Source organism: Phenylobacterium terrae, from assembly GCF_042681205.1.
GTDB classification, from domain to species: Bacteria; Pseudomonadota; Alphaproteobacteria; order Caulobacterales; family Caulobacteraceae; genus Phenylobacterium; species Phenylobacterium terrae.
Window position 1 is genome coordinate 1 of the sequence record NZ_JBHUEY010000012.1, and the last position, 55,323, is coordinate 55,323.

Below are 55,323 nucleotides of genomic sequence, written 5' to 3' on the forward strand. Positions count from 1 at the left end.
TGGCCCCTGAGGCGGCCCAGGAAGTGGTGCGCAGCCAGACCCGCGAGCGGCCGATGCGCAACACCGATAGCGTCGGCGGCGGCCTGGCCTGGCCGGCCTGCCTGCGCAAGCTCGACCGGGCGCTGCCGGGCTACGACGCCTGACCTGAGCGCCGCGCGCACCCTTGCCCTCTCGGACGCAGCACTGCCGCCGTTTATATTGACGATTTCCGTCAATCTTGACGCCAATGCGTACGTGCGTGACCAAGGCGTCAACAGAGGAGAGAAACGCGATGGCCGCGACAAGGACGGGGGGCGTGAAGGTGATCGTTCCCACCGGCGCCCTGGGCGCCGGCATCAGGGCCGAACACGTCGAAGCGGGACTGGCGAAGGGCGCGCACGCGATCGCCTGCGACGCCGGCTCCACTGACAGCGGCCCCTCCTACCTGGCGCGGGGCGTCTCAAAGTGGGCCCGGGAGTCCGTCAAGCGCGATCTGGAGGTGCTGATGGTCGCCAGCGAGAAGGCGGGCATTCCGCTGCTCGTGGGCACCTGCGGCACGTCCGGGGCGGACGAGGCGCTCCACTGGACGCGGGACATCGCCCTGGAGGTCGCCCGCGAACAGGGCCTGAGGCCGAAGATCGCGGTGCTCAGCTCCGAGCAGTCACGCGATGCGATGAAGGCCAGGCGCGCGGAGGGCAGGATCCGCCCGCTCCCGCCGTCCGCCCCGCTCGACGATGCGACGCTCGAGGCCTGCGACCACATCGTGGCGTTGATGGGCCCTGAGCCCTACATCGAGGCGCTCAAGGCGGGGGCCACAATCGTCCTCGGCGGCCGCACCACCGACACGGCGGTCCTGGCGGCCGTGCCGATCATGATGGGCGCCGGCCTGGGCGCGGCCTGGCACGCCGGGAAGACGGCCGAGTGCGGCGGCGTCTGCACGGCGGTTCGGGGCGACGGGGGCGTGCTCATCGAGGTCTTCGAGGACCGGTTCGAGATCGAGCCCCTCAGCGCGACGAACCGCTGCGAGGTGCAGGGCGTCTCGGCCCACATGCTGTACGAGAACAGCGACCCCTACCGCCTCTTCGAGCCCGGCGGCGTGCTCAACGTCACCAACGCCGTCTACACGGCCCTCGACGAGCGCAGGGTCCGCGTTACGGGTTCAGTCTGGGAGCCGGGGCCCTACACGATGAAGCTGGAAGGAGCCGGCGCCGGGCCATACCAGACCATCAGCCTCGTGGGGATCGAGGACCCCAAGGTGCTCGCCAACCTCGACCTCTTCCACGAGCGGCTTGTGGAGGGACTGCGGGACCGGATCGACCGCACCTTCGGCGCGGAGGCCGGCGACTACGACCTGTCGGTCCGCATCTACGGCTGGAACGCCGTGTCGGGGCGCAGACTGCCCGCCGGCACGCCGCCGCCGCCTGAGGTGGGGGTGCTGCTGGTGATCACGGCTGCGACCCAGGAGCTGGCCACGCGGCTGTCGAAGGCCGTGAACCCGTTGTTCTTCCACTTCCCGCTGTCTCCGGAGCTGCCGCAGCCCAGCTACGGGTTCGCCTTTACGCCGGCCGAAATCGAAAGCGGCCAAGTGTACAAGTTCCACCTGAACCACGTGGTGGAGACCCGGGACGGCCTCGAGCTCGTCCGAACCGAGTGGGTCGATCTCAGCAACACGCCTGCGCGCGAGGCCGAACATGCCTAAGGTGAGTGATGTCTGCCGCTACGTGAGGTCGAAGGCCGCGGGCCCCTTCTGGGTCACCGTCGACCTGTTCTTCGACAGCCCGGAGACCTTCCGGACCTATCACGACCACCCCGCCCTCGGGCCGGACACCTTTGCGCGCCTCTACGACGTCGATGCCGCCTGGGTGAAGCGCACGCCGGTTCCCGACCTTGCCATGCTCAAGGTGTCCTACCCGCGCCCCACCCCGCAGGGCTGGATCACCGAGCGCGACATGCACAGCGGCCAGCAGTACGTCCGCCTGCTCGGCGTCGATCTCGACTGAGGGGGGTGCCGATGCAGTCCGGCGTACCCCATGGAGCTCCTTGCCATAGACCTTCGCTATATGGTCGACCCGCTCGTCAAGGTTCCCTCCCAGTCACCGCGGCCGCGCTCGAGGTGACCCAGCGAGCGATGGCCGAAGGTCTCGCGTCCGAGAACATGATCGCCGCCGCGAGGCTCTATCCGTGATGCGGGCCGCCTCGTGGACTCGAACCGCGCCTGAGACCACGTCTACCGGAAGCGAGCGCGACGCGCCCTGCAACTGCAGTCGCCTCACTCAATCACCGTTCGACTCTGCAACGCTATGTCGAGCGCTGACGAACTCCGGCTTCGGACTGACGATTTGGCGGACCAACTGATGACGAAAACCGGCGGCTCGCGCACGCTCTCGCGTACGGAACGCCGGGGGCCGGTCCCGTCAGCAAAGCTCTTTGACACGAGGTCGAGGCGGTCCGCCGCGACCGCGGCAGGACGCGCATCTGTTCAGCCAATTTGCCCCCGGCACGGACGAGCAATATCTGCAGCGTCGCTTAGGGCGAGCGCCCACGTCTCGCGAGCCATCTCCATCAGGCTCAGCGCCTCGGTCCAACGATCCCCAAGTTCGCCTCCATTCGCGTCTGTCATCGCATAGTGGGGCGGTCCAAGCTCGGGCATGAATGTCAATTCGCCGCCCTCCGGGGACCGCGTGATCCAACTTGCGAATCCTTCGCGCCACCAGGCGCGATGCTGCGCGAGCCACCCTTGATGCTGCGGGGCCGTGAACGGCAACTGGATCTGATGCGCACCCGAGACCCTCCCGTGGAACGCCCAGCAGTGGTTCAGCACCTTAGAAATCCGGCCAAGGTCTCCTGCGGGAACCGGGAGGGGCATTTCGTGCGCCACCGGATAGTGAGAAAGATCGCCCGTGAGCCTGAGCTCCGGAAGCGCGTCGAGAATGCGGCATGTGAACAGCAGGTCGTTGGTCAACCGGCCTCTATGGGTTTCATAGTAGACCGGAATGGTGGCGCGCGCCGCCTCAGCCTCGAAGCTCTCCAACAGGGCGACCGCCTCTCCAACGCGGTCCAGACGTGTCATGATCTGCAGGCTGAGGTGATGTGCGCCGAGGCTCTCGGCGCGATCTATGGCGCGCGCAACGTCCTCCCGCGCGCGCACGAAACCCATGGCCTCGAATCCCTTCCCGCGCTCTCGGACGCCCCGGGCCACCGCTTCGGCGCGGTCGGAACGCGCTAGGCTGACCCCTACCCCGTCGAACCCGGCGGCGACGATCTGATCGAGCGCGGCGTCGAGACGCGTCTCCAGGTCAATCCCCGGCAGCCCCTCCATCCCCCAGATCGCCTGGTACACCAAGAACCTTCGCATCCCGCCGTTCCTCCGCGCGATAAACGCCAGCAGAAGCGGACGTATCACACACAATGCGCGATTGACTCTCGAAATTACATGTAATTAGCTTCTTCCACAAATTTCTGAAGGTCACTCCCATGGATGCGCCCACCCTGGCTTCGCCCCGCCTGCACCCGTTGAACGTGGATTTTCGCTGGCAGGACGCGCCGCGGGAACGGGCGCGGCGCCTCAGCGCGGCCCAGGTCGATCAGTTCAACCGGGACGGCTTCTTCCTCTACGAGGACGCCTTCACAGCCGATGAGATCGCGGCGGTGGCCGCCGCCATCGATCCTCTGGAGAAGGCGCACGAAGAATTCACCAAGGAACAAGGGGGCAAGCACCGGCTCTCCAGCGTGGGCGCCATCAGCTTCACCGCCCATATCGTCGGCAAGTCGCCGGTGCTGCAGGCCTTCGCCGCGCACCCTGTGATCAAAGACATCTGCCGCGACCTCATCGGACCGGACGTGCGTCTCTATTGGGATCAATCCGTCTACAAGAAGACCGAGAAGCTCCAGGAATTCCCCTGGCACCAGGACAACGGCTACACCTTCATCGAGCCGCAGCAGTATCTGACCCTGTGGATCCCGCTGGTGGATGTGGACGAGGAAAACGGCTGCCCCTGGATCGCGCCTGGCCTGCACAAGCTCGGGACGCTGGAGCACTGGCCCACAGAGATCGGTCGGGTTTGCCTCGAATCCGCGCCTGACGCCGTGCCGGTCCCCGCCAAGGCCGGGGACATCGTCGTCTTCTCCTCGCTGGCGCCGCACCGCACAGGCCCCAATCTCAAGGCCGGCACGGTGCGCAAGGCGTACATCCTGCAGTATGCGCCTGACGGCGCGATCACCCGCTTGCCGGACGGCCAGGTGATCCCGCAGACCGACCCGGCGCGGCAATTCAAGATTCTTGAGAACGGCCGCTAGGCGGCGAGAGGAGGCGTCCCATGACTCCCGATGAGCTGGTCGATCTCACGGAGCGTTACCGCAGGGATGGCTTCGTGCATGCGCGCGGCCTGCTGCCGGCCGACGAGGTGCGCCGCCTCGCCGCCGCCGTCGATCACGCGGTCACGACCCGCAAAGCGCGCGACACGCGGCCCCTGGAGGAGAAGACCCCCTACGAACAGTCCTTCATCCAGTGCCAGTACATCTGGGAGGACTTCCCGGACGTGCGCCCGCTCACCTTCCATCAGAGCCTTGGCCAGGCGCTCGGCGCGCTGCTCGGCGCAGAGCGCGTGCGGCTCTGGCACGACCAGGCCCTCTACAAGGAACCTGGCGGCCGCGAGACCGAGGCCCACCAGGATCACGCCTACTGGCCGATCGCCGAAGCCGACACGATCACTGCTTGGATCCCCCTGTGCGACGTCGACCACGAGACCGGTTGCATGGGCTATGTCCCGGGGTCTCACGTGGGGGACTTGGCGTATGTCGACATATTCCGCACCCCTGGAGCGGGCCAAACCCTGATGCAGCGTCAGGCGGCCGATCCGGTGTTTGTGCCCTGCGGTCCGGGCGACGTGATCTTTCACCACGGGCGGACCGTGCATCTGGCGAAGCCGAACCGGTCTGACCGCATGCGCCGGGCCTACACCGCGATCTATTTCAAGGATGGGTGCACGCGGGGGACAGATCGGCCGCACCCCTCGGTGGATCGCGACGGCATCGCGATGGGCCAGAAGATCGACGGAAAGGCGACGCCGGTTGTGTGGCCTCTGCCGGACGGGCGCTTCCCGGATCCTGCGCCCTGGCCGGAGACCGACGACCAGCGTTTCCACGAGCGGCGTCAGCGCGGGACCATTCCCGGGTCCGCATCCAAGCAAGCCTAGCCGCGATCCCCATGGGTCGCCGCGCCGTCGCCGGAAACGGCGGCGGCGCGTTCGGTTGCGCGTAATCTGCACTCAATCTCATAATTACATGTAATCTTGACACCCGCTGGCGCTTCACGCACGGTCCCATCGATAACATGGAGCTGCATGTCGCTCCGCTAATGGGAGGGGAATGGGATGAAGCGCGCATTGAAGACCTGGTTGCGGCTGACGACCGCGCTCGCCGCAGGAGGAGGATTCTGCATCGGCGCGCCGGCCCATGCGCAGACCGCGGAGACCGCAACGCAACTCGACGAGCTGGTAGTCACCGCCCAGAAGCGCGAGGAGCGGCTGCTGGACGTGCCGGTCTCCGTGGCGGTGGTGCAGGCGGAGACCTTGACCGCTTACGGCCAGAACGAGTCCGTAGACTTGGCGTATCGGGTGCCGAACCTCGGCGTCTCGAACAGCGCCGGGCCGCGTTCGTTCGGCTTCTTCATCCGCGGCATCGGCACCACCTCCTTCGCGTCCGAGTCCATCGAATCGAGCTCGGCCTATGTGGTGGACGGGGTGGTGCTCGGCCAGGCCGGCGCATCCCTGACCGACCTCCCCGACATCGAGCGCGTGGAGGTGTTGCGCGGGCCTCAGGGGACGTTGTTCGGCAAGAACGCCTCGGCTGGCGTCATCAACGTCGTCACCCGGCGGCCGAGCGAGGCGTTCACGGTGGAAGGCAAGGTGAGCTGGGCCTGGCCGGACAATGACCGCAAGGCTTCGGTTCTGGTCAGCGGCCCGATCTCTGACCAGGTCCGCTACGCGGTCTCGGGACGCATCAACAAGCGTGACGGGTTCATGAAAAACCTGTTCGACGGCCGCGAACTGAACGACCGGAACGATTGGGGTCTGAGGGGCAAACTGGAAGTCACGCCGTCCGACAACCTGACCCTCAGCATCATCGGCGACTACTGGCGGCGCGACGCCAACTGCTGCATGTGGACGATCGTTCAGACCGGCACGCCCATCGACCCACGGGAACAAGCGATCCTGAACTACGGCGTCCAGCTGGGCGAAGGTCGGGACTACTCGAACATCGACGGCGACGTCTACTCGGACGTGAAAACGTCGGGCGTCTCAGCGCAGGCCGATTACGACTTCGGCGATGGCTTCACCTTCACCTCGATCAGCGCCTGGCGCTACTGGCGCACGATCGATGGCCTGGACAGCGACAACGCGCCCGTCAACCAGACGAACAAGAACGACGCGGATTTCCGGCAGACCCAGTTCACCCAGGAGTTCAGGATCGCCTCTCCGAAGGGGCCGTTCCTCGACTACGTGGCGGGCTTCTTCTACTTCAATTCCGACGTCCACTCGGAATCGACCCAGCTGCGCCCGCTGGAACGGACGCTGTTCCGCAACCTGGTCGCCGACAACTATACGACCTCCGAGAACATCGCCGTATTCGGGCAGGCGAACCTCAACTTCACCGACGACTTCCGGCTGATCGTCGGCGGCCGGTACCTGCAGGAGCGGTCGGAGGCGGAGAAGATCCGGCTCGATCCTGTCAACAACCACACCGAACGAAACCAGGCGGCGAAGACCGACCACGCCTTCCTCTGGCGACTCGGCGCCCAGTACGACCTCACCGACACCTCCAACGTGTTCGCCACCGTCACCCGCGGCTACAAGGGCGGCGGCTACGACGTGGGCATCGCCACCACGACGCTCCTGGACGTGCGGCCAGAGCAGCCCACCAACTACGAGGTGGGGTTGCGCGCCGCATTCCCCGCGCAGAACCTGCTCTTCAACGTCACCGCCTTCTGGCTGGAGGTGGAGGACCTGCAGGTGACCGCGCGCGAGCCCGGCGACATCGGCCTCTTCCTGTTGCTGAACGCGGCCGAAGCGCGTTCCCGCGGGGTTGAGGCCGAAGGCTTCTGGCGCCCCTTCGACGACATGGACCTGACGCTCTCGGGCTCCCTCGCCTATACCGACGGCAAGTACAAGAGCTTCCCCCGGGCGCCGTGTTATCGCGGCCAGACGGCGGCCACCGGCTGCGTCGGCGGTGTTCAGGACCTCTCGGGCGCCCAACTGCCCTTCGCTCCCAAGTGGAGCTGGAACCTCGACGTCAATTACGTCCGCCCCGTCGGCGCCGGCCTGTCGCTCTACCTCAATGGCAACATCAATCACCGGACCGATTTCCCGGCCAACACGCCGAACTCGCCGTTCGCGCAGCACCCCGCCTTCACGCTCATCAACGCCGCGGTGGGGGTGGGCCCCGAGGACGGCCGCTGGAAGGTGTCGGTGTTCGGCCGCAACCTCACGGATGAGTTCTACTACACCCGCAAGTTCAGCACCCCTGGGATCGCCGGGCTTGGCGCGTTGTCGCTCTACCACCCTTACGAAGCCCAGCGGATCGTCGGGGTCTCCCTCGACGTGAAGTACTAGGTCCTCCCCGGGAAGTCGGAGGCTTCCCACAAGCACCTGACGCCCCTTCGGGGGCGTCTTTTTTTAGCTTGCGGTCGTCCCTTGGCGGAGCACCTGGCCCGCGGGCGCGACCCGCACGCCCGAGGCGGTCAGCCGGTCCAGTATGGCGGCCAGGGTATCTGACGAAACCGGTCCCCACCCCTCCCCGTCCAGGCCGTGGAGCACGAGCACGAGCCAACCGGCCTCGTGTCCGAGGAACCGGCCAATCCGCGCCTGGAGGCGCTCGTCAGCGGGGTCGGGGAAGGTGACGCAATCGATGCTGGCGCCGCGCGGGTGGCCGAAGGCGCGGTTGAGCCCCTGCTGGTGGAGCTTGCGCCGCACGCCCAGAACCTTACTCGAGAGGTGCTGCACAACGGGCGTGGGCGCCGTCAGATAAGGAAGGTGGAAGATCGCCTGGCCAAGCTCGAAGTCGGGAAGCTCGCGGACGAACGCCTCCAGGGTCCGGTCCAGGCTCTCACACGCCGCCGGGACGGGAAGCTCACCCAGCCGCTCGTGGGCCCAGCCGTGCGGGGCCACCTCGTGACCCGCGGCCTGGGCTTCACGCCAGAAGCCCCAGTCGGCGATCGCCGCCCCGCGGATGAACGGATCCTTCGCGAGCTCGGGCGCGGCCAGGACGCAAAAGGTGGCGGAGAGGTCCCGGGCCGCGAACAGGCGCCACACCGTCTCCGCGCTCGCCCGGAAACCGTCATCGAAACAGAAGCTGACGATGCGGCTCACGGCAACCGCTCGTAGAAGTTCCGCGTCCAGACATGCTCGCGCCGGATCGCGTCGACCGCCTCGGCCGGCAGGGGTCCGCGCCGCACCGCCTCGAGCGCGGCGTCGACGAAGCGCCGCTCTGCCATTCCGAGCGCGAGGCTGGAGACGCCCGGCAGCGACAGCACGAACCTCAGCGCCAGTTCGGTCAGCGTGCCGGCCACATCGGGCACAAAAGCCTCGCGCAGCGCCGCCAGCCGGGCAGCGTACTCGCCAAAGGGGGCATGCTTCAGGAAGGTTCGGGCGGCGAACTCGGCCTCTCCGAACTCGCCGGTAAGTCCGCCGGAATCGAGCGCGCAGCGGGCGATCACCCCCGCACCGCGGGTCCGGGCCAACGGCAGCAGCGCGTTCGCCGGGCGGGATTCGAAGACATGGACGATCGCCTGGACACCGTCCACCAGCCCGCGACTCACGAGTTCGAGGGCCGCGTCGTGCTCGTGATCCTGGACGCTGACGGCGATGGACCGCAGCTTCCCGGCCTCGCGCAAGCGCTGAAGCGTCTCCAGCCACCCCAGCTCGTGCGTCCAGGCGTAGTGCCATTGGTGCAGATGCACGATGTCGAGGGCGTCCACCTGGAGCGCCCTCAGGCTGGCTTCGACCGAGTCGCGGATGGCCTCGGCGGGATAGGCCTCGTGCGCCGGCCGATAGACCCGATAGGCCTCGCGGGAGCGGGACCGGAGCTTGGTTGAGATGAGCGGCTTCGGCCCGCCCCACACCTTCAAGGTCGCGGCGATGATCGCTTCGGAGTCGGGGTAAGCACGCGCGGTGTCGATCAGCGTCACGCCCGCCTCGAGGGCCGCGAGCAGCGAGGGCGCGACGCCGTCCTTCAGCGCCGGGTCCGACCGGACGGTCATGGCGCCGTAGGCGAGCGGACTGACGCTCAGGCCCGTGGCGCCATAGGAACGAAGCTCCACAGCGTTAGCCCGGAATGGGCGGGTCCTCGAGATCCACCTCGGCGTTCTCAAGGAAGCGGCAAACCAGCATGTAGAAGCCGATCAGCATCAGCAGCTCGACCATCTGCCGCTCGCTGAGCTCGGCGGCGACCGCGCGGTAGAGCAGCTCAGGCGCCTTCACCTCATGGACCACCGCCTCGGTGAAGCGGAGCGTCAGCCGCTCGAATTCGGTCAGGCAATCTTCCGGGCCTTCCCGGGTGGCGGCGGCGATCTCCTCGGCTGTCATGCCGACGCTGCGCGCCACGCGCCGGTGCTGCGTGACCTCGTACGCCGCCTTGCTGATCACGCCGACGCGCAGGGTGACCAGCTCACGCAGCTTCGGGCTCAGCTCGGACTCCCGCCGCAGCGCCGATCCGAGGGTCAGGAAGCCGACCGCGGACGGCGGCGAGTGCGGCAGCGCCCGGTACAGGTTCAATGGGGGCCGGTGGCCGAGCAGCGCCTGCACCTCCGGCGCGATCTCATCTCGGTCCAGGTAGCGTACACGCGCCATGGGAGCTCCTCTTGGTGGTCAGGCCGGTTCGCCCGTCGGATCGGCAGCGGCGCGCCGGGCCGCGATCTCGTCGACAATCGCCTCGTGGCGGCCGCGCTTCAGCGGGTAGGCCAGCATGATGAGCGCGGAGAGGCCGAAGCTGATCGCCGGCAGGAGGACGACGATCATCTTCATGCCGAAGAGGGTCTCCGGCGTCTGGGCGACGTTGGCGCGATAGCCCACAAGGTCCAGCGCCCAGCCGAACAGTCCCGCCGCGATGCCGAGCGCCGCCTTCTGGAAGAACATTCCCAGCCCGAAGATGAAGGACTCCGCCCGCACGCCGGACTTCCATTCGCCGTACTCGACGGTGTCCGGCATCATCGACCACACCGTCATGGACTTCCCGAGCGAAGCCACGTGCATGAGGATGAAGAACGCCGTGGCCACCACGGCCGTGGTGGCGTCGGTCACCATCAGCAGAGCGGACCCGGCCACGCCCCAGATTGAGGCGGTGATCCACGCCGCCTGCTTTCCGATCCGGCGGGAGACGAACACCCAGGCGGGGATAATCGCCAGCGCCGAGATCGCCTTGAAGGAGAGCGCGTAGCGTGCGGCGTCCGCGTCGCCGACGATGTACTTGAAGTAGTAGATCACCGCCTTGCCGAGGGTCGAAGAGGCGACGGCGCCGACGGTGATCGCCGCCATCAGCACCCAGAAGGCCCGGTTGTTGCGGATCGCCAGCCAGTATTCGCCGACCCGCAGCCGGCGCTCAGGGACGGCCGGCTCGGGCGGCTCGCGCGTGGCCAGGAAGACGAGCGGGAAGATGCCCGTGGCGAGCAAGGCGAACACGCAGGCGGCGTAGAAGAAGCCCCGGGCCTCATCGCCGCCGCCCAGCGCCGCGACCAGCGGCTGGGTGTTGTAGGAGACGGTCAGACCCGCCAGGGCGGCGAAGACCATCCGAAAGCCGGCGAGCGTGGAGCGTTCGTCCGAGCTGCGGGTCATCCGCGCCGTGAGCGAGCTGTAGGGCACAGACACCGCGGTGTACGCGAGGCGGAACAGCAGGTGCGCCGCCAGCACGACGGCGATCAGGCCCGCGCCATCGAGGGCCGGCTTCCAGAACATGAAGACGAACGCGAAGGCGAGCGGTACGCCCGCGGCCAGCAGATAGGGCCGGAACCGCCCGAACCGCGTCCGTGTCCGATCGGCGAGCGCCCCCATGATCGGATCGGTCGCGCCGTCGAAGATCGAGGCGACCATGTAGATCAACCCCGCCGTGGCGCCCGAGAGGCCCACGACGTCGGTGTAGTAGAACATCACGAAGAGCGAGAGGCTCTGCCAGTAGAGATTGCAGGCGTAGTCGCCCATGGCGAACCCCGCCTTGCGCGGCAGGCTCAGCTCACGTCTGGGATCCTTGGCCATCTGCCCCCCGGATGCGTGGCGGCTGGAAGCCGCCTCTTCCCGCAGACTATCCGGGGCAAACGACAATTCTCAATGCGAAAAATGCATGAACGGCGCAATTACACGCAATCTCGCGGATCAGCTGACCTTCCGGCGCCCCTTCGCCGCCGTCTTGGCCGCCGCCGGCTTGGCCGGTTCTGGGGGCGGGCGGGCGGCGCCCCGGGGCCGCCGCGCGGGCTTGGTCTCCTCCATGCTGCGCAGCTTCTCGACCACCGTGTCGCGCATGGGCTGGGCGCGCTGGAAGAAGGCGTCGAAGGCTTCGATCACCTTCTGGGCGTCCCGCTCGAGCACGATGTCCACCAACTCGCGATGCTCCTTGTGGTGGTCGCGTTCCAGGTCGCTCTGCAGGTCGGCGAAGAGGTTGACGTAGCGCTCCACCCGGTTGCCCAAGTCAGCGATGAGCGCCGTGAGCAACGGAGACCCACAGCCCGAGAGGATCTCGGCATGCAGGCGCTTGTAGGCCATCTGCCACATCTCTCGACCCTCGCCGCGGACGTCGATCACCTTCGGGACCTTGGAGGTGCGGTGGAGCGTCAGCACGACGCGCTCCTCCCAGGCCATGTCGCCGTTCTTGACCGCGCGTCGCAGGGCGATGCGGTAAAGGTCCCGGTAGAGCTGGCGAACGTCGTCGTAATCGGCGAGCGAGACGGGCGCCACGCGGTGGCCCTTCTGGTGCTCATGGCTCAACAGACCCGTGGGCTCAAGCTGCATGATCCCGGCCTGGATGGGGCTGCGGCCGACGCCATAGAACTTGGACAGGGGGTCCACCTTGATCCGTTCGTTCGGCAGAAACACGCCGCGGACGATGTCCCGCTTCAGCCAAAAGGCGGCCTTGTCGGTCAGGCTGGGGAGGGCCGGCGCGAGTTCGGCCAAGGCGGGGCTCTTGAAGGTGGAAACGGACGGAATGTCGGTCGGCAAGGCTCGCCCCCCCAGAATCTGTGCAGCGCGCGAAATTTAAAGAGCGCACACAATCCTGCCTAGCCGCCGCGTCTGACCCGAGGCCGACTCCCATCACCCCTGATTACATGTGATGTGGCGGCGCTGTGCTCGGACCAGCTCATGGGCCCGGCGGCGGTTCGGGTTGCGGCGCGCACTTACATTTGATCTTGATATAATCCAATAAATCACACGCCAAAACGAAGAGGCTTCATGCCCCCCCATGATCCCGTGCTCCACGTGGCCGGACGCGGCGAGCCCGCCCTTCTATTCGTGCACGGCGCGGCCTGCGACCATACCGATTGGGCGCCGCAGATGGCGGCGCTGAGCAACGCGCACCGGGTCGCCGCGTTGGACCTGCCCGGCCATGGCGCCGCGCCGGCGCCGGCGGTCGCCGACGTGGGCGCCCTGGCGGCCGCCGTGACGGCGGCGAAGGCCGGCCTTGGCGGACCGGTGGTGCTCGTCGGCCATAGCCTGGGCTGCCGCGTGGTGCTCGAGGCCTACCACCAGGCGCCGGCGGACGTTCGGGGGATCGTCCTCGTCGACGCCAACCTGCTCGCTCCGCCCGGTCAGGGGGAGGCGGCGCGGCGCGCGATGGAGGCCCGGATCGAAACGCTGGGGGTGTCGCACTATCTGGCCGCCGTCTTCGAGCAGATGTTCGTCGAAGGCGCCAACCCGGCTCTTCGTAGCCGCATCGTCGAGCGCGCCAGCCGGTGGGACCCGGCCGTCGCACGTTCCGTGCTGCTGGACATCGTCCGATGGGACTCCGAGGCCGCCGAGCGGGTGCTCAGGTCCGTGAGGGTCCCGCTGCTCATGGTGCAGAGCACCGCGCGCGACGAACGCTCGCGCCGCGTCAGCCTCAAGCCGGGCCAGACCACGCCATGGACCGCACTCATCCAGCGCCTGGCCCCGGGCGCGGACCTGCGGATCGTCGAGAATGTCGGCCACTTCCCGCAGCTCGAAGCGCCTGGCGCCGTCGCGGATGCAATTTCGGGATTCTGCACAAAACTACATTGATTTTTGTCCCTCCGCGCGAATAGCATGCAACTCTCTTGAAGGAGCGGCGCATGGATCGAGCGGAACGGGCGAGGGCTTGGGCCGAAGACGGATTCTTCGTTCTGCGGGCGGCGGTGCCTGCGGCCGAGGCGCGAGAACTCGAAGCCGAGGTGGTGAGCCGCATCCGCGAAGACCCGCCTGAACGCCATCCGGGCGAGCGCGCGTACCTCTCAGGCGAGAACTATTACATCGTCCCCGAGGTCGCCCCGAGCCCAGCGGCGCGGAACCCTGAGGACCGCATCGCCAAGGTGTTCAACTGCCATGCAGAAGGGCTGGCCCGCCAGATCGCCGGCCGTCCCGCGCTCGTCGATGCGGTGGAGGAGATCCTTGGGCCGGACCTCGACTGCTTCCAGAGCCAGTTCATCTTCAAGAATCCCGGCGTCGTCGGCCAACCGTGGCATCAGGACTCCCACTACTTCAAGTTCGACAAGCAGCCGCAAGTGGGCGTGTGGCTGGCGCTGTCCCGCGCCACGCTGGAGAACGGCTGCCTCTGGGTGACGCCAGGCTCGCATCGGGCGATGCGCATCTTCGAGCATGTGCCGGACAGAAGGCCCGAGGCCCTGCAAGGGTACCTGGAGATTGTCGACCAGGATACGTCACGCCGCATCCCCGTGCTCATGGAGCCGGGCGACGTGCTCTTCTTCCACAGCTACCTGATGCACATGTCGACCGACAATGTGGCCGACGACCGCCGCTCGGCGATGGTCTACCACTACGGCCGGGCCGGCACCGACGTGATCGCGTCCGACCGGCGGGAGTCCCTGGCCCGCGTCAATCGTTGGGTGCCGGTGCGCCGGGCGGTGGCCGCATGAGCCTGGACCGCCTCAGCCTCGACGGAACCCGCTTTGTCGACGAGTCGGGCCGCCAGGTCATCCTGCGCGGCGTCAACCTCGGCGGCGACTGCAAGGTCCCCTATCCCGACGGCGGCACGAACTTCCCGAGCGACTTTTCGGACCACCGCGAAGTCTCGTTCATCGGCCGCCCCTTCCCCATCGACGAGGCCGATGAGCACCTCGGCCGGCTCAAGCACTGGGGCTTCAACGTCCTGCGGCTGCTGACGACGTGGGAGGCGGTCGAGCATGCCGGCCCCGGACGCTACGACACCGACTACCTCGACTACTTCGCCGAGGTCTGTCGCCGCGCAGCCGATCACGGCCTCTACGTCTTCGTGGACTTCCACCAGGACGTCTGGAGCCGGATGACGGGCGGCGACGGCGCGCCGGGGTGGACGTTGGAGGCCGTGGGGCTGGACTTCACCAAGTTCCACGCCGCCGGCGCCGCCCACGTCATGCAGGCGAAGTACGACTATGCCCGGGGCGGCCGCCAGGACGCCTACCCGCAGATGAGCTGGAGCTCGAACGGGCGGCTGCCGGCCAACGGCGTCATGTGGACCCTGTTCTTTGCGGGCCGGCTGTTCACGCCCGATTTCCAGATCGACGGGCGCAATGTGCAGGACTTCCTGCAGGGCAGCTACCTCGGGGCGCTCGGCCAGGTGGCGCGCCGGCTGAAAGACCTGCCGAACGTCCTCGGCTTCGACACCCTCAACGAGCCCAATCCGGGCTGGGTGGGCTTGCCGCTGTCCTACCGGCACAAGGGTCCCTCCGAGATCAACCCGGCCACGGCGCGTCCGGGGCCGGCGACGGCGCCGCTCGATGCGCTCTCGGCCGCGCGGGGGATTCCGACGCCGGTTCCCCTGCTGGTTCGCGAGCCGGTGACCGGGCGTCCGGTGGAGGCCGGCGAGACCGTGCTCAACCCAGATGGGGTTTCCATCTGGCTCGAAGGACGGGAGTGCCCGTTTGAGCGGGCCGGCGTCTATCGGGTGGAGGGCGGCCGGGTGGTGGGCGTCGATGAGGACGTCTTCCGCGTCCGCGGCGAGCGGCGCATCTCCATCTCGGAAGATGGCTACGGCCCGCTCTTCCATGGCGTCGCCGAGACCATGCGGGCGGTCAATCCGGATTGGCTGCTGTTCGCCGAGATCGATCCCCTCGGCGCCGCAGCCCGCCGTCGCTTCCCCTCGCAGATGCCGGAGCGCTCGGTGAACGCCAGCCACTGGTACGACACCACCACGCTGCACCTGAAGACCTTCGACCCGCAGCGGTCGCCTGACTTCCTGACGGGAGAGATCGCAACCAGCCCCGGCCAGATCCGCGAGCGCTTCGTCCGGCAGCTCGCCGCGCGGGCCGCGCCCGCCGCCGAGTTCCCGGGCGGCGGCGCGCCGACGCTCATCGGCGAGTTCGGGATCCCCTACGACCTCGACGAGGGCGCCGCGTACGCGGCCTGGGCCGAGGGGCGCCGCGACGCGGCGGTGTGGTCGAAGCATGAGGCGGCGCTGACGCTGATGTACGACGCCATGGACGAGCTCCTGCTGAGTTCGACCCAGTGGAACTATACGGCCTCCAACCGCAACGACCTGGCGGTCGGCGACGGGTGGAACCAGGAGGACCTGTCCATCTTCTCGCGGGACCAGCAGGACGACCCGTCGGACCGGGACTCCGGGGGTCGGGCGGTTGGCGGGTTCTGCCGGCCCTATGTGCAGCGCGCCCAAGGGCGGCTGTTGTCCATGCGCTTCCGCGCGGAAGCCCGCCTGGTCGTCGAGATCGACGCAGACCCCGCCATCGGCCACCCGACGGTGATCTACGCGCCAAGACTGCGCTTCCCCGGCGGTCCGCAAGTGACGGTGGGCGGGGTCGGCGGGCGCCTCGCCTACGACGCGCCGGCGCAGGTTCTGGAGGTCCACGCCCGATCCAGAGGGCTGCTGACCATCGAACTCGTCTCCAAGGACTAGGAACGCCAACCGAGAAGGGGCCACCCGGGCCATGATCCACCAGGACGTCAATCCGCAGACCCAGTTGTTCGAGACGTCGCTCGGCCGCGCCCCGGGACGGGGCCGGTTGACCGGCAAGCGCGCGCTCATCGTCGGAGCCGGCCAGCGCCCGGCGGACGATCCCGCCACCACCATCGGCAACGGCCGGGCGATGAGCCTGCTGTTCGCCCGGGAAGGCGCCGCCGTGGCCTGCGTCGACCGGGACGCGGCTTCGGCCCAGGAGACGGCCGACCTGGTCCGCGCCGAGGGTGGGACCGCTGAAGCCATCATCGCCGACGTGAGCGAACCCGACGCGATCGGGCGGATGTTCGACGAGGCGGTCAGCGCCCTGGGGGCCCTCGATATCGCGGTCGCCAACATCGGCGTCTCCAACGGCCACCGCCTGCACAACGAGACGCCCCAGACGTGGGACGCCGTGATGGCGGTGAACCTGCGCGCCCACATGCTCATCGCCCAGCGCGCCCTTACGGAGCTTGCGGAAGGCGGGACGATCCTGTTCGTCTCCTCGGCGGCCTCGGTCAGTCCGCTCGGCCGCAACCCCGCCTACGAGTCCTCCAAGGCGGCCTTGTCCGCCCTGGCCCGCGCCACAGCCGTCGAGGGTCAGGCCCGGGGCATCCGCGCCAACGCCGTGGCCCCAGGGCTCCTCGACACGCCCATGGGCCGCGCCGCCAGCGCGCGCAATCCGGCCCGCGCCACGCGGCCTGTGCCGTTCGGCCGGCAAGGCACGGCCTGGGAGATGGCCTACGCCTCGCTATTCCTCGTCTGCAGCGAGTCCTCCTACGTGAATGCTCAGACGCTGTTCGTCGACGCCGGGGCCAACCAGAACGTGGTCTCCGTCTTCCGGCGCGACGGGGCCTGACCGATGGCCCGCAGCCAGAGGGGCACAACCTCTGCGCCGTCGCAGGGCGGCGACGCCCCGGGCGCCGCGCTCGCGGTCATCGAGACGGGCGCTTTGCGCGGCGTGCGGTTGGGGTCGGTGTCGGCGTTCAAGGGCGTGCCGTACGCCGCCCCGCCCGTGGGGGCCTTGCGCTGGCGGCCGCCACAGCCAGCCCACCCGTGGACCGGCGAGCGTCCAGCAGACCAGTTCGGAGCGCCCTGCCCTCAGCGGCGGCCCGCGGACAACAGCGTGGGGCCGGAGCCCGCCGGCGAAGACTGCCTCACGCTCAACATCTGGACGCCCGCAGATCGCGGTGGGGGCGGCGCGCCGGTCATGGTCTGGATTCATGGGGGCGGCTTCGTCAATGGGTCGGGCTCGGCCCCGATCTACGACGGCTCGGCCTTCGCGCGCCAAGGCCTCGTGCTGGTCACGCTCAATTACCGGCTCGGACGTCTGGGCTTCTTCGCCCACCCGGCCCTCGCGGAAGAAGCGGCTTCCCGCGGCGAGCCCACCGCCAACTACGGCTTCATGGATATCATCGCGGCCCTGCAGTGGGTGCAGCGGAACATCGCAGCTTTCGGGGGCGATCCTGGCAATGTGACCCTGTTCGGCCAGTCGGCGGGCGCCGCCGCCGTCCAGCGGCTCATGATCTCGCCGCCGGCGCAGGGGCTCTTCCACAAGGCGATCTCGCAATCCGGCTCGGGACGGAACCTGCCCCCGACCCTCGCGGGCCGCGATCCCCGCGGCTGGCCTGACGCTCTGACGGAGGGGCGCGCTTATGCCGCTTCGCTCGGCGCAGAGACCGCAGACGCCCTCCGCGCCATCCCGGCGGACGTTCTTGTGAATACGGGGTACCTGAGCCCCTTCAAGGGCGGCGGTCCGGTGATCGACGGGCGCTTGTTGCCCATGGGGGTCGCGGACGCTTTTGAGAGCGGCTTGCAGGCGGGCGTCCCGCTGATCATCGGCTCGAACGCCGTCGAGACGCCGGCCACCCCGGAAACCTACCAGGCGGCGGTCGCGGCGGTGACCACCGTGTCCGACACGGAACTCGCGCAGCTCGCGGCGGCCTATCCGGACGAGGCGACCTTCGCGATGAACGTCGCCGGCGACCTGGCCATGACGGAGCCCGCCCGCCGCCTTGCCCAGCTGCATGCCCGCACGGCGCCCACCTGGCTCTATCGCTTCGACATTGTCTCGGCGGCGCTTCGCGCCCACGCCGCCGGCGCCCCGCACTCCCAGGAGCGGCCCTACGTCTTTCGCACGCTTTCCGCCGCGCCCTGGCCGACGACGGCCGAGGATGAGGTTCGGGCTGAGGAGATGAGCGCCTATTGGGCCGCCTTTGCGCGGCGGGGAACGCCCGGCGCGGCGGGACTCCCCGCCTGGCCGCGGCATTCCGCCGAGAATGACCTTCTCATGGCTTTCACCAACGATGGACCAAAGCCTGCGCCGGCGCCCTACCGCGAGCGCTGGACCGCGATCGCCGCGCTCTATGAGGCACGGATCCGCGCCGGCGGCAGCCGCTGGGCGCCCCTGGAGACCGGCCAATGATCTGGCGGTCCGATCGTCGGCGCCTGCTCCTATCCGGGGTGGCGGCTCTCGCCGGCCCGTGGACCGCGCGGGCCGCTCCCGCCGGCCTGCAGGCGGCCGCGCGGGACGCCTGGATCTACGCCCTGGCGCCCATAGAATTTGGCGGCGCTTTCCAGCGCGCGCGCACGGGCCCCGGCCTCAACACGATCAGCCATGTTCCGTTTCTGGCGGACCACACGAGCCGAACCGTCACCACCCCCAACAACGACACCCTCTACTCGTCGGCCCGCCTGGACCTGTCGGACGGGCCCGTGACGATCACCCTGCCGCCCGCCAAGGACCGCTACCTCTCGGTCGCCCTGCTGGACGCCTACACCAACAACTTCGCGATCCTAGGCACGCGCACCACGCCCGCAGGCGGACCGGTGCGCATCATGGGCCCTGGGCACGCGCCGGAGCCGGGCGCCGTCGTGGCGCCGACGCCCTACGTCTGGGCGCTGGGCCGGACGCTGGTGGACGGGCCGCACGACCTCGGGGCGGCGCTGGCCTTCGCGCGCCGGATCGAGGTCAGCGGGCCCCGCCGCCCGCCGCCGCCTGAGGTCGCCCCGCGTGACGCGCCGTGGGCGGACTACTTCATGAGCGCCGACCGTCTGATGCGCCTCAATCCGCCGCCGGCCGCGGACAGGCCGTTCCTGGCGCAGCTGGGGCCGCTGAGCCTCGGCGGCGGGTTCGATCCGAGCCGGTTCTCGCCGGCCGACGCGGCCCGGATTGAAGCCGGCGTGGCGGAGGCCAAGGCGCTCGTGCGCCGGCGGGTGAACGACGGGATGCTCGCCGACGGCTGGTTCTATCCCAAGCCGGGCCGTGGCGATTTCGGGCGGGACTATCTGTACCGGGCCGCGGTCGCCCTGGGCGGGCTCGCGACGCTGCCGCGCCAGGAGGCGATGTACATGCGCGCTGCGGGCGACGGCCTCGGCGTCTTCCCGGCCGGACAGAAGCTGCGTCTGAGCTTCCCGCCTGGCGGGGAACCGCCTGCAAGCGCCTTCTGGTCCCTCAGCCTCTACGAGGCCACGCCAGAGGGACAGTTCTACTTCGCAGAGAACCCGCTGCGCCGGTACGCCATAGGAGACCGTACGCCTGGACTGATGCGCGCCGGCGACGGGCAGCTCGACATCTGGATCAGTCACCAAGATCCCGGCCCGGCGCGGCGCGCGAACTGGTTGCCCGCGCCGAACGCGCCCTTCGCCCTGGTCCTTCGCGCCTATCTGCCGGGGCCGGATCTGCTTGAGGGGCGTTATCGCCTGCCGCCGCTCACCCGGACCGGCTGACAGTCCTCACCCGCCTTGCGCGGTCCCGAACGCGGACCATTGTGTATTGCGGATCGCGCGCCCGCCCGGGCACGGATCGTCCCGGGCGTCCGTTGTCGTCCTGGGCTCATCCGCGCTCATCGGCCGGACGATGTCCAGTTTGCGCCGCCTGCTCCGTCAACACACCGCGGTCCTCGACCGCCCCGTGCAACAGGAGACTGACGATGACCCAGTATATGCTCGTTCTCCACGATGCGCCGGCCGACTACGCCGAGCTCGGGCTGCAGGAGCTCTCCGCCCTCGTCCAACGCTACGTGGATTGGGTGGAAGACTTGAAGCGCAGCGGCCACTTCGTGGCGAGTTACAAGCTCGGCGCGGAAGGCGGCCGGATGTTGACGCCTGAGAGCACGCGGCCAGTGCCCAGCGACGGGCCCTACGCCGAGGCGAAGGATGTGATCGGCGGCGCGTTCGTGATCGCCGCCCGCGATCTCGACGAGGCGGAAGCGATCGCCCGCACGAGCCCGCACCTCAGAGGTCGCAACCGGATCGAGATCCGTGTCGTCGATGAGGAGAGCTGCGAGGCCGTCATCGAAGAGGCGCGGCGGGAACGCGGCGCTGTCCACGCCTGATGGGCCCGGGCGCGTCCGACATCCACGCGGACGTGGCGCGGCTTGCGCGCAACGACGCAAGCCGCGTCCTGGCCACGCTCGCGCGGGCCCTCGGGCCGGCGTACTTCCAGTTGGCCGAGGACGCCGTGCAGCACGCCCTGCTCCAGGCCTTGCGCCTTTGGCCGCACGCCGGACGGCCCCGCAACCCCGCGGCCTGGATCTTCGCCGTCGCGCGCAACCACCTGCGGGACCAGCTCCGCGCGATGCGGCGGCTGGCGCCGTTCGACGAAGCCCTCAACGCCCTGCCAGCGCCCGCCCCCTCCGCGGAGGAGGAGGCCCGCTTCGCGCGGGAGTTGTCGGACGACGAACTGGCCCTGCTGTTCGCGACGTGCCACCCGGCCCTCTCCCCAGAGTCCAGGGTCGCCCTTGCGCTCAACTGCGTTTGCGGCCTCAGCGCCCGGCAAATCGCAGCGGGGCTCTTGGCGAGCGAGGCCTCGGTCGCCAAGCGCATTACGCGCGCCAAACGGACGTTGGCCGAACTCGACCTGGAGATCGCCGCCCCCTCGCCTGACGATTTTCAAGAGCGGCTGGAGGCGGTGCGCACCGTCATCTTCCTGCTGTTCAACGAAGGCTACTCCGCCTCCAGTGGCGAGGCGCTCTGCGCCCCCGAACTCTGTTGGGAAGCGGCTCGCCTGGCCGTGGCGCTCGCCCGGCATCCCGCGACGGCGTCGCCGGAAAGCGATGCGCTTTCGGCGCTCCTTCTCCTGACCCTGGCGCGCGTGCCAAGCCGGATCGCGGCCGATGGTGTGGCCCTGCTGCTGGACCAACAGGATCGAGGGCTCTGGGACCGGAAGCTGGTGGCTGAGGGCGTGCAGTTGCTCGCGCGCTCCGCGCGAGGCGCGACGGCGAGCGTCTGGCACTTGCGCGCCGAGATCGCGGCGTTGCACGCCATCGCGCCAAGCCTTGCGGAGACCAACTGGCCGGCGCTCGCCGACGCCTATGAGCGGCTATGCGCGATCGATGCGTCGCCCATCGTCTGGCTGGGCCGAGCCGTCGTCATCGGCAAGACAAAGGGGCCAGGGGACGGCCTGATCGCGCTACGGGAGCCTCTGCGGAAGCTGCCCGGGAGCGGTTATGTGCAAGCCGCAGCCGGCAGGTTTCTGCTCGACCTTGGCAAGCCGAAGCAGGCCGCGCTGCGCTTCGCCCGCGCCAGGACCTATGCCCGGACTGAACCGGAGCGTCGGCTCATGGAGCGCCATCTCAAGGATGCGGAGGCTGCGACTAAGCGCGGAGATCGGCTCCAGGCCGCGCGAGGCGCCGATTAACTCGCGGCCTTGGGAACGTTCGGCCTCGAGGAGCCGCTTCTAATTGGCCGCCCCATGGAAGGGTTAGGGCGCGCTCGGGGAAATTAGGATACAGCAAGCCCATCGGCGCCTGCGCGGGGAGGAGCGTTGATGAACCTCTCATGCCGGGTCGGCGTCGTCGGCGAACCTTGACACCGCTCCCGGAAGCCGACCTTCGTCGGCCAGCGGTCGCGAGGCCCTACCCTCTGACCTCGACGCGGCGGTAACGCAAGTAAGGTGTAGGCCGGTTCTCTGTCCGCCAACGTGTCTCTGCGTCCGTCTCCGGCAGAGGAGGACGAAGCCCTTCGATGGTCCAGTGGCTGAATGGCGTCTCGTCGACGTGCATTTCCCACCTCAGTCCCCGGTCTCGGAAAAAGGGCCCCAGGAGCTGCCCCACCGCCTCGAGGAAGCGGCTCTTCAGATCGTCGTTGTCGAAGGAGCGGGCGATGTGGTCGACCCAGATCCGCACGAAATCGGAGACCGGCTCGCCGCCGGCAAAAGACGACGTGCGCGGCACCTCCTGGAACACGACGCCGACGTAGAAGCGCGGGAGAGCGCGGTAGATGCCGGTGATGCGGCCGGCGATTTGCTGCTTGTCGTCAGCGCTATAGGTGCTCTCGGGATCATAGATCTTCCGAGCGGCATCAGCCCTCCTCCGTGTTGGGGATGCTTGAGATCGAGTAGGCTTCGTCGAAGCCACGCAACGGCTTGGAGGCGACAGCCGCTATCGCTTCCCTCGCCGGCTTCGACAGGCGTTCCTGGAAATAGCGGCTCGAGAACAGGGGCTTCAGCAGGGTGCTGTAGCGGCGCCAGTGATCGGGATCCTGCGATAGCAGCTCGAGTTCATTCGCAGCGGTGAGCAAGGCGAGCGCCGCCACGTCCTCTTCCCGGAGCTTGATCGACTTGCCTGAGAACCGGTCGCGGACGGCAGGAAGCCCGATCGCGCCGAGCGCCGGTAAGAAGGCAGCGCGATCAAGGGCGCAGTAGAGATACACGAGCCGCTCTGCCGCAGCTCCGATGAGGATCTGGAGTTTGCCCCTCTCGGCGACCCCTAAGAGCGGATCGTCCCAGCCATCCGTGCCGTAAGCCGCGTGGAACATGCCCGCGAGGCACAGCGGCATGGACGCGCGCCACTCGACTAGCAGGGCCGATGTTCCCGTCAAATGCGCTTCCAGCGAACCGTATAGATGCTCAGGCCGTTGCGAACGCTCGATCAGCGACCGGAGGGCGACCGAAGCAGAGGTCAGGCCGGGACGGGCTTCTTCGCCGGCGACGTCTTTGCTGTCGCCGCGAGCGGTAACCAAAGAACCGAAGCGATGGGTCAATGGACGACCCCAGCTCGGATCGCGGCGCACATGCGCGGGTAGAGCCTGGGCATTTCATTGGCCAAGAAACGCGCCGGCACGTCGTGGAACTCCCCATGGAGGCGCTCGTACTGCATAAAAGTCCGCCCGGAGGGGTCGAACGCGGGCAGATGCGCGTCAGCCACGCCGTCGAACTCCAGCACGGGGACCCCCATCCGCGTGCAGAGCTCTGCGTCGAACGTGGGGCTTAGCTTAATCCACCGGCCATCCAGCAGGACCTCCGTATAGCCGTGCCAAGCGAAGGTGCGCGATCCCATGAGCTCGACGGTCCGAGGCGACGCCAGGTGGTTTGATACGTCCGCGAAACCCAGCCGGGCCGGCATACCCGCCGCCCGAGCGAGGGCCGCTAGCGCGCAGGCCTTCGGAACACAGTAGCCGCGCCCGCGCGAGATGAGGTCGCTCGCGCGGAAGGAAGCGAGCCGATCGAAGTCTGGCGCGCCGTAAGGTATGTCCCGCACGAACCGGAAAATCTCAATGAGGGCGTGCCGTGGCGTGCGACCTGTCGCCAGCCGACCGGCATGCGCCTGAATGTCCGTGTTATCGCTGTCGACATACTCGGCTGGCGCGAGGAATACGCCGATGCTGTCGGGATAACGTGAGGTGTCCGTCTCCATGACCCGCAGCATCCGCATGAGGCGGGGCTAGGTCTTGTACGTTTCGGCGCGCCTTAACTGACCATCCGCCGCTTCAGCTGCCCTGGTGTGGCGCCGACGATGGTTCGACATTCATGGGTCATGTGCGCCTGGTCCGCGTATCCGAGATCGGCCGCAAGGCGGGCGAGTTCGATCTCGGGCCCAGCGGCTCGTAGGGCACGAAGCAACATTTGGGCTCGGGCAACGCGATGCAGAGCTTTCGGGCTAAGCCCCACCTGAATTGCGAACCGGCGGCGCAGCTCCCGTGCGCTCAGCCCAACACGATCGCTCACGTCGCGGATGGCGCCGCTTGGCAGGCGCCGGATCTGATCGACAGCATCAAGGATCAGGGGGTCAGGAGCGGCAGATACTTCTCGACGCTCCAACACAAGCCAATTCAAGACCTCCAGCTGCTTCTCTGGATCCCTGGTCCGACGCAGGCGTGTCGCCGCCGTACGGGCCAAGCTCCCCCAGGCCTCCTCCAAGAGCAGCGGCACAGCGGCGCCGGGACTGCCCGCGACGAGACCGCCGACCCCGCAAGCCAGGCGCAAACCCACATTGGGACGAGCCAGGCTGACGGGCAAGAAGCAAGCGCGGCTTTGCGCGGGGTGGAGGGAGAGCACCTCGCCGTCCCAGACCATATCGGCGCAGCCATCCGGCAGAAGGCGCAAGGACCGAGCCCAGCCACCAAGGCCGATCCAAGCCGCATCCGCCCATCCGCTAAGATCATGGCCTGGAGCGTGCTCCACCCATGTCGACACCCGGTCGCCTCATTGGGCTGTCGTGCTCAAGGGACGTGACATGCAGGAGGCTCACTCCTCGGTCTCAGCTCTGGGGACCAAGCCGAAAGCTGACGTCGCCAAGTTCCGTTGTCGACCCATTGCTGACCTAGGGGGAAGGCTTACTATAGACCTCCTCCGAGATCGCCACTTCATAGAGGCGGTCATCCCTGGCGGTGGTAGCGAGAAAGCGTCGCGTTTCCTCGACTGATCTCAAGCCTAGCTGATCACCGGACAATCCCTTCAGCGCAGACCAATCAGCGATCTGGTCCATGTCTGGCCGCACTCCGCCATCGACTACTTCGAAGCCATCCAGTCCCCAGATGATCCAGCCCTCGCGTTCAGCCGTGAGAAGAAGGCGGTGCACCTGATCGACGGTTAGCAACTGCAGTCCTGCGATGACCTTCGGCTCTAGTCCGGCTACACGAAGGTGGTCGAACTGTTCCATCTTCTCATCCTAGTGGCTTGAGGTCCGCGTCGCCCACAGCCGTCGCGCTGAGCGATCGCTCCGACCAATTGCAGGGCTACGGATCGGATGCGAATTTTAGCGCATGACAGCCTTGGCCACCGCAATGCTGGTCGTGTTCATCGCCGCATGGTGCGTTTGTGTGCTGGCCTGGTTCTACGCCGTACGCTTCTTCATGCCGATGTGGCTGGTGGGTTTTCGGAAGCGTGAGCGCCACAACGGCTACATGCGAAAGACGCTGGTTGGGACAGGCGTCTTCATCGTGGCCTGGGCTATTGCATTCTCAGCCGGTCTCATCGCGGAGTTATGGGGCGGAGGCTGGAACTGATGGATCGTCCGCTAACCACCCCGCACTGACACCAGGAACGTCCGCAAAGGCAGGCCCGTCCCTCACTGATACAGAGTCCGAGCAGCGCCAGAATGAGACGTTCAGCCGGCTGCCCGAAGCGGACCTTCGATCGGCACCTCGAATTCGAGGCCCCAACCTGCCCTGCTGAACGTCAGCGTTGGGTTGCGAGCGGACATTGAAGAACCGCCAATAGAGCAGACATACGGCCGTCAGCCAGTCCGCCAGAGACCGTACATTCGGAGCATGGCGGGCCACTCCGTGCCGGTCGCGAGATCCAAAGTGTCTCGCAGCCGTTCGTCCGAGACGAGCTCGAGCACTCTCCCGTAGCCGGAGTTGATCCGGCGAAGCACCCAGCATGTCGTCGAGCGGGAGTTTGCCTCAAGTCGCGCCCGCCAGACCTGGGCGCGGCCGTTCTCCGGCACGCTCGCCGACGGCTGCAGCGTGTTTCCCACAATCTTGTCCTGCGGGATTTCGAACACCGGAGAGAATCCCCGGCGATCCAGTCCCTTGATGTCGGACCACCCCCGAGCTTGAAGAACTTTGGGGAGTTCCGAGATCCTGAAGTTCAGAGTCCCGCGACAGAGGGCGTCCGGCCAATCGTCCGGGGCGGTTGGAAATTGAGCACGACCTGGCACTTCCAGCTCACGCGCGAACAAGCCAGCGCCGGCCGCGACAAGTCCCTGGAACACCAGTTCATCCATCTCTCAGCCTCAAGCGCGAAGGGTTTTAGGTGGGCTGCATTGCGCCAGTCAGCGATGTCGAACGAGCTCCGGGTCCCCTTGGTGGGTCAAACCAGACCCGAGTCATACTGCGGATCTGTTCCTTGCTGGCTGTATGCGTTCGGGTTCGAGACGGCCTTCAGTTTCAGGCCAGGATGAGACGGAGAGCAACGATGAGCGGTGCCGACGAGCCAGACGACCTCAGCCAGGCCATCGATGAAGTCTACAACTGGCTGTGCGCTGAAGCCGCGCCGGACGTGCGGGCAAGATTGCATCAGATGTTTGATCCGGATGTTCGTCTGTGCGCCGACGCAGTCGAGGCAATGTTAGAAAGAGACTGGCTCCGAAGGCAGGAGGACGGTCGGCTCATGATGACGAGTAAGGGCCTGTCCGAACTGAGCCAGCGCAGACCTGACCTGCGAGGGACCTGAGAGTCCATGAGTACGGGTCCAACTGGCGCCAGGAGCGGACGTTGGCTCACCCCCCGTAAGCTGACATCCATCGCTCTGCCCCGTCGGGCGCTCTCGACCCTCAGCTGAGCGTTCGGCGCGCCAGCCCACCAAGGCCATCGTCCAAGCGCGCATGAACGTCCGCTTCTGAATGCGGTCCAACTGTCCGCGTGGCGCATCGGGAAGCGACATCTGAGCGTTGGCCACACGGACTAGCGGCGCGAGAGCTACACAGCTACCGCGGCGCGAGCGCCAAAAGTCGCAACTGCGGCTCTCGGCCGAGGAAGCTCACCGACGCTTCTTCTTCGACTCGGCTTCGGCGTGAGCCTGCCGCGCGGCCTCGATTTCTTGAGCGACTGGGCACTTCTTCTCGATGGCCGCCGATGTAAGAGCGTCATACTGCCCCTTGAGGTTTGCCAGCTCTTCCTTGCGGTCGTTGCCGCCGGCGAGGAAGAACAGCGCCGGCCAGAACAGCACCAGACCCACGCCCATGGCGACCGCGTCGTTGCTCGCCTGCCGCTTCTGTTGGCCGGAGACCTCCGCGACCTTGTTTGAGATGCGCACCATCTCCATCCGGATCTGGTCGCAGTCGTAATTGCTGTACTGGATCGGCGAGACGTAGGTGCCGCTGATCTTGTCCGGCGACGTGGCGCACGCCGCGACAATGCTCGCAGCCGCCATCGCGGTCACGATCTTTGAGTTTCTCATAGTCCCCCCTACTGTCGGTCACCCGCCTCCCAAGCGCGCTGATCACACGCTGGAATCGCGAGCTTAGCAACAAGCTTCGCCTTAAGCGGGAGTGAATTCGCAACGTTGGGCGAGGTTCGCTTGTCTGCTCGAGACGAGAGACTGCGCCATCGACGACGGGACAGTCGCCAGCTATCCCTCGCGATGCCCGGCTGCGCGGCTCTTTAGCCAAGCGCCCTGGCTAGGTTCCCCAGGGTGTCTGGTTGCGGGCTTGAGCCCAATGCCCCGTTTCGACCCGTTGACGACATCCAGTTCAGGCCCGGAAGGTGGAAGCGGTCTTCATCATAGGGGCGGGCTCTATGCGACTGTTTCGGCGCGAGGGCGCACGGACCCAACCGAAACCACAGAAGCAGAGATCCTTGAAGCTCTGCAGAACCCCGGAGGCCGCGTCTATCGCATCGGACTGCCGTTCGATCCTGAGTACACCCAGGTCGATCCGAACGATCCAGGCGGTGGAGCCCCATGGGGTTGGTGAGCGGACACTGGGAGGTCGGATCGGACGGAAAAATAGTGGCACCGTTCTTCCCCGAACGAACTTCGATCCCTTGGATGGCCAGGCTTGCTGTTCGTCGATGGAGTGGCTCGTCCATCGAAGACGCGAGTGCGATGAGCTCCGCTAGCGACCCCTTGCGAACGCTTGCCGGTGCAGGATGAACTACGTCTGGCTCAGATAACCTCTGATGAGCAGCCCCTGATCGCTGAGCTCAATCGGGTAGCAGCCGAGGTCACCGAGCACGCGAACCGCTTCATCTACGTTCTGTTCAACGACTTTTGCGGGAATGGTTCGGTCATTCAGGGGCCTGTACTCGTACCGGCGAGGGAACATGAGCCACTCGATGGTGCGTAAGCGGATCGGCCCAAGACTGGCATCGATCCACCCTCCTCCGGGATAAAGGGTGGACTCCCCAGGCTTGAACGCGGGGCAGGGCTCCGGCTCACCCACAAACTTGATGACGCAATGCCCAAGCTGGAGGTCCGCTCGATCTAGGGCGCGGATCAGCTTGCGCCACTTGGTGTTCGACATCAGCGCTGCCCGGGTATGGCGAGCTATGCGCCCTTGTTCTCTGTCCCTCGCGGTGTGGCGGACCATATGCGGAGCTTAAGTTTACCTAAGTTCACTATCCACCCCTCCCTGACACATGGAAAGTCGGCGGAAGAAGGCCTCGCGCTCAGCGATGCAGGTTCCGGGCAGCGCCAAGACCTCATCTCAGCTCAGCGCCGGAAAGCGAACGTCGCTCCCACACCGGCCGGCGTTCTCGCCGCCTGGCGGGCGGGTAGCATCAAAGGAGAGGCGCGCCGCAACGCTTGTGCTGGCAAGGCTTCCAGTTCCAGAAGCCGTCTCGTCGCCAAGCGATCTCAAGGCCCCCATGCTCCAAGAGCCATAACGGAATGGGATCGGCAAGCTCGCTACGATGAGAGGGTGGTGGGACGGGCGAGCGAGCTGGCGAGTGCGATACCTCGCCGTGGCGGCCATCAGCCTTCTACTCTGCCTCCTGTTCTGCGTGATGATAGCCAAGCGCGAGCTCTGCGAAGCGGCTGTGCAGTGGGCGCACGTCGCCCTGCGCGCTTGGTTCGGTTGGCGACGCGTCGGGCACTACGTACCCACCTACTACCAATTCTAAGCTGGTCTTGTTGGTCTACTGGGCTTGGGAGGCTTATTCGTGACTGCCTGGGCCTTAGCTAGTCATCGCTCGACGGACGCGAAGGTCGACCGGTATCTCGCCGCCAGACTGCCGAGGCATGAAACAGTCCTGCCCCAGAGCGCATCGGAACAGGGCCGCTCTGATGACGGAGTCTCCTAACCACCCGTTGCGGACCTTGAGGCCGAGAGGCCAGTATGAGCGACGGGTGTTCCAGCCCGTGAATCCAGCACTGGAGGTAGGTAGGTGAAAGCCGAGGACATTCAGCAAGATTGGACGCAGGATGGCACCTTCCCCGATGCCGACGGAACACACGTCCGCTGCTACGATGACGTCGCGATTTTGGAGCCCACCGCCTCAGAGCCGGACAGCAGTGGCTCGGTCATCGTCGTTCCGGCAGGGACAAGTGGGACAGTGCTCTTCTTCACGACTGGCGAACCCTGCTGGCTAGAACTCGAATATGAGATGGAAGGCATGGTCTTTGGAGTTGTCGAGGCCTCCAAAACCAAGCTTTATCTCCGCAACGATGAGAAGTATTCCCGCTGACGGATGCTTCTGGCTGGCAGAGGATCACTTCCGCAAACCACCCTGCCCTGACACTTGGAACGTCCGCACAAGCGGCCTGACGCTCCGCGCGGGAGGAGTCCGAGCAGCGCCAGTTGCAGACATTGGAATCGGGTCCAGACGCGGACAGCAGCGCACCTCCGCGAGTCGGTCCGTTGCTCTGCCTCTCCGTCGTACGAGAGGATTCCGTGGGCCAAGGTGCGCTATCGGCGTCGTTGCGAGGATGCTGATCGCATTCTTCAGCATATCCTCCTGCACCATTTGATGACCTGCGCCCCGAGGCCGCTCACGGGCCGGGAGCGCGTGGGGAGCCGGCCGCTCGCTCAGCCGTGTCCTCGGCGATGGCCAGCGGATCTTCACCTCGTAGCGCCAGTATGATCGACTCATAGTGCCGCCGGTCGATCCGGTAGAGCATGACGCAAGCGATCGCGATCGCACTCATAGCGGCGCTACCGGGGAGATAGAGCAGCGCGAGGTTGCGCAGCACCTCCGGCGCACGGCGCCTGGCTTGGCGCTTTCCGGGAAGGCGACCGCCGCAAGCATCAACCCGGGTATGACGGCGGCGACTCCGCCCAGCACCTTTTGCAGCGTTACGCCTGCGCTGATCAGCAGCCCCTCCGATCGTCGGCCGGTCTTGAGTTCACTTTGGTGGAATCGAGTAGATCAGGATCAGCGCCGCCCCATCGCACATCGGGGTCACCACACGCTCACAGAACAGCACCGCAATCCGTATGGGGGAGCCATTCGGCGGACGTAGTTCGAGCAGCCGCCTGCTGATCGGCTTGGCGGATGCGGCCAAGCCGGTCAGCATGAAACTGGCGGTCGCCCACTTCTTCCCGACTGCCCGCGACACGAACGATGCCAACACCGCGGCCGCAGCCATCGCGATGTGGCCGGCAAGCGTCAGCACCAGAAGCCGCGACGAGGGCAACTCCCAGAAGTAGGTGTTGAAGTAGATCGAACGGCCGCCGGTAATGCCCTGCCCCGTCCCGGTGAACACGCCTGAGGCCACGATGAACGCGAAGTTCGGGCTCAGGGCACACCCGTACAAAGATTTGCGGAGCATCAGCGTTTCGACCAGGCCCTCCCCCCGACCCATCGTTCGTGGGCTCAGGGACCCGTGCGCCAAGCCAGAGCCATCCGCCACCGATGCGCCAACGCGGGACATAGCGCTTCATCCACGATGGACTGACACTCATCTGCCTGAGGCAGTAACAGGCGGCCTGCATGACCTACTTACGCAACTAGCCGATGGTTGAGATTTGCATGGACGGGGCGCGGCAGCGAGTTCGAGCATGGGAGCCGCCGGATCGGCGCCGACGAACGGCCATTCCGCAAGGGTTACAGCCCAGGCGCGCAACACCTTGCCGCCGCCTGCCCTCCCGGGCGATGATCACGTCCGGCTAACTTCTAAGATCGAAGACTTCACGGAGCGCGCCCCGTCCCTGCTGGGACAGCACCACTGCACGGGACCGCGGGCTTAGCCGGATCCAGCCGCGCTGCAAGAAAGCCTGCTGAAGCGTCGCGCCAAGTCCGCCGCCGAGGTGGAAGCGCCGTTCGCTCCAATCGAGGCACGGACGAACGAGGCCGGCGCGTCTGTCGGTGAGATCGATGGACAGACGGCCGAGCAGGGCTTCGCCCGCGCCTGTCAGGCGCCCGCCCTCTGGGCCCAGGATGATCTCACCTCTCTGCGCCATGCTGTCGGCGATGGCGACGGCCAGACTGCCGGCAAGGTGGTCGTAGCAGGTGCGCAAGTGACGCATGTCGCGGTCGCGGGGGCCGGTCGTCACAGGACGCACGGCCGGCGCCATCGAGGCGACCGCCATGATCCCCTCCAGCATGCGCGCCACCTCCGGCGAGGCGATCCGGTGGTAGCGATGCCGCCCCTGACGCACGACAAGCAAGAGCTCGGCTTGCGTAAGCTGGGCTAGATGGGAACTGGCGGTCGAAGGCGTTACCCCCGCGGCATGCGCCAGTTCCGACGCCGTCAGCGCCCGCCCGTCCATCAGCGCCACCAGCATCGCACAGCGCCCCGGGTCGCCGACGAGGGCGCCGATTTCGGCGAGGCGGGCGATGTTGCTCATGAGCAAGCCTTTAGCACAGGAGACCGGCATCAATGGTTTGATCGCGCCCGAAGCATCAGCCGCGGCGCCGCTGCTAGGCCTCTTGGCTCTAAGCCACGAGGATCGCCCATGATCACCTGCTTTATCCGTTACGACATCGCCCCCGCCGACGCCGACCTCTTTGCCGAATACGCCCGCATGTGGGGCGAAGCCATTCCTCGGGCGGGCGCGAATCTGATCGGCTACTTTGGACCTCACGAGGGGTCGGCGAGCACCGCCTTCGGCGTCTATTCTCTGCCAGACCTTGCCGCCTACGAGGCCTATCGGGCCCGGCTGCGGGAGGACCCCGTCGGGCGCGCAGCCTTCGCCTTCGCTCGTCAGCGCCGGTTCCTCCGTTATGAGGAGCGCCTCTTCCTCAAGCCGCTCACCGGAGCGACCTCATGATCGCAGTGATATTCGAAGTTGAACCGGCCGGCTCAGAGGGCCGGGAGCGTTACCTTCAGCTCGCCGGCGAGCTCGGCCCGCTCCTTCAGAACATCGAGGGCTTCATCTCCGTCGAACGCTTCCAGAGCCTCACCAACCCCGGCAAGATCCTGTCCCTCTCCTTCTTCCGGGATGAGGCGGCCGTCCTCGCATGGCGGAGCCTGCCGCAGCATCGCCTGGCGCAAACGGCGGGACGCGGGGGCGTGTTCGATGACTATCGTCTACGCATCGCGGAGGTGGCGCGTGATTACGGCCTCAATGCGCGCGACGAGGCGCCACCCGACAGCAACGAGGCCCATGGCCTGACAAGCTAGCCGAGCCAGCGTCGGGCGGGGGACGCCAAAAGCCCCCCGACTGGAGCCGCTCGAGTCGAGCCACAGTGAGGGTGAGAATGCCTACCTCAGGCGTACCCCCTCGAGGGCCTGGAGGTGCAATCTTCGTCCATCTCGCGCTTTCCGGCCGAAGTCGGGATTTCAGGTCGTGTGCGTCCCGACCAGGAGTTAGACCAGCTCGCCTCCATCCGCCCGACCAGATCGTCATCCGGAGCGACCCCCGCGGCTGGGTCAGTTCCGCGCCATTTCCGGACTCTGACGCGCGTGCTGGAATACGACGTTCGTGTGCAAGACGTGCCAAAGCGCCCCCCTGATAACTCGGTCACCCGAGCCGCACCGCGATGAGCCAGGCCACCTGGATTTCTGGTGAGGAGGTGGAGGCCTGACGGCGTCTAGGTCCGTCTCCCCGCCTGGCTTTTCCCCAACGCGAAGAAGCCCGCCGGCGCCGGGAGGCCGGCGGGGTTGCCCGAGACCCGAGGCCCCCGGCGGCCCCGCGATCATGCATAGAGCTCGGCCACAGCCGTCATGTTCTTCCCGGCCAGGCCTTGCGCCTTCGCGCGCTCAAACACGCTTCGGGCCGCGTCGCTCATCGGCAGCGCTTGGCCGGCCATGACCAGCAGATAGGCGAAGTCCTTCTCCAACAGATCTATCGGAAAGGCCGGCGCGAATGCGTGCGCGAGCATGCCCTGCGCCGCCGCTCGCGCGGCGGGGCTGCAAGGCGGCGTTTCACCGAGCACCGCAACGAAGCGCCGTGGATCGAGGCCAAGGCGCGGCGCGGCGCCGAGCAGTTCGGCGAGGGCCGCAACCTGGATCCCAAGGAGGCTGTTCACCAGCAGCTTCGCGGCGGCCCCGGCGCCGGAAGGCCCCATGTGATGGGCCGCCTGGCCGAGGGCGGCGAGGACCGGGGTGGCGGCGCTCAGAGCCGCTGCGGTTCCCCCGACGAGGTGGATCAGGGCCCCGGCCTCGGCTTGTCCCCGCGATCCGAGAACCGGGGCGTCGAGCAACGCGATGCGGCGCGAGGCACAGGCCCCGGCGAGCTCGCGAACCCACGCGGGGGTCACCGTCGAACTCTCAATCGCGACGGCGTCGGCGCGCAGGGCGCGCAGGGCGCCGTGCTCTGTGTCCAGCCACACGCTGCGGGACGCCCCGTCGTCGCGGACCATGCCCAACGCGACTTCTGCGTCCGCAACAGCCTCGGCCGGCGACGCAGCTCGCCGCGCGCCCGCCGCGGCGAGAGCGTCTGCCGGGCCGTCCGATCGGTTCCAGACCGTGACCTCGTGGCCGGACTCCATCAGGCGGCGCGCCATCCGCGCGCCCATGGCTCCGAGGCCCATCACCGCCACCTTCATTGTCCCGCCTCGCCCTGCAGCTGAGCCGCCGAAGGCCGGCCATACTGCGCTCGAATGCGCTGCGCCGCCGCCGCCTCGTCGCCGAACGCGGCGGACCCGATGCGCAGCAAGCTCGGCCGGCCGCCTTGGCCCACCCGGCGCGCCACCGGCTCGCCGTAGCGGTCCATGACCGGCGCGCGGCTCACCACGCCGCTGTCGGGCCCTTGGAGGGTGATCTCTATGGCCTCGGCGAAGGGCGTCGGCTCGGCCGGATTGTAGGCCAGAACCTTGTCACCCAACGCCACGACGTCCAGCGGGCCCCAGAGGCTCCACCAGCGTGAGGTCCAGTCCCGCGCGTATCCCGCGGGCGCCCCCTCGTCATGAAAGCGCCGCAGGATGCGAACCGCGCCCTCGATCCAGGAGACGGCGGGCCCGTCGATCGCATTGGCGATCACCGCCAGGCTGAGGCCCGTCTCGGGCAGGGTCAGGACCCGCGTCACCACCCCTTGGAACCGGCCCACATGGCCAAAGTAGCTCCAGCCAGCGGTCTCGCCCACATGGACGCCGAGCCCGTAGGCGCGCCCCAGGGCGCTGTCGTCGTCGTGGCCGCGCGGCTGAATCATGTCACGTCGGGAGGCCTCGCTCAGGAGCGCGCCAGCCGCCGCAGGCGCCAGCCGCCCGTAGAAGCGGGCCATGTCGGCGGCGGTGGCGGTGAGGCCGGTGACGCAGGCGAACGCCTCCGTCGAGTTCTGGCCCGGAATTGTCAGCCGGCCGGCCGGCAGCGCCCCGGTATGGCCACGTGCGAGACGGCTCGGGTCGGACGGCGCGTCCGGCGTGGTTTCCGAAAGGCCGCAAGCAGCGATGACTTCCCGGGCGGTCCAGTCGCAATAGGCCTCGCCGGTGACGGCCTCGATCACCAGGCCGAGCAGGGCGTAGCCATAGTTCGAGTACTTGAGCCGGAGTCCCGGCTCGATCACCGGCGGCCGCCGCAGCTCCTCCAAGACCTCGTCGCGCGAGGGGAACGGCCGAAGGTCGGCGAAGTAGCTGGCGTCGGCCCCATCGCGCGAGAGCCCCGCGCTGTGACTGAGGAGCTGGGTTAGCGTTACGCGCGCGACCGCCGGGTGCAGCCCGTCGACGAAGGCGCCGGCCGAGTCGTCGAGGCGCAGGCGCCCGGCCTCGGCGAGCCTCATGAGCCCGACGGCGGTGAGGGTCTTCGACAACGAGGCGACGCGGAAGCGATGCCGCGGCGTGAGCGCCTCGCCCGTGCCGAGGTCGGCCCGCCCGAACGCCGCCTCCCAGAGGAGCTCGCCGTCCTGCGCCACCGCGACGGCGCAGCCGGGCTGGCGCGCCTGGCGGACCTGAAAGTCGAGCCAGGACCCGAGGTAGTCGAGCGCGACGCGCGTCCAGGCCGCCGAGATGGAGTCCGCGTCCGCGGACTGGGTGGGTTCCTGCATTGTCAGGGCCTCAACGGTCGTCCGGTGGATCTCAGATGGCGCATCCGCTCGAGGGCGTCCGGATGGCGGATCAGCCGCAAAAAGGCCTCACGCTCCAGGGCCATGACATCGTCTTCGGAAAGCCGCGCGCCGAGTTCGGCTCCGCCGCCGCAGAGGATCCCGGCCAGCGCCCGCGCGGCGTTGCGATCGGCCTCCGCGAACGCATTTTCGGCGCTCAGGCGCTCCAGGTCCGGTTCCAGCTCCGCCCTGCGCGAGCTCCCTAGCGCTGCAATCGTGGCCGGCGGGGGCGGCGCGTAGCCTTCGGCCAGGGCGACAGCCCGGCCGCGGGCAGCCGCGAGCAGCGCCGCGCGATCCTCGATCACGACGTCGCCCTCGCCCAAGAGGCCTGCCGCGAAGGCGTCCTGCGCCGGGAAGATCGTTGCGGCGGCGATCACCTCCAGCGCCCGGCGCGCGGCCTCGGACGCGGGCAGCCGGGCCTGCCAACGGCGCAGCGTCTGGGTCACCCCGCCCCATCCGGGGACGGCCCCGATCCAGCGTTCGGGGAAGCCGATCCGCAGGTCCTGGCAGGCGACCACCGCGTCTGTGTGGAGCATGAGCTCACAGCCGCCGCCGAGGGTCAGCCCGTGGACGGCCGCCACCACCGGAAAGTCGGCGTACCGCAACGCAAGGAGCGCGGCCTGTCCGTCGCGCAGGAAGCCCTCGATACGCCGCCACTCGCGCCGCTCGACGCCCTCGATGAACACGTCCAGGGTCGCGCCAGCCGAAAAGGCGCGGGGGTCGTCCGAGCCGATGACAACGGCGCGGAAGCCTTCCCGCACGCGGTCCGGGGTCCGCGACAGGAGCTCCACCACGGCCTCGTCGCACTGGTTAAGGCGGGTGGCGATCTCCAGGGCGAGGACGCCGTCCCCGATGTCCCACAGGGCAGCCGAAGGCGTGGCGTCCACCGGCGATGCGCCGCGCTTGATCTCGGCGAGGCGCAAGGGCGCCTGCGGGCCGGCTTCCATAGACTTGGCCACGGGCCGCTCAGTCATGCTGGAACCGGCGCCGGATAAGGCCCCAGGATCCGTTCGCACATGCTGGAATCCTGGTACTCGCGCATTTCGACGATCTTCCCGTCCTGCAGCCGGTAGAGGAGGCAGTAGTGGTTGCGGTAGGGCTGTCCGGCCTTGGTCGTCATGTCCCCGCGGGCCTCCAAAACGACCCAGTCCTCGTCGGCCAGGATCCGGAATGGAAACGTCCGGCCCTGGGCGGCCACCAGGCTGTTGACGTAGCCCCACAGGCCCTTTCGCGCGGCGTCCTTGCCGTGGAAGCTGCGGGACCAGGAGTTCTCGCCGGTGATCGTGACGACGACGTCGTCGGCAAGGTGCTGCAGGAACAACGTCGGGTCGGCCTCCGCCAGGCGGGCGAAGATCTCCTGCATCAGTCTTTTGTTGTCGGCTGCGTCCATGGGGTTCCTCGTTTGGGGGTCGCGCGAGAATCCCTCCCCGGGCCGGGTTCGCCCAACTCCAAGCGTTCACTTCGCGATGAATCTCATTCATCCTCGCGCGTACGATGCGACTGCCCCCTTTCGACGCGCTGATCGCCTTCGATGCGGTGTTGCGGCACGGCGGGATGACACGCGCCGCTGCGGAGCTGGGCGTGACACAGAGCGCGATCAGCCACAGGGTCCGCCGGCTCGAGGCCTTCATGGGCGCGCCGCTCCTCCGCCGCCACGCCGGCGGACTGACGCCGACGCCCGCGGGGGAGGCTCTGGCTGAGGGCTTGGCCGGCGCGCTCGCCGAAATGGCCGGGCTAAGGGCCCGCTGCCTCGCTGCCGTTGGGCCGAGCCGCCTGCGGCTGGGCGTCGGCGCGGCGCTGGCGCACAACTGGCTGGTCCGCAGGCTGCCGGACTTCGCAGCCCGCAGCCCGTCGCTGTCGATCGAACTGGTGATCGTCGAGAACGAAGCTCCCGAGCTGGTGTCGGACCTGGACCTCCGGATCCTCTGGGTCCCAGCTGCGGAGCTGCGGGCGACGACGACCCAGCGCCCGCTCTTCCAGGAGCGGGTGTTCCCGGTCTGCCATCCCTCACTGTTGCCTGCGGGCCATGTTCCGGGCGACCCGAGCGTCCTTGTCGACCTCCCGCTCCTGCACAAAGGGCCCGCGGGCCGCGCGACGAGCGCGGAGTGGTCCTGGGCGGCGTGGCTGGAGCGCTATCGCCTGCCGGCGAAGCCGAAGGAGAGCTTCCGCTTCGCCAGCATCGGCCCAGCTATCGCTGCAGCGCTGGAAGGGGCGGGCGTGGTCCTGGCGCGCTCCATGCTGGTCCACGACGCGCTCGCCGACGGCCGGCTCGTGCGCATCCTGCCACCAGAGGAGGACCTCGCGTCCAGCAAGGCGCACGTGGTGCGGTGGCCGGGCGCGCTCCGGAGCGACGAGCGGGTGCGCAGCCTGGCGTCCTGGCTTCTGGAACAGGCGGAGCTGACCGTCAGGGGCGACACAATCGCCGGACGGCAGGCGGCGCTCTCGTCCCCCTGACGGCTGGCCGATGCCGTGTCAGGGCCGCACATGACGCCGAGGCGCCGCGCCGGCTGCCGGTAAGCGGCCGGCCACGCAAGCCGGGGCGTTGACGAGCGGCCCCACGTTCGCCGCTTAGAAGCAGACCTCCTGGAGTCCGGACGCGTTCGGAACTTCGCCTTGGCGCACGGCGCGTGAAACGCCATCTCCCGCGAGACGGGCTTCACCGTTGCGGCGCGCCGGCGCCTCGGCGAACGCGCCCGCGTTCTCATCGACATCTCGCGCGGCGAGCGGCAACATCTCGGTCTCGCGCCGGGATTGGAAGAAGCGCTCGGGTCGCTTCGATCCGAAGGCGCTGCCGGATCCGGACCTCGACGCCCTCGTGCGGCCCTGCCTCCAGGCGGACCCGGATCGCCGGCCCACGCTGGCGACCTTCCAGCGCAGGTTCTGGAGGCCGTTGGCCGCCGCGCCCCGGAGGCGCGGGCCCAGGCGGAAGGGCTGCTCAGCGCCGAGTTCGGCCGCGCCGACGCTGACTGGCCGGGCATGGACGCCCGCCTCAAGCGCCTGCAGGCAGCCTGCGTCGCCCGCTTTGGACCCGAGGTGCTGGACCCGCCGGGCGCCCGCGCCGCCGATCGCGTCGCGCGGCGCAACAATCCCGCGCCCTTGCGAGGGCGCGGCGCCTGCTGCGCGGGCCTCGGCTGACGGCGGCCCCCTTCCCCTCAATCCTTCGGGAGGCCGCAAATGCCGCGCGCCTGCGAGCCCTCGCGCCCGGACCTCTACGCCCGGATCACCGACGCCATCGTCGCCCAGCTGGAGGCCGGCGTCCGGCCCTGGATCCGGCCGAGCACCTGGACGGCCATGTGCGCAAGGGCGAGCGGGAACCACCGTCGTCTACGCCGACCGCATGGTCCGCACCGAGCGGGGGAGGACTGCCAGGACGTGGCGCCGCAGATCCTGTTCCCGAAGGCCTCCGTGGTCTTCAACGTCGAGCAGGTGGCGGGCCTGCCCGGACACTTCTACGCCGCGCCTGCCCCGCGGCTGGACGGCGCCTCGCGCATCGCGGCGGCGGAGACGTTCTTCGCGGTCCTGGGCGCGGACATCTGCACCGGCGACGGCCAGGCCAATTGCGCCGTGGGCGCCGACCACGCGGCTTCGGAGATGCCGCGGCTGTATCCGCGCGCTTACGAAGCCGTCCGTGCTGGCGAGATCAATGACGTCCGTGGCCGCCGGATCTTGACACTGACATACCGTCAGCAACAAGTGACATCATGTCAGTAGGAGTGGGAATGACTGTCCAGCGACGCCGGTTGGAGCCAGAAGCCCGGCGACAGGAGATTCTCGAGGCGGCCGAACGCCTCCTGCGGGCTCACGGGCCCGGCGTGCGGATCGACGAGGTTGTCCGCGAGGTCGGCGTGGCGCGCGGGACATTCTACCTCTACTTCCCTACCTGGGATGATCTCCTCGAGGCGGTCAGGGCTCGCCTGTTCGAGGCGTTCGACCACACCTATCCCCTTCCAAGCGAGGTCAGGCGGCCGGTCGATTGGCCAGCAGCCCTGGACTGGCTCGTCGAAGCATTCGTCGACTTCACCGTTGGGCTCGGCGGCCTCCACGACGCGATCTTCCACAGCGACTTCGCCCAGCGCCGGCCCAGCGGGGACGACGCGGTTGTGCGCCTCACCGCCATCATCCGAGCGGGGCAAGAGGCAGGCTCGTTTGCCGCGGTCGACGCCGAACCTACCGCCCGTCTCCTGTTCGCAGCGATCCACGAGGCCACCGACGCGGTGGCCGCTGGCGCGGACCGTGACCGGACGTTTGCGGCGTTGCGCCATATTCTACGGGGCAGCCTGTGCCCCTGACCGCGCCGGTGCTGGTGATCGGCGGAACGCGCGGCGCGGGCCTGCGGATTGTCGAGCGCCTGGTGGCCGGGGATCGCACCGTGCGCGTGCTGGCCCGCGATCCGGCCGCAGCCCGTTCCCGCCTGCCGGGCGGCGTCGAGGTGGTCGCTGGCGATCTCACCCGGCCGGAGACACTGGAGCCCGCCGTTCGGGGCGCAGCGCACCTGGTGTTCACCGCCGGTGCGCCGAGCGGCCGCTACGCGCCTGAGCGGGTCGTGAAGGCCACCGATTACGATGGGGTGCTCCACACGCTCGCCAGTCTGGGGCGGACCGGGTTCACGGGGCGCTTCGTCTACCTGAATTCCATGGGGGTCACGCGCCCGTCGATCTGGGCGATGCTGATCAACCTCCTGAAGCGAAACACGCTTGATTGGCGCCGCCGGGCCGAAGCGGCGATCCGGGAGAGCGGCGTCGACTACACGATCATCCGCGTCGGCTTCCTCACCAACGGCCCAGGGGGCAAGGCCGAAATCGCCGTCACACAGTCGCCTCTCCCCCTGTCGCCGCGCCACCGCATCTCACGGCAGGATCTGGCCCGGGCCTTTGCCGCCGCACTCGACCATCCCCGCGCCTCACGCGCGACGTTCGAGATCACCGCCACCAAAGGCCCGCCAGGCGATCTCGACGCTCGGCTGGCCGCGCTGCAGCCGGACTGTTCGTAAAGCGCCGCACCGAAGAGCGTGCAAGGGAGCCAAACCATGGCGGCGGTCGGTTTAGATCGTTCTACCTGGAGCCGGATTGTTGCGCGCCTCCGCGCCACCGAGCCGAAGCTGCAGGCCGTGGTGCTGTGCGGCAGCCATGCCTGCGGCGAAGCCTCTCCCGACAGCGACATCGACATCATGGCGCTGACCGATGGCGCGCCCCAGAGGTCCGACCGAACGTGGTTCGAGATCGACGCCGACGGCCATCTGATCCACGTCTCCGTGGGGACCGAGTCCCTGGACGGATTCCAGGAAGCGGAGGACGAGCCGGCGCTCTGCGCCCTGGGCTTTCCGGTCGACGACGTCATGCAAGTTCTGTGGGCGACTCCCGAAGGGCGACGCGTGCTCGGCGAAGATCCGAGCGAGCGGCTGCCTCCGGGCTCACCTTCGCTCGGGACTTTGTGGAGTTCCATATGAAGGCGCACGCCGCGAGCGCAGGGGCGATCGGTCAAAGCTTCGCTGGGCGGCGCGGAACCTGGCGGAGTACGCCGCCGGTCTGCTGCGCCCCTTCAACGAACGTGAGCGTACGCTCCCCCATCGAAGCCTTGCGGCTCGCGCTCACCTTGGCGGAGGCTCCCCCGCATTCTCGGCACGACGCCGAGTTATGCATGGGCCGGTCTCCGGCGACGGAGCCCGAGATCGCCCAGGCCGCGGCCCGCTGGCGATCGAGACGCTGACGTTCCTGCGCGAACGGCTGGGCGGCCAAATCTTCGCCTCCGACGACATCAGGAGCGCACTGCTTGATGGCGCGTTGGAAGCGCATGCTTTTTCCAGCCGTCCGCTTGCGGCTTAGCATCTGTTCTGGGCGGCGGCGCTTGCGGCCACGCGGCCTCTCCCTGTCGCGCAGTCGCCCGGGTCAGCCATCAGGCGAACTGCGCTTCGTCAGGGCTTCACGCGCTCGGCCTTCGCCGCAGGCCTGCGCGCTGCTGGTGGATCTCAGCGCCCAGGCCCAATGGAACCGCGCCTTCCAGCGAAGAGCCTTCGATTCGCGGACGCAAGGCGCTCGCATGGCCGCGCCACTCCGATCGGGCCTCCACCTCCACGGTACATCCTGAGGTCTTCGAGGGCTGCCCCCTAGGGAGGCAGGGCAACTCCCTAGAAATGACTCAGAGCCCGAGTTTTCATCGAGGCTTCACCCAGGCGCAGCGATGATGCATGACCGATGACAGGGCAACCGGAGGGACCGATGCGGCTGCTCATTTTGACCCTTGGCTTCACACTGCTGACGGGCCCGGCCGCCCCCGCATCCGGCCTGGAGCGGACTCCAGCCTGTGAGGCTGCGGAAGCTGGAGTTCTCTCGTTCTTCGAACGCAAGCAGGGCGCCCCGATTTTCCACGCTGACGCTCCGGCGTTTAGCGCCAAGTTCTACGCCCGCCTGTCGCTAGAGGATGGTTGGACCGGGCCAACGCCACAGCCCGAGCTTCTCGATAAACTCTACCTCCGGCAAATGGAGTCAGCGTTCACGTGCCGAAATGTTGGCGTCGCCGTCGTCCGAAGGGGCGGCACGGTGCTGCGCACGGGGACGCGAGGTGGCTCGGCAGCTACTGCTTCTCCCGAGGCTCTCAAACATCACCTTAGCCTTCCGATCATGAGCCGTGACGGGAAGGAAGCCATTCTCTTTACAACCAGCCTGCCGAACTCAGGCATCGGCGGCTTTGAGCGTCTAGCGCTCTTGCGGCGCGAAGGCGCCTCATGGGCGGTCGTTAGTTGGAAAGCCTTGGCGATCGGATAGGCCAGCTCAGCTTCGCCGAGCACCCGGCGCGACCACCCGTCGCGGTTGACCCCGACGCGCAAACTCTCACCAAGATGCTCCTCAGGCGGGAGGGCGATCTTGGGAGATGTGCTTGTGTCTGATTCGGTAACAGTTGATCCGGTGACTGTCACCCCTCCGCAGTGGGGCTGGGGATTTGGTTACTTCGAGTCGTTCGTTACGGCAAAGCCGATCGGCTGGGACTTGCCTACGTTTGAAGATGAAGCATACGACGCCGCAAAGTCCGCCATTAAAATCGAACCAAACGTCAATGCCAATGACCCCACTGTTCAGAAGTGGGTCGACACCATAGAAAATGTGATTGCGGACCTGAAATATCTAGCGCTGACCGCAAGCAACAACATGGCGACGATCAACACGCCCCTCGCATATTTGCCAGGGAACGACCCACTTACCTCTTTGGATTTGAACGTTGCGGTTTCGCGCGTGAAATTTGTACTTACGACCGCCGCCGTCCCCCCTCGCGGCGCCGCCACTCAGTGGTCGAGCACAGACGTCAACACCGCGACGGTCACAATCACCATCAATCCCTTTGCGATTACGCAGCCCCAATTCGCTTGGGGCGAGCAGAAGGGAATCAATTATGTGATCTTCCACGAGCTTGGGCACGCGCTCAACGAGTCCATGAACTTCATGAAGCAGCTCGGATATCCTTCTGTCGTTGACCCGTCCTTCGAAGCCTTCGCCAATACTGCTGGCCAAGGTCTCGCAAAGGCTCTCGGTTTCGACTATCCCACTGAAAGTGAGCTGCAAGGCGCCGGCGGGACCTTGCCGTTGAGCACTATCGTCGGTGGAAGCGGCGACGACGTGCTGTTTGACGGCGCAGGCGCAGACATCCTCATCGGCCTCGGCGGTTCGGACACTGTGTCCTACCTCGCCATGACGGCCGGCGTGAATGCATCGCTAGCTCCTCCTCCAGTTTATAGCAGCACGAGCGATGTCTTCCTCTCGATCGAAAACCTGACCGGCTCAAACCTCGGGGACAGCCTTACCGGGAGCGATCTGGCGAACCAACTCAGCGGCGGGCTGGGCGGAGACACAATCGTAGGCGCCGCCGGCGACGACGTCATCAGTGGGGGCGATGGAGACGATTACGTCCTTGGTGGGCCAGGCTTCGATACAGTCATGGGCAACCACGGCAACGACACCGTGCTCGGAGGGCGGGATGGCGACGCAGTTCGCGGCGGCCAAGGCGACGATCGTGTGATCGGCGACGCCGCTGCGGACCTCATCTTCGGAGATCTCGGCAATGACACCCTTACGGGCGGACTCGGCGGAGATAGGTTCTACGCCAACTACCAATCGGGCATCGATGTCATCACCGACTTCAATGCCGCTGAGGGTGACCAGGTAATTGCAGGACCGAGCCCGTACCAAGTCTACCAATCGGGCGCCGATGTCGTTGTCGATTTTCAGAACGGCGCGCAATTGGTGCTGAATGATGTCAGCCTCGCCGCGCTGCAGGCAGGTTGGATCGCAGCCTGACCACATGGGCCGCGCCTCATCCGTATGGGCGCGGCCCACCTTCCCTTCGTTGCGCGGACAAGCCTCGCGGTGCGTCTGGACGAGCCGCCGACTTAGTCCCAACAGCTCAGATATTGACCAGCCTGCCCCGGGCAGTGGGGCCGCGCGGCGACTCCTTCGAGCTTCTTGCTGGGACCGCCGAGCGTGAGCCGCGACGCGATCCGGGCCGCCCGCCGTCCTGAAGCGCGGCGGCTGGCTGGCGGCGGCGAGCGTCGCAGGCCCGAGCGTGCTTGTCCTGCAGCTGGACCGGCCGCCCGGGGTCGCCGAGGGAACGCCGCCGGCGCAGGCGCCCGCCCTTCAGGCGCCTGCCGCACCGCCGGACGTCAAGCCAGACGCCGGTGAGAGCCGCGTGCCCGCGCCAGCGCCCCCTTCGAACGCCCGCACATACCGGCCTGGCCCTCAGTGATGCGGGGTCCGAGCAGCGCCAGAAGGAGACCTCGGCCCGGCGCCTGGAAGACGGCAGCCGCCCTACCCCAGCCGGGACTTCCGATCCTAACCTACCTGCACGCCGGATCGAGCCGCCGTCGCCAACTCCGCGATGGTTAGGTCCCGGTACCTCTTCTCGCGCTTAAAAGTCCACGACGCGAATGGCCACCAGAGAAACGCCCAGCTCAGATCAGCTTCCGTACGGCAATACTCCTCAAGACCGCCGCGCAGAGTGACGCCGTACGCTCGGTGGAGTTCCTCGATGACGTCTCCGAAGTCGTCTCCTGCGAGCCTGAGGTCGTGCCAGAGCCGAGTGTTCGGCCTGAGCTGTTCGACGGGGGTATCGGCGTGAGCGGCGACGATCCCCGCCACATCCCTGGCCGAGGCTGCTGTCATAGGAGGACGTCGCCACGCCTCGCACGAAGCGTCAAGGTCGATTCACCCCCACCCTACCGTCGGCGAAGTCCAGTTCCGGAGGGGGCGCGAAAGGCGTACCGCGCGGCCGGATCGCGCCAGGCGCGGAAGTTGGGTACGCGCCGCGAAGCGGAATTCGCGGGTCTGCGGTCGCGCGGGTTCCCGCCGGCCAATCCCGATGCTAGGCTCCTGCAGTCATCCGACGGAAAGGAGCGCTGCGCGTGACGCTGTTGATCTCGCATCACCGCAAGCGTGGTCCCGTCCCCGCCCTGCAAGTGCGCTTGCAGGGCTGACCAGAGACGTCCACCGGCCTCTGTTTGCCCTCCGCGGCGAGCCAGCCTGGCGCCTCGTGCGCATGCGCTGATCGCCTCCCCCATTGAGCCGAACCGAGCGCCTCGCTTCCTGGGGCCGTCGCTCGTCGTTCGGGGCGGATCGGACGGCTAGTACCTTGATCAACCTTCAGAACCTCGGCGTCACCTTGCGTGAGCCCCTCTTCTCAAACCTCAACCTCGTGCTCGGCGCCGGCGACCGCATCGGATTGGTCGCCGCCAATGGGGCCGGCAAGTCAACGCTGCTGCGCTGCATCGCAGGCGCGCACGACCCGACGGAGGGCGCGGTGACGCGCGCCCGCAGCGTCCGCGTCGGACACGTGGAACAGGAGCCGCCCCCAGGGCTGCTGCAGGCCAGCCTCTATGACGCCGTACGGGACGAGTTGCCCGAGGCCGACAGTTGGCGGGCCGCCCTCGTACTGGATGAGCTGGGCGCGCCCGCCGACCTGCGGGAACGCCCGCTCGCCCAACTCAGCGGCGGCTGGCGTCGCTTGGCGATGCTCGCCCGCACCTGGGTCGGCGATCCCGACGTGCTGCTGCTCGACGAGCCCACCAACCACCTGGACCTGTCCAAGATCCTGACGCTGGAGGCGTGGTTGAAGGCACTGCCGAAGGAGATCGCGGTCGTGGTCGCCAGCCATGACCGATCATTTTTGGATGCCACCACGAACCGTACGCTGTTCCTGCGCCCCGAGCAGTCTCAGCTGTACGCCCTGCCGTATTCACCGGCCCGCGCGGAGCTTGAGCAGACCGATGCAGCGCTGGCGCGCCGCTTCGAACGCGATATCAAGACGGCCCAGCAGCTTCGCCGCCAGGCGGCCAAACTCCACAACATCGGAGTGAATTCGGGCAGCGATCTGCTGACACAGAAGACCAAGCAGCTGAAGCAACGGGCCGACCGGCTGGAGCTCGCCGCCCGTCCGGCGCACGAAGAGCGCACGTCCGGCGCTATCCGGCTGGAGCATCGCACCAGCCACGCGAAGGTGCTGATGTCGTTCGACGACGCCCAGGTCCAGACGCCCGACGGCGTCCCCTTGTTCAGAACCGGCAAGCTCTTCATCCGGCAGGGCGATCGCATCGTGCTGCTGGGCGCAAACGGGGCGGGCAAAACCTGCCTCCTGCGCCTAGCGAAGTCGGCGATCGACGGCGAGACACCGAATGCCGCAGTGAAGGCCACACCATCGCTCGTGCTCGGCTACGGCGACCAGGGGCTTGCGGAGCTGGCGGGCGACGAGACGCCGGTCGGTGCGATCACTCGGCCCTTCGACGTCGGCGATCAGCGTGCGCGCGCGCTGCTTGCCGGCGCCGGCGTCGGGATCCTGGCCCAGGAGAAGCCGATCCGCCTGCTCTCCGGGGGGCAGAAGGCGCGCCTTTCCATGCTCGTCCTGCGGCTCGCCCGTCCAAACTTCTACCTCCTGGACGAGCCGACCAATCACCTCGACATCGAGGGCCAGGAGGCGCTCGCGGCCGAGCTCATGCGCGAAGAGGCCAGCTGCCTGGTGGTCTCCCACGATCGCAGCTTCGTGCGCGCCGTGGGGACCCGGTTCTGGATCATCGAGGGCCGACGCCTGGTCGAGGCGGATCGGCCCGATGACGTCTTCGCTTCGGCAGCGACAGGAGGCGCGGGGCCTGCCTAGGCGCTCTCGCTTCCCTCAGAGAACCGGCACGCTGGGCGATCAGGGCTTGCGGGGGTCGAGGGCGGCCTCGGCCCAGCTACCGTGTACCGCCCTGGCCCGGTCCGCAGCAGAGAAAGCGGCGTGAGCCGAACGGTCGGTCCGAAACGCGCCAGGAGTAGACGTTGGGGTCCGGCCGGAATGGGGACGTTCGACCGCACTTAAGGTGTCGGCGGCGCCCCGGCAGGGCCGAAGGGACGGGAGGAACGGCCCGATCCGCGCAAGCCGAGGACTCCGGCGGACCGAGACTGTCCCGTCGAATGCGCGTGACCCGCCGAGGCGGCCACGGGTCCGTCGCTAAGCCGGGGCGGCCAATCTCTTGAGCAAGGTCGCGGGCGTTATCGGCAGGTGGCGAACCCGCACGCCCACGGCGTCGAACACCGCGTTCGCCACCGCCGCCGCCACTCCAGTGGAAGCCAACTCGCCGATGCCGCGCGCGCCCGTCGGGCTGGCATGCGGATCGAACTCGTCCACGAAGTGAATCTGGATGTCGGCGGGGATGTCGGCGTTGACCGGGATCGAGACGTTGGAGAGGTTCTTGGCCAACCATCGCGCATGGGTTGGCTCGAAGGGGGTCCCTTCCATCGCCGCCTTGCCCCAGCCCCAGATGATGCCGCCGGTCATCTGGCTGCGGGCGGTCTTGGGGTTGATGATCCTCCCGGCCGAATAAGCGCCGACCGCGCGGCGCAAGCGGATGATCCCGAAATCTTCGTCGATGCCAACCTCCACGAAGACCGCACCCCAGGTGCGCATGGCGTAGGGCGAGGTTCCGCCGTCCGCGTCGAACGGCGCGTTCCCGGGCAGGCGAAACCTCCCCTCGCCCACCACCTCGGCGGACGCGCGGCGGAGGGCGGCGCGGACGTCGAGCTCATCGGCGTTCGCCCCGAGCGCCTCGGCCAACCGCCGACGCGCGTCAGCCGCCGCTGCCTGGACGGCAGCGCCCGTGCACATGGTGGCCGCCGAGCCGTGGACGGGGCCGGCGTCAGGCAGGTTGGTGTCGCCCCAGCGGATCGAAACCTCCGACGCGTCCAAGCCCAGCGCCTCGGCGGCGATCTGGACGAAGACCGTCTGAGTGCCGGTGCCGATATCGTGGGTGTTGGCCTCCACCACCGCGCGTCCGGGCGGGGCGAGCCGCACGCGGGCCGTGGCCGGGAAGCGGAAGTTGCCCATCGTGCAGGCCGCCATGCCGTGACCGATGCGCCAGGGGCCATCCTGTCGCGGTCGCGCCGCACGCCCGCGCCAGCCGTAGAGCCGCGCGCCCTCGGCATAGGCCTCCCGCAGCTTGTTCGACGACCAGGGTTTGCCGTGCTGGGGATCCACTTTGGCGAAGTTGGCGAGGCGCAGATCGAGCGGATCGATGCCGGCGGCGTGGGACAGTTCGTCCATGGCGCTCTCCAACGCCCACGAGCCGGGACCTTCCACCGGCGCGCGCATCGCGTTGTTGAGATTCACGTTTGCGCGCTCGACCGCCTGACTCGTCCAGATGGCGGGGCAGGCGTAGAGATTTTTGGAGATCTCCGTCGCGGGCTCCGAGAAGGTCTCGCTGATCGGGGTCGTGGTGACGACGCCGTGGCGCAGGGCGGTGAGCCGTCCCTGCGCGTCGCAACCGACGTCGACCTCCTGCCGGATGAAGCCCTGGTAGGTCAGCATCGAGTACATCTGCGCCCGGCTGAGGACGATCTTCACCGGCCGGTCGACCACCTTTGCCGCCGCAGCGGTCAGCACCTCGTGCGGCCAGACGTAGCCCTTGCACCCGAAGCCGCCGCCGGTGTGCGGCGCGATCACCCGCACGTCCGCCGACGGTACGCCCAGGGCCTGACCGATCACCAGCGGGACGTTCGTGCCGCGCTGGACGGAGTCCCAGAGGGTCACCTTCCCACCCTGCCACCAGGCAACGGTGGCCGAAGGCTCGATCGGATTGTGGTGTCGGCCGGGTTGGCTGTATTCCTGGACCACCCGATGGCGCGCGGCCTTGAGGCCGGCCTGCAGGTCACCCTTGCGCATCGGGGCCCCGAGCCCCGCCTCGCCCGGCGCGGTGCTCAGCCCGCCGTGGCCGGGAACGAGCGCGGGGACCGCCTCAGCCTCCACGCGGACGCGCGCCGCCCCGGCCTCGGCGGCCTCGAGCGTCTCGCCTAGCACGATGGCGACGGGCTCGTCCTCATACTCCACCACGTCGGACTGCAACGGCAGTCGTAGCACGGCCGCCGGGGCCGTCACCGCGCCGAACCGCGGCATGTCCCGCGCCGTCAGCACGCGGACGACCCCCGTCAGCTGCAGCGCTGCTTCCGTTCGAACGGCCACGATCCGTCCGGCCGCCACCGGCGAGCCCACCAGGACGCCATAGAGCAGCCCCGGCGGCATGTTGTCGGCGGCGTAGAGCGCCCCACCCGTGACCTTGCGCCGCCCTTCGACCCGCGAGATCGGCTTGCCGACGCTCATGCCGCACCTCCGGCAGCCAGCACTGCGCGGATCGCGGCGCGGGCGGCGAGCTCGATCTTGTGGCCGTTGTGGGTCAGCGGCCGGGCCTCGGTTAGGGCGGCGCGGATCGGCGGCCCCACGGCGTCGCGGGTCGGTGGCCGACCCGCGAGGGCGCCCTCCGCCGTGGCCAGCCGCCACGGCTTCATGGCCACCGAGCCCAGGGCCAGCCTGGCGACCTGTATCCGGCCTTCAGTGACCGACACGGCGGCGGCGGCGGACACCAACGCATATTCGAAACTCTCCCGCTCGCGGACCTTCACATAGGTCGAGCGTTCGCCCGACCGGACCGGAATCCGAAAGCCCACGATCAGCTCGCCGGCCTCGAGGCGAGTGTCGGCGCCGGTGGCGTCGCCCGGAAGCCGATGGAGTTCGGTCATCGCCAAGCGCCGCCGCCCGGCCCGGCCCAGGATGTCGAGTTCGGCGTCGAGGCAAGCGAGGGCCACCGCGGGGTCAGAGGGATGGGTAGCCACGCAGGCGTTGGTCCAGCCTAGGACGGCGTGGCGCTCGTTGACGCCGGCGAGCGCGGCGCAGCCGCTGCCGGGCGCGCGGCGGTTGCAGGCCCACGGCAACGGCGCCTCGGCCCGGAAGTAGGCGCAGCGGGTCTTCTGCAGCACATTGCCGCCGAGGGTGGCGCGGTTGCGCACCTGGGGCGACGCCGAGCGCAGGCAGGCCTCGGCCAGCACGGCGGCATGGCGCTGGACGAGAGGATCGTCGCCGATCTCCGCCAGGGTGGCGCCGGCGCCGATGATCAAACTCCCCGCCTCCAGCGCGACGCCGCGGTTGAGACCGGCCAGATCCACGAGGCGCGCCGGGGCGGCGACGCCCAGGCGGATCCAGTTCAGCAGTTCCGTGCCGCCGGCGATGGCCGCCGCGCCTGGCTGGGCCAGGGCCCGCACGGCTTCCTGCGGGTCCCGTGCGCGGACATAGGTGAAGTCGTGCATCAGGCGTCCCCCTGCCCGGCCGCGGCGAGGACCGCGGCGGTGATCTGTGGATAGGCCGAGCAGCGGCAGAGATTGCCGCTCATGAACTCGCGCACCGAGGCGGCGTCGGTCGCCCGCCCCTCGCGGATGCAGGCCACGGCCGACAGGACCTGTCCCGGGGTGCAGAAGCCGCACTGGAACGCGTCGTGGTCGATGAAGGCCTGCTGGACCGGATGCAGGGGACCGTCGCCAGGCGCAAGACCTTCGATGGTGGTGACCTCGCGCCCCTCCATCTGTACGGCCAGGATCAGGCAGGCGTTCATCCGCACGCCGTCCACCAGAACGGTGCAAGCGCCGCAGGCGCCCTCGTTGCAGCCTTTCTTGGCCCCCGTGAGGCCCAGGCGCTCGCGAAGCAGGTCCAGCAAGGTGACGCGCGGCTCCACCCGCACCTCCTGCGCCGCGCCGTTCAGCCGGAAGCGAACGGGTTCGCGCGGCGACGCGGCCACGGCGGGCGCTGCCGCACCGCTGGCGGCCGCCAACACGGCGCCGCCCTCGAGGAGCTGGCGTCGAGACATGTCGGGGCTCATGCGGAAGGTCCAGAATTCATCGCCGCAGGCTTGCACGCGGCGGACGGGCTGGGAGGGTCGAAGCTTGCTGACCTTGCGGCCGGCGGGGTCAGGCGCGCAAGGCGGTCGGCGAGTCGCCGAAATTGAGCCGCACCTGGCGACGGAAGTGGCTGAGGTTGGAGAAGCCCGCCTCGTGAGCGGCCTGCGCCACCGTAACGTCCCCGGAGCGCAGCCGCGCGACGGCCACTTCGAGCCGAAGCCCGGCCACGAACTGGTGCGGGGCGAGCCCCACGGACCGCCGGAAACTGCGGGCGAAGTGGAACGGGCTGAGGTGGGCGGCGGCCGCCAACTCCGTGATCGTGAGGGACCGATCCGGGTGCGCGCGGACATAGTCGGTGACCCGCGCCAGGCGGCGGGCGTCCAGGCTGCCTGGAGTACCGGGTCGGCCGCCGAACCGCCGCTGGAGCACGCGAGCATAGGCCGCGCGGATCAGCTCCTCCTGCGCCAGCCTGTCGAGCGGCCGCCAGCGCCGGACCCCGGCCCGCAGGCGAAGCGCGATGGCGAGGATCACCGGATCCTCCCAGCCGTGCAGGTCCGCGAGGTCGGCGTGCGCCGCCACACCCAGGCCTTCGGCGATCTCCCGCCGCAGCGCCGGGCTGGCGGTGATCTCGATCTGCTCGGAGGGAGCGTCCACGGCCAGCCAGGCGATCGGCTCGGCCCCACCCAGCCCGATGCTGTTCGGCGGCACGTCGCGCGGTATTGGCGAGGCGTCGCCCACCCGCACCAGGGTGGCGCGCTGGGCGGCGAACGCTAGGCCGATCGATCCCGGGTTGGAGACCGAGGTCACCGTCTCGTCGCGCCAGGGCGGCAGACGGCCATGAGAGATCCGCGCTTCGGCGGTCTCGACGCTGACGAGATCCGGGGACGGGACCACGGGCGTCATCATCGGCGACGGTGAGGCGGGGTGCAAACGGGACCTCTGCCGTCACCGGCTCTGCCCCGCCTGGAGACGGGCGGCCCGCGCGGCCTGGGCCTGGGCCACCAACCCGGGATAGCGCTTGCCGGGATACCACGGCGTGGTCTCCAGCTCGGCGAAGCCCGGTAACGCCTCCATATGGGCCAGCATGCGCGCCCGCGTCGGTGCGTCCGGCAGCGGCCCGCGCAACGCCGCCACGTTCTGGCCGGCGTGCTCCGGGTCGGACGTGGCGGCGAGCGCCACCGTGATCGCCGGGTGGCCGAGCACCCATTTCAGGAAGAACGCCGCCCACGTCTCCATCCCGGCGGCGCGGGCGAAGGCGGGCACCGGGCGATCCTGGACCAGGCGAAAGAGACGGGCCTTCTCGAACGGCATGTGGGCGCCCACCGCCACGCCGCGGTCCGCCGCCAAGCGCAGGATGCGTTCCTCCGCCTGACGCGTGGCGATGGAGTAGCGCACCTGCACGAAGTCCAGATCGCCCTCGGCCATGAGCCGCGCGATCACGGGGAAGTAGGCCGGGTCATGGTGCGAGACGCCGAGGTAGCGAATGCGGCCCTCGGCCTTCCACGCCCTGAGCAGCGGCAGGTTCTGCTCCACATTCACCAGATTGTGGACGTGCATCAGATCGATGCGCTCGCGCCAGAGCCGCAGCTTCGAGGCGTCCAGGCTGCGCTCGGCGGCGCCGGCGTCGGCCAGGTACTCGCCCGTCGCCCACAGCTTGTTGGAAACGAACATCCGCTCGCCGATTCCCAGCTTGGCGGCGAAGTCGCCGGCGTTGACCTCGCCGGCGCCATAAAGGGGCGAAGTATCGATCATCCGCGCACCGGCGTCCCAATAGCGCCGGGTCACCTCCTGCAGCCGATCGCGCGGGGCGCCGGGGAGCAGGTCGAAGGTCATGAAGGTGCCGAGACCCAGCACCGGCAGCCGCTCCCCGGTCTTGGGAATGGCGCGAGTGATCGGTTCGTTCAATGCCGGCGTCTGCGCGTACACCGGGGCGGCGGGGACCACCGCGGCCGTACCGGCTGCGCCGGCCAGAACGCTCCGCCGGGTCCAGCCCTGCGGGTCACGGGATGGAAGGGGCGTCGGCGTCATCGGTCCTCGCGGCGTGAAAATCCCTCGCCGCTCGGGTAGCATCCGGCCAAACGGCCCGCGCGGCGCATCCTGACCTCCGCGCCTGATCTTGATCTGGAGTGTTCTCCTTGGCCGGTCACGTAGAGCTGATTCGCCGCGTCGAGCCCCTGGCGGAGGACTGGCGCAGCTTCGCGTTCGGCAATGGCGTGTTCGATTCCGCGGGGCGTCGGCACACGCCTCTGGTCGAAGGGGTAATCCGCAGTCCGGACGACTTGCTGATGGTCACGCTCACAGGCGGCGCAACACGCCTCGTCGTGACCTCGGACTGCGGGCACCGGTACGATGGGGCCGACTACGCCGGCGCGGTCTCCTTCGTTCCGGCGGGTTGCGAGCGTCGGTTGCGACTGCATGGCGTGCAGGCCCGCTGGGCGTCGCTGGCCCTTCGTCCGGGTGTCCTCGACGCCGCGCTGGGCGGCCGCCCCCGGCCCGGCGCCTTCACGAACCTGCGCGACCCGGTTGTTCATGGGGTGCTCGCGGAGTTCTCGAGACAGGAGGCCGCGGGGCGTCTTGACGCCGCCTATTGCGACAGCCTGTCTCTCGGCCTCGCCCATTACCTGGCGCGGCGGGAGGGCCCTTCGTCACGCCCGCGCCGCGCCGAAGCCATGCCGGCGTGGCGCCTCCGGCGTATCCGGGACTTCGTTGGCGCCCACCTCTCGCGCCCCATCGCGATCGCCGAACTCGCGGCGTGCGTGGGACTGTCCGTCGGCTACTTCCAGCGCAGCTTTCGCGCCGCGACGGGCCTGACGCCGCTAACCTACCTGCATCAGGTTCGAACGGAGTACGCCTCCCGATTGCTGGCCGAGGAAGGCCTCAGCGTCGCGGAGGCGGCCGCGCGCGTGGGCTTCGTGAACGCCAGCCACTTCGCCCGGGTATACCGCCGCATACGAGGTCAATCGCCGGGCCAAAAGCAGTAGAACGCGGTCATGCAGTCCGCGCGGACGGCGGGTGGCGTGGGCGTGCGCCGGCAGGCCGTGGCGCGCTGCATCGTCCCGGCGTGTCAGCCGCTCCCAGGCCCACGATCGGGAGGCTGCGGCTCACGCCTGAGCGCGCCGACGCCCGGTAGGCCGTCCTGGATCCGCAGTCGGGCCGGCCGTGTCTGGCTGGCGCCAGAAGGCGACCTTGGCTCAGTGCCAGAGAGCGGACGTCGGCCGCCCTGTTTTGATCGGCGCTCACGACCCATTGCGGCCGTTGCCCGGTTGGCTAACCTCGATCTGCGAAGGACGGGGCCGGACGCGATGAGAGTTGAACGTCGAGCCGCTGCCAATGGCGACATTGAGTGGCTCACGTACGTCTTTCTGGCTGCCATGAGAGACGCGATCACGGCTGCGCGCGGATCCTGGGATCCGGACAAGGAGGCTGCTCAGTTTCGCGACCAGCTGGATCTCGCCCAGACTGACGTCCTCCGAATGGAACATTCGGACGTGGGACTTATCAGCCTGCAACGGATCGATGAGCGCCTCTCACGCGTGCACACGCTCTGCGTCTGTCCTGAGTATCAATCCGCCGGTATCGGAGCTCGCGTCATGAAGAGCGTCATGGCTGAGGCCTCCAATTCGGGCGCTGTCGTCGAGCTGTCCGTGCTGAAGGCAAACCCGCGTGCCCAGGAGTTCTACTCGCGCCTGGGGTTCCAACGGATAGATGTCTCAGAATACCACATTCATATGAGCTGGTCGTCTCGGCTCCCTGCGGTGAGGTCTCCTAACCACCGTTAGGTGACGTTCGGCGGGTCAACATCGACTAACCCGCCGATGGCTGATCCAAGCTCGATCTGCTCGGACAACTCGAGGGTGTCGTCGACCTCAATGGCCAGGTAGCGGATGGTGCTCTCCAGCTTCCGGTGACCAAGCAGCAGCTGGCAGGCGCGCAGATTGCCCGTTTTCTTGTAGACCAGCGCGACGTTGGATCGCCTGAGGCTATGCGTGCCATAGGGCGCCGCGTCCAAGTCGATCATCCTCACCCAACGATCCACGAGGCGGGCGTACTGGCGCGTGCAGATGTGGTCCCCTGCCCTGCTGCGACTTGAGAAGAGCCAGTCGTCAGTACGGCGCCCGCGAAGCCTAAGCCAGACGGCTAACGCTTCCCGGGTCGGCTCGGTGAGCTCGAACAGTACGGGACGGCGCGTCTTCTGCTGAATCACCGTTGACCGCTGAGGAAGAGAGCCGACAACGCGACGCCGGAATCCGAGCGCGGTGAATGCCCTGCTGTTCGAAATTGAGGCGACGTGAACGAGCACGCCTGCGAACGCCTACCCCCGCGGACGACCGTGCTTGGCGCGGCTTGCGGCGCCCTTGCCGGTCAAGACTCCCTCGGCGAAGCGCGCGCCGTTTTGAGGGCTCGGCCCCACCAGGCGATTTCCTCAAGCAGCCGGTTGGCCTCCGCGTTTAGATGCTCGAAGTCCCACAGCTCCCGCTCCCCGTTCCGCTTGGCAAGGTACGGCTCGCGCGTGATGTGCACCGCCTGTCGCAGCGGAGCCATCTCCAGCTCGAGGGAGACGAGCCGAAGCTGCTGTATCGCGCGGGCAGCGCCGAGACCACCGTAGCCGACGAACGCGGCGGGCTTCCGGCGCAGTTCGTCGCCGACGTGGTCGAGGGCGTTGCTCAGCACCCCGGGCGGCGCGTGATTGTATTCGGCCGTAACGAAGATGTAGGCGTCGTACCGCGCCATCTGATTGAGCCAGGCCTGGGCTCCGGCGCTGCGCGGTCTCGCCACCGCGGGGGGATCGCGCTCGGCGAACAATGGCGGACCGACTTCCCTCAGGTCGATCGTATCCAGAGCCATTCCGACGGGGCGCATCGCCGCCAGCCACGCGGACGGCGCATCACAGAACCTGTCGGGGCGCACGGTGCTCATCACCAGGGCGACCGACAGCGGCGACGAAGTTCGCGCGGCGACCTCCATCAGGCCGCCCGGGTGTTGTGTGAAGC

57 protein-coding genes and 1 pseudogene (1 of these 58 only partly in view) are annotated in these 55,323 nt (G+C 68.1%); 29 read left to right on the forward strand and 29 right to left on the reverse strand.

The features are described 5' to 3' along the window. Positions 1-295 precede the first annotated feature (295 nt). Positions 296-1,678: an acyclic terpene utilization AtuA family protein gene (locus tag ACFSC0_RS19425; RefSeq protein WP_377355241.1), complete on the forward strand. Its 1,383-nt coding sequence runs from the start codon at positions 296-298 to the stop codon at positions 1,676-1,678. Then, positions 1,671-1,979, forward strand: a complete 309-nt coding sequence (locus tag ACFSC0_RS19430) for a DUF4387 domain-containing protein (protein WP_377281615.1) — start codon at positions 1,671-1,673, stop codon at positions 1,977-1,979. Before ACFSC0_RS19425 ends, ACFSC0_RS19430 begins: the two co-directional genes overlap by 8 nt. A gap of 479 nt (positions 1,980-2,458) precedes the next feature. On the opposite strand, the gene ACFSC0_RS19435 is transcribed toward ACFSC0_RS19430, so the two are convergent. Further along, entirely contained in the window at positions 2,459-3,319 is an 861-nt protein-coding gene (locus ACFSC0_RS19435) for a sugar phosphate isomerase/epimerase family protein (RefSeq protein WP_377281616.1), read from the reverse strand. Positions 3,320-3,453: 134 nt separating this feature from the next. Between ACFSC0_RS19435 and ACFSC0_RS19440 the strand changes: the two genes are divergently transcribed. The 3 genes from ACFSC0_RS19440 (at position 3,454) to ACFSC0_RS19450 (ending at position 7,589) form a co-directional block, all read left to right on the forward strand. Further along, a complete protein-coding gene (locus tag ACFSC0_RS19440) occupies positions 3,454-4,275 on the forward strand; it encodes a phytanoyl-CoA dioxygenase family protein (protein ID WP_377281617.1) in 822 nt (273 codons plus the stop codon). A gap of 20 nt (positions 4,276-4,295) precedes the next feature. After that, entirely contained in the window at positions 4,296-5,174 is an 879-nt protein-coding gene (locus tag ACFSC0_RS19445; RefSeq protein ID WP_377281618.1) for a phytanoyl-CoA dioxygenase family protein, read from the forward strand. 177 nt (positions 5,175-5,351) lie between these two features. After that, a complete protein-coding gene (locus ACFSC0_RS19450) occupies positions 5,352-7,589 on the forward strand; it encodes a TonB-dependent receptor (RefSeq protein ID WP_377281619.1) in 2,238 nt (745 codons plus the stop codon). Between the two features lie 63 nt (positions 7,590-7,652). On the opposite strand, the gene ACFSC0_RS19455 is transcribed toward ACFSC0_RS19450, so the two are convergent. From ACFSC0_RS19455 to ACFSC0_RS19475, 5 genes are all read right to left on the reverse strand, one after another. Next, on the reverse strand, positions 7,653-8,345 hold the full coding sequence (locus ACFSC0_RS19455; RefSeq protein ID WP_377281620.1) for a polysaccharide deacetylase family protein: 693 nt from the start codon (positions 8,343-8,345) through the stop codon (positions 7,653-7,655). Continuing rightward, complete coding sequence (locus ACFSC0_RS19460; protein WP_377281621.1) at positions 8,342-9,295, reverse strand: aldo/keto reductase; 954 nt, start codon at positions 9,293-9,295, stop codon at positions 8,342-8,344. The genes ACFSC0_RS19455 and ACFSC0_RS19460 overlap by 4 nt, the downstream gene beginning before the upstream one ends. Positions 9,296-9,299: 4 nt before the next feature. Next, positions 9,300-9,824: a carboxymuconolactone decarboxylase family protein gene (locus ACFSC0_RS19465; protein ID WP_377281622.1), complete on the reverse strand. Its 525-nt coding sequence runs from the start codon at positions 9,822-9,824 to the stop codon at positions 9,300-9,302. A gap of 18 nt (positions 9,825-9,842) precedes the next feature. Beyond that, complete coding sequence (locus ACFSC0_RS19470; protein ID WP_377281623.1) at positions 9,843-11,222, reverse strand: MFS transporter; 1,380 nt, start codon at positions 11,220-11,222, stop codon at positions 9,843-9,845. Positions 11,223-11,339: 117 nt separating this feature from the next. Further along, on the reverse strand, positions 11,340-12,179 hold the full coding sequence (locus ACFSC0_RS19475; protein WP_377355242.1) for a GntR family transcriptional regulator: 840 nt from the start codon (positions 12,177-12,179) through the stop codon (positions 11,340-11,342). 231 nt (positions 12,180-12,410) lie between these two features. Between ACFSC0_RS19475 and ACFSC0_RS19480 the strand changes: the two genes are divergently transcribed. The 8 genes from ACFSC0_RS19480 to ACFSC0_RS19515 all read left to right on the forward strand — a co-directional run bounded on the left by ACFSC0_RS19480 (position 12,411) and on the right by ACFSC0_RS19515 (position 21,718). Next, on the forward strand, positions 12,411-13,214 hold the full coding sequence (locus ACFSC0_RS19480) for an alpha/beta fold hydrolase (protein WP_377281625.1): 804 nt from the start codon (positions 12,411-12,413) through the stop codon (positions 13,212-13,214). Between the two features lie 50 nt (positions 13,215-13,264). Continuing rightward, positions 13,265-14,065: a phytanoyl-CoA dioxygenase family protein gene (locus ACFSC0_RS19485; protein WP_377281626.1), complete on the forward strand. Its 801-nt coding sequence runs from the start codon at positions 13,265-13,267 to the stop codon at positions 14,063-14,065. Next, entirely contained in the window at positions 14,062-16,038 is a 1,977-nt protein-coding gene (locus ACFSC0_RS19490) for a glycoside hydrolase family 5 protein (protein ID WP_377281627.1), read from the forward strand. The genes ACFSC0_RS19485 and ACFSC0_RS19490 overlap by 4 nt, the downstream gene beginning before the upstream one ends. Positions 16,039-16,069: 31 nt before the next feature. Continuing rightward, positions 16,070-16,936, forward strand: a complete 867-nt coding sequence (locus ACFSC0_RS19495; RefSeq protein WP_377281628.1) for an SDR family NAD(P)-dependent oxidoreductase — start codon at positions 16,070-16,072, stop codon at positions 16,934-16,936. Between the two features lie 3 nt (positions 16,937-16,939). After that, complete coding sequence (locus tag ACFSC0_RS19500; RefSeq protein ID WP_377281629.1) at positions 16,940-18,502, forward strand: carboxylesterase/lipase family protein; 1,563 nt, start codon at positions 16,940-16,942, stop codon at positions 18,500-18,502. After that, the gene (locus ACFSC0_RS19505; RefSeq protein WP_377281630.1) at positions 18,499-19,806 is read left to right on the forward strand and encodes a DUF1254 domain-containing protein; all 1,308 of its coding nucleotides are present in this window, start codon (positions 18,499-18,501) and stop codon (positions 19,804-19,806) included. The genes ACFSC0_RS19500 and ACFSC0_RS19505 overlap by 4 nt, the downstream gene beginning before the upstream one ends. Positions 19,807-20,009: 203 nt before the next feature. Next, positions 20,010-20,414: a YciI family protein gene (locus ACFSC0_RS19510; RefSeq protein ID WP_377281631.1), complete on the forward strand. Its 405-nt coding sequence runs from the start codon at positions 20,010-20,012 to the stop codon at positions 20,412-20,414. Further along, positions 20,414-21,718 carry an RNA polymerase sigma factor gene (locus tag ACFSC0_RS19515; protein WP_377281632.1) on the forward strand — a complete coding sequence of 435 codons (1,305 nt, stop codon included), beginning with the start codon at positions 20,414-20,416 and terminating at the stop codon, positions 21,716-21,718. The genes ACFSC0_RS19510 and ACFSC0_RS19515 overlap by 1 nt, the downstream gene beginning before the upstream one ends. 217 nt (positions 21,719-21,935) lie before the next feature. On the opposite strand, the gene ACFSC0_RS19520 is transcribed toward ACFSC0_RS19515, so the two are convergent. The 5 genes from ACFSC0_RS19520 to ACFSC0_RS19540 all read right to left on the reverse strand — a co-directional run bounded on the left by ACFSC0_RS19520 (position 21,936) and on the right by ACFSC0_RS19540 (position 24,959). Next, the gene (locus ACFSC0_RS19520; RefSeq protein ID WP_377281633.1) at positions 21,936-22,436 is read right to left on the reverse strand and encodes a tautomerase family protein; all 501 of its coding nucleotides are present in this window, start codon (positions 22,434-22,436) and stop codon (positions 21,936-21,938) included. Further along, complete coding sequence (locus ACFSC0_RS19525) at positions 22,381-23,061, reverse strand: DUF6817 domain-containing protein (RefSeq protein WP_377281634.1); 681 nt, start codon at positions 23,059-23,061, stop codon at positions 22,381-22,383. Before ACFSC0_RS19525 ends, ACFSC0_RS19520 begins: the two co-directional genes overlap by 56 nt. Further along, a complete protein-coding gene (locus ACFSC0_RS19530; protein ID WP_377355243.1) occupies positions 23,058-23,732 on the reverse strand; it encodes a transglutaminase domain-containing protein in 675 nt (224 codons plus the stop codon). Before ACFSC0_RS19530 ends, ACFSC0_RS19525 begins: the two co-directional genes overlap by 4 nt. A 35-nt stretch (positions 23,733-23,767) precedes the next feature. Continuing rightward, positions 23,768-24,373, reverse strand: a complete 606-nt coding sequence (locus ACFSC0_RS19535) for a helix-turn-helix domain-containing protein (RefSeq protein ID WP_377281779.1) — start codon at positions 24,371-24,373, stop codon at positions 23,768-23,770. A 247-nt stretch (positions 24,374-24,620) separates the two neighbouring features. After that, on the reverse strand, positions 24,621-24,959 hold the full coding sequence (locus tag ACFSC0_RS19540) for a hypothetical protein (protein WP_377281636.1): 339 nt from the start codon (positions 24,957-24,959) through the stop codon (positions 24,621-24,623). 103 nt (positions 24,960-25,062) lie between these two features. Between ACFSC0_RS19540 and ACFSC0_RS19545 the strand changes: the two genes are divergently transcribed. Next, a complete protein-coding gene (locus tag ACFSC0_RS19545) occupies positions 25,063-25,305 on the forward strand; it encodes a hypothetical protein (protein WP_377281637.1) in 243 nt (80 codons plus the stop codon). A 230-nt stretch (positions 25,306-25,535) separates the two neighbouring features. On the opposite strand, the gene ACFSC0_RS19550 is transcribed toward ACFSC0_RS19545, so the two are convergent. Beyond that, positions 25,536-26,027 carry a hypothetical protein gene (locus ACFSC0_RS19550; protein WP_377281638.1) on the reverse strand — a complete coding sequence of 164 codons (492 nt, stop codon included), beginning with the start codon at positions 26,025-26,027 and terminating at the stop codon, positions 25,536-25,538. 191 nt (positions 26,028-26,218) lie between these two features. Here ACFSC0_RS19550 and ACFSC0_RS19555 point away from each other — a divergent pair, with 191 nt between their 5' ends. Beyond that, positions 26,219-26,476: a hypothetical protein gene (locus ACFSC0_RS19555; protein WP_377281639.1), complete on the forward strand. Its 258-nt coding sequence runs from the start codon at positions 26,219-26,221 to the stop codon at positions 26,474-26,476. A gap of 306 nt (positions 26,477-26,782) precedes the next feature. On the opposite strand, the gene ACFSC0_RS19560 is transcribed toward ACFSC0_RS19555, so the two are convergent. Together ACFSC0_RS19560 and ACFSC0_RS19565 are read right to left on the reverse strand one after the other, a co-directional pair. Then, complete coding sequence (locus tag ACFSC0_RS19560) at positions 26,783-27,184, reverse strand: hypothetical protein (protein ID WP_377281640.1); 402 nt, start codon at positions 27,182-27,184, stop codon at positions 26,783-26,785. A 712-nt stretch (positions 27,185-27,896) separates the two neighbouring features. Beyond that, on the reverse strand, positions 27,897-28,331 hold the full coding sequence (locus ACFSC0_RS19565; RefSeq protein ID WP_377281641.1) for a DUF6678 family protein: 435 nt from the start codon (positions 28,329-28,331) through the stop codon (positions 27,897-27,899). Positions 28,332-29,127: 796 nt separating this feature from the next. On the opposite strand from ACFSC0_RS19565, the gene ACFSC0_RS19570 reads away from it, so the two are divergent. Continuing rightward, positions 29,128-29,427 (forward strand): hypothetical protein, encoded by a 300-nt coding sequence (locus tag ACFSC0_RS19570; RefSeq protein WP_377281642.1) that lies wholly within the window; start codon positions 29,128-29,130, stop codon positions 29,425-29,427. A gap of 658 nt (positions 29,428-30,085) precedes the next feature. Here ACFSC0_RS19570 and ACFSC0_RS19575 read toward each other — a convergent pair. Further along, positions 30,086-30,511, reverse strand: coding sequence for an MFS transporter (locus ACFSC0_RS19575; RefSeq protein WP_377281643.1), 426 nt, complete (start codon positions 30,509-30,511; stop codon positions 30,086-30,088). Between the two features lie 337 nt (positions 30,512-30,848). Further along, positions 30,849-31,529, reverse strand: coding sequence for an ArsR/SmtB family transcription factor (locus tag ACFSC0_RS19580; RefSeq protein WP_377281644.1), 681 nt, complete (start codon positions 31,527-31,529; stop codon positions 30,849-30,851). 108 nt (positions 31,530-31,637) lie between these two features. On the opposite strand from ACFSC0_RS19580, the gene ACFSC0_RS19585 reads away from it, so the two are divergent. Beyond that, positions 31,638-31,952 (forward strand): NIPSNAP family protein, encoded by a 315-nt coding sequence (locus ACFSC0_RS19585; RefSeq protein WP_377281645.1) that lies wholly within the window; start codon positions 31,638-31,640, stop codon positions 31,950-31,952. Next, entirely contained in the window at positions 31,949-32,305 is a 357-nt protein-coding gene (locus tag ACFSC0_RS19590; RefSeq protein ID WP_377281646.1) for an antibiotic biosynthesis monooxygenase family protein, read from the forward strand. Before ACFSC0_RS19585 ends, ACFSC0_RS19590 begins: the two co-directional genes overlap by 4 nt. Before the next feature lie 515 nt (positions 32,306-32,820). On the opposite strand, the gene ACFSC0_RS19595 is transcribed toward ACFSC0_RS19590, so the two are convergent. The 4 genes from ACFSC0_RS19595 to ACFSC0_RS19610 are packed head-to-tail and all read right to left on the reverse strand — an operon-like array spanning position 32,821 to position 36,552. After that, on the reverse strand, positions 32,821-33,672 hold the full coding sequence (locus ACFSC0_RS19595) for an NAD(P)-dependent oxidoreductase (RefSeq protein WP_377281647.1): 852 nt from the start codon (positions 33,670-33,672) through the stop codon (positions 32,821-32,823). Next, complete coding sequence (locus ACFSC0_RS19600) at positions 33,669-35,105, reverse strand: serine hydrolase domain-containing protein (protein ID WP_377281648.1); 1,437 nt, start codon at positions 35,103-35,105, stop codon at positions 33,669-33,671. Before ACFSC0_RS19600 ends, ACFSC0_RS19595 begins: the two co-directional genes overlap by 4 nt. Positions 35,106-35,107: 2 nt before the next feature. Beyond that, the gene (locus ACFSC0_RS19605) at positions 35,108-36,121 is read right to left on the reverse strand and encodes an enoyl-CoA hydratase/isomerase family protein (RefSeq protein WP_377281649.1); all 1,014 of its coding nucleotides are present in this window, start codon (positions 36,119-36,121) and stop codon (positions 35,108-35,110) included. Positions 36,122-36,132: 11 nt separating this feature from the next. Continuing rightward, a complete protein-coding gene (locus tag ACFSC0_RS19610; protein WP_377281650.1) occupies positions 36,133-36,552 on the reverse strand; it encodes a nuclear transport factor 2 family protein in 420 nt (139 codons plus the stop codon). Between the two features lie 104 nt (positions 36,553-36,656). On the opposite strand from ACFSC0_RS19610, the gene ACFSC0_RS19615 reads away from it, so the two are divergent. From ACFSC0_RS19615 to ACFSC0_RS19650, 8 genes are all read left to right on the forward strand, one after another. Further along, positions 36,657-37,616 carry a LysR substrate-binding domain-containing protein gene (locus ACFSC0_RS19615; protein WP_377281651.1) on the forward strand — a complete coding sequence of 320 codons (960 nt, stop codon included), beginning with the start codon at positions 36,657-36,659 and terminating at the stop codon, positions 37,614-37,616. Between the two features lie 522 nt (positions 37,617-38,138). After that, positions 38,139-38,297 (forward strand): hypothetical protein, encoded by a 159-nt coding sequence (locus ACFSC0_RS19620; protein ID WP_377355244.1) that lies wholly within the window; start codon positions 38,139-38,141, stop codon positions 38,295-38,297. A gap of 39 nt (positions 38,298-38,336) precedes the next feature. Beyond that, positions 38,337-38,873: a zincin-like metallopeptidase domain-containing protein gene (locus tag ACFSC0_RS19625; RefSeq protein WP_377355245.1), complete on the forward strand. Its 537-nt coding sequence runs from the start codon at positions 38,337-38,339 to the stop codon at positions 38,871-38,873. A gap of 8 nt (positions 38,874-38,881) precedes the next feature. Further along, positions 38,882-39,451, forward strand: coding sequence for a TetR/AcrR family transcriptional regulator (locus tag ACFSC0_RS19630; RefSeq protein WP_377281654.1), 570 nt, complete (start codon positions 38,882-38,884; stop codon positions 39,449-39,451). Further along, entirely contained in the window at positions 39,442-40,152 is a 711-nt protein-coding gene (locus tag ACFSC0_RS19635; protein WP_377281655.1) for an SDR family oxidoreductase, read from the forward strand. The genes ACFSC0_RS19630 and ACFSC0_RS19635 overlap by 10 nt, the downstream gene beginning before the upstream one ends. A 36-nt stretch (positions 40,153-40,188) precedes the next feature. Next, positions 40,189-40,608 carry a nucleotidyltransferase domain-containing protein gene (locus ACFSC0_RS19640; RefSeq protein WP_377281656.1) on the forward strand — a complete coding sequence of 140 codons (420 nt, stop codon included), beginning with the start codon at positions 40,189-40,191 and terminating at the stop codon, positions 40,606-40,608. A gap of 769 nt (positions 40,609-41,377) precedes the next feature. Continuing rightward, positions 41,378-41,923: a hypothetical protein gene (locus ACFSC0_RS19645; protein WP_377281657.1), complete on the forward strand. Its 546-nt coding sequence runs from the start codon at positions 41,378-41,380 to the stop codon at positions 41,921-41,923. A gap of 108 nt (positions 41,924-42,031) precedes the next feature. Next, positions 42,032-43,447: a calcium-binding protein gene (locus ACFSC0_RS19650; RefSeq protein WP_377281780.1), complete on the forward strand. Its 1,416-nt coding sequence runs from the start codon at positions 42,032-42,034 to the stop codon at positions 43,445-43,447. Between the two features lie 531 nt (positions 43,448-43,978). Here the strand turns inward: ACFSC0_RS19650 and ACFSC0_RS19655 are convergent. Continuing rightward, positions 43,979-44,308, reverse strand: a complete 330-nt coding sequence (locus tag ACFSC0_RS19655; protein WP_377281658.1) for a hypothetical protein — start codon at positions 44,306-44,308, stop codon at positions 43,979-43,981. Between the two features lie 466 nt (positions 44,309-44,774). Here ACFSC0_RS19655 and ACFSC0_RS19660 point away from each other — a divergent pair, with 466 nt between their 5' ends. Beyond that, a complete protein-coding gene (locus ACFSC0_RS19660) occupies positions 44,775-46,292 on the forward strand; it encodes an ABC-F family ATP-binding cassette domain-containing protein (RefSeq protein ID WP_377281659.1) in 1,518 nt (505 codons plus the stop codon). Positions 46,293-46,625: 333 nt separating this feature from the next. On the opposite strand, the gene ACFSC0_RS19665 is transcribed toward ACFSC0_RS19660, so the two are convergent. The 5 genes from ACFSC0_RS19665 to ACFSC0_RS19685 all read right to left on the reverse strand — a co-directional run bounded on the left by ACFSC0_RS19665 (position 46,626) and on the right by ACFSC0_RS19685 (position 52,360). Next, positions 46,626-48,767, reverse strand: a complete 2,142-nt coding sequence (locus ACFSC0_RS19665) for a xanthine dehydrogenase family protein molybdopterin-binding subunit (RefSeq protein WP_377281660.1) — start codon at positions 48,765-48,767, stop codon at positions 46,626-46,628. Next, entirely contained in the window at positions 48,764-49,747 is a 984-nt protein-coding gene (locus tag ACFSC0_RS19670) for an FAD binding domain-containing protein (protein WP_377281661.1), read from the reverse strand. Before ACFSC0_RS19670 ends, ACFSC0_RS19665 begins: the two co-directional genes overlap by 4 nt. Beyond that, positions 49,747-50,313 (reverse strand): (2Fe-2S)-binding protein, encoded by a 567-nt coding sequence (locus tag ACFSC0_RS19675; RefSeq protein WP_377281662.1) that lies wholly within the window; start codon positions 50,311-50,313, stop codon positions 49,747-49,749. Before ACFSC0_RS19675 ends, ACFSC0_RS19670 begins: the two co-directional genes overlap by 1 nt. A gap of 88 nt (positions 50,314-50,401) precedes the next feature. Continuing rightward, the gene (locus ACFSC0_RS19680) at positions 50,402-51,238 is read right to left on the reverse strand and encodes a helix-turn-helix domain-containing protein (protein ID WP_377355246.1); all 837 of its coding nucleotides are present in this window, start codon (positions 51,236-51,238) and stop codon (positions 50,402-50,404) included. Positions 51,239-51,277: 39 nt separating this feature from the next. Further along, positions 51,278-52,360, reverse strand: a complete 1,083-nt coding sequence (locus ACFSC0_RS19685; protein WP_377281664.1) for an aldo/keto reductase — start codon at positions 52,358-52,360, stop codon at positions 51,278-51,280. A 107-nt stretch (positions 52,361-52,467) separates the two neighbouring features. Here ACFSC0_RS19685 and ACFSC0_RS19690 point away from each other — a divergent pair, with 107 nt between their 5' ends. Together ACFSC0_RS19690 and ACFSC0_RS19695 are read left to right on the forward strand one after the other, a co-directional pair. Next, entirely contained in the window at positions 52,468-53,313 is an 846-nt protein-coding gene (locus ACFSC0_RS19690; protein ID WP_377281665.1) for an AraC family transcriptional regulator, read from the forward strand. Between the two features lie 390 nt (positions 53,314-53,703). Next, positions 53,704-54,111, forward strand: coding sequence for a GNAT family N-acetyltransferase (locus ACFSC0_RS19695; protein WP_377355247.1), 408 nt, complete (start codon positions 53,704-53,706; stop codon positions 54,109-54,111). On the opposite strand, the pseudogene ACFSC0_RS19700 reads toward ACFSC0_RS19695, so the two are convergent. The 3 genes and pseudogenes from ACFSC0_RS19700 to ACFSC0_RS19710 form a co-directional block, all read right to left on the reverse strand. Beyond that, positions 54,108-54,560, reverse strand: a pseudogene (locus tag ACFSC0_RS19700) (tyrosine-type recombinase/integrase); the annotation flags it as partial. The gene ACFSC0_RS19695 and the pseudogene ACFSC0_RS19700 sit on opposite strands and share 4 nt — an antisense overlap. Before the next feature lie 134 nt (positions 54,561-54,694). After that, entirely contained in the window at positions 54,695-55,297 is a 603-nt protein-coding gene (locus tag ACFSC0_RS19705) for an NADPH-dependent FMN reductase (RefSeq protein WP_377281666.1), read from the reverse strand. Next, positions 55,297-55,323, reverse strand: partial view of an SgcJ/EcaC family oxidoreductase gene (locus tag ACFSC0_RS19710; protein WP_377281667.1) — the end only. It continues 369 nt past the right edge of the window; the window shows 27 of its 396 coding nt (coding positions 370-396); its start codon lies beyond the right edge, outside the window; the stop codon is at positions 55,297-55,299. Before ACFSC0_RS19710 ends, ACFSC0_RS19705 begins: the two co-directional genes overlap by 1 nt.

Coding starts and splice junctions, on each gene's coding strand:
- ACFSC0_RS19675 (WP_377281662.1), bottom strand. CDS start 50,313: ATGAGCCCCGACATGTCTCGACGCCAGCTCCTCGAGGGCGGCGCCGTG.
- ACFSC0_RS19470 (WP_377281623.1), bottom strand. CDS start 11,222: ATGGCCAAGGATCCCAGACGTGAGCTGAGCCTGCCGCGCAAGGCGGGG.
- ACFSC0_RS19450 (WP_377281619.1), top strand. CDS start 5,352: ATGAAGCGCGCATTGAAGACCTGGTTGCGGCTGACGACCGCGCTCGCC.
- ACFSC0_RS19580 (WP_377281644.1), bottom strand. CDS start 31,529: ATGAGCAACATCGCCCGCCTCGCCGAAATCGGCGCCCTCGTCGGCGAC.
- ACFSC0_RS19620 (WP_377355244.1), top strand. CDS start 38,139: ATGGACGCCCGCCTCAAGCGCCTGCAGGCAGCCTGCGTCGCCCGCTTT.
- ACFSC0_RS19440 (WP_377281617.1), top strand. CDS start 3,454: ATGGATGCGCCCACCCTGGCTTCGCCCCGCCTGCACCCGTTGAACGTG.
- ACFSC0_RS19500 (WP_377281629.1), top strand. CDS start 16,940: ATGGCCCGCAGCCAGAGGGGCACAACCTCTGCGCCGTCGCAGGGCGGC.
- ACFSC0_RS19540 (WP_377281636.1), bottom strand. CDS start 24,959: ATGGAACAGTTCGACCACCTTCGTGTAGCCGGACTAGAGCCGAAGGTC.
- ACFSC0_RS19575 (WP_377281643.1), bottom strand. CDS start 30,511: ATGCTCCGCAAATCTTTGTACGGGTGTGCCCTGAGCCCGAACTTCGCG.
- ACFSC0_RS19495 (WP_377281628.1), top strand. CDS start 16,070: ATGATCCACCAGGACGTCAATCCGCAGACCCAGTTGTTCGAGACGTCG.
- ACFSC0_RS19630 (WP_377281654.1), top strand. CDS start 38,882: ATGACTGTCCAGCGACGCCGGTTGGAGCCAGAAGCCCGGCGACAGGAG.
- ACFSC0_RS19640 (WP_377281656.1), top strand. CDS start 40,189: ATGGCGGCGGTCGGTTTAGATCGTTCTACCTGGAGCCGGATTGTTGCG.
- ACFSC0_RS19595 (WP_377281647.1), bottom strand. CDS start 33,672: ATGAAGGTGGCGGTGATGGGCCTCGGAGCCATGGGCGCGCGGATGGCG.
- ACFSC0_RS19515 (WP_377281632.1), top strand. CDS start 20,414: ATGGGCCCGGGCGCGTCCGACATCCACGCGGACGTGGCGCGGCTTGCG.
- ACFSC0_RS19600 (WP_377281648.1), bottom strand. CDS start 35,105: ATGCAGGAACCCACCCAGTCCGCGGACGCGGACTCCATCTCGGCGGCC.
- ACFSC0_RS19505 (WP_377281630.1), top strand. CDS start 18,499: ATGATCTGGCGGTCCGATCGTCGGCGCCTGCTCCTATCCGGGGTGGCG.
- ACFSC0_RS19705 (WP_377281666.1), bottom strand. CDS start 55,297: ATGGAGGTCGCCGCGCGAACTTCGTCGCCGCTGTCGGTCGCCCTGGTG.
- ACFSC0_RS19610 (WP_377281650.1), bottom strand. CDS start 36,552: ATGGACGCAGCCGACAACAAAAGACTGATGCAGGAGATCTTCGCCCGC.
- ACFSC0_RS19685 (WP_377281664.1), bottom strand. CDS start 52,360: ATGACGCCGACGCCCCTTCCATCCCGTGACCCGCAGGGCTGGACCCGG.
- ACFSC0_RS19550 (WP_377281638.1), bottom strand. CDS start 26,027: ATGGATGAACTGGTGTTCCAGGGACTTGTCGCGGCCGGCGCTGGCTTG.
- ACFSC0_RS19670 (WP_377281661.1), bottom strand. CDS start 49,747: ATGCACGACTTCACCTATGTCCGCGCACGGGACCCGCAGGAAGCCGTG.
- ACFSC0_RS19485 (WP_377281626.1), top strand. CDS start 13,265: ATGGATCGAGCGGAACGGGCGAGGGCTTGGGCCGAAGACGGATTCTTC.
- ACFSC0_RS19645 (WP_377281657.1), top strand. CDS start 41,378: ATGCGGCTGCTCATTTTGACCCTTGGCTTCACACTGCTGACGGGCCCG.
- ACFSC0_RS19510 (WP_377281631.1), top strand. CDS start 20,010: ATGACCCAGTATATGCTCGTTCTCCACGATGCGCCGGCCGACTACGCC.
- ACFSC0_RS19565 (WP_377281641.1), bottom strand. CDS start 28,331: ATGGTCCGCCACACCGCGAGGGACAGAGAACAAGGGCGCATAGCTCGC.
- ACFSC0_RS19480 (WP_377281625.1), top strand. CDS start 12,411: ATGCCCCCCCATGATCCCGTGCTCCACGTGGCCGGACGCGGCGAGCCC.
- ACFSC0_RS19530 (WP_377355243.1), bottom strand. CDS start 23,732: ATGCGGATGCTGCGGGTCATGGAGACGGACACCTCACGTTATCCCGAC.
- ACFSC0_RS19655 (WP_377281658.1), bottom strand. CDS start 44,308: ATGACAGCAGCCTCGGCCAGGGATGTGGCGGGGATCGTCGCCGCTCAC.
- ACFSC0_RS19585 (WP_377281645.1), top strand. CDS start 31,638: ATGATCACCTGCTTTATCCGTTACGACATCGCCCCCGCCGACGCCGAC.
- ACFSC0_RS19625 (WP_377355245.1), top strand. CDS start 38,337: ATGCCGCGCGCCTGCGAGCCCTCGCGCCCGGACCTCTACGCCCGGATC.
- ACFSC0_RS19430 (WP_377281615.1), top strand. CDS start 1,671: ATGCCTAAGGTGAGTGATGTCTGCCGCTACGTGAGGTCGAAGGCCGCG.
- ACFSC0_RS19490 (WP_377281627.1), top strand. CDS start 14,062: ATGAGCCTGGACCGCCTCAGCCTCGACGGAACCCGCTTTGTCGACGAG.
- ACFSC0_RS19545 (WP_377281637.1), top strand. CDS start 25,063: ATGACAGCCTTGGCCACCGCAATGCTGGTCGTGTTCATCGCCGCATGG.
- ACFSC0_RS19555 (WP_377281639.1), top strand. CDS start 26,219: ATGAGCGGTGCCGACGAGCCAGACGACCTCAGCCAGGCCATCGATGAA.
- ACFSC0_RS19665 (WP_377281660.1), bottom strand. CDS start 48,767: ATGAGCGTCGGCAAGCCGATCTCGCGGGTCGAAGGGCGGCGCAAGGTC.
- ACFSC0_RS19695 (WP_377355247.1), top strand. CDS start 53,704: ATGAGAGACGCGATCACGGCTGCGCGCGGATCCTGGGATCCGGACAAG.
- ACFSC0_RS19680 (WP_377355246.1), bottom strand. CDS start 51,238: ATGATGACGCCCGTGGTCCCGTCCCCGGATCTCGTCAGCGTCGAGACC.
- ACFSC0_RS19535 (WP_377281779.1), bottom strand. CDS start 24,373: ATGGTCTGGGACGGCGAGGTGCTCTCCCTCCACCCCGCGCAAAGCCGC.
- ACFSC0_RS19590 (WP_377281646.1), top strand. CDS start 31,949: ATGATCGCAGTGATATTCGAAGTTGAACCGGCCGGCTCAGAGGGCCGG.
- ACFSC0_RS19445 (WP_377281618.1), top strand. CDS start 4,296: ATGACTCCCGATGAGCTGGTCGATCTCACGGAGCGTTACCGCAGGGAT.
- ACFSC0_RS19465 (WP_377281622.1), bottom strand. CDS start 9,824: ATGGCGCGTGTACGCTACCTGGACCGAGATGAGATCGCGCCGGAGGTG.
- ACFSC0_RS19615 (WP_377281651.1), top strand. CDS start 36,657: ATGCGACTGCCCCCTTTCGACGCGCTGATCGCCTTCGATGCGGTGTTG.